Source organism: Nocardiopsis kunsanensis DSM 44524 (assembly GCF_000340965.1).
Classification (GTDB): Bacteria; Actinomycetota; Actinomycetes; order Streptosporangiales; family Streptosporangiaceae; genus Nocardiopsis; species Nocardiopsis kunsanensis.
In genome coordinates this window covers 1-57,671 of sequence record NZ_ANAY01000016.1, presented here as the reverse complement: position 1 = coordinate 57,671, position 57,671 = coordinate 1, and the positions used below count along the sequence as shown (strand labels likewise).

Sequence of the window (57,671 nt, the reverse complement as noted above, 5' to 3'; positions counted from 1 at the left end):
GTGGCGGCCTTCGTCGGCAGTGCGATCGCGGGACTGTTCACGTCGATGTGGATCTTCGTGCTCGCGGTACAGGTCCTGGTTGCGGCGGCTGGTGTCCTGCTCATCGACGGCGCCTACTCCCGGCGCTGAACCGGGCCGCCCCGAGAGGCCCGGCACGAACGGCCACGGCGCTGCCCGGGACCCCGGGCGGCGCCGTGTGCGTGTCACGGCCGGAGGTCCTCAGGCGTGGGCGAAACCCGGGTACCCCTGCTCGGCGATCTCGGCGCACCGCTGCCGGTACACGTCCATCCCCGCGGCGTAGGGCATGAACGTCCGGGGTTTGCCGGGGGTGTTGTCACCCATGTACCAGGAGCTGCCCTCCGGGTAGAAGGTGAAGGAGGCGACCTCGGCCACGTGGTCGGTCCACTCCTGCTCCGCGGACGCCTCGGGCTCGGTCGTGCGCACACCCTCGGCCTCCAGGTGGGCGATGTAGTCGGACACCCATTCCACGTGCTGCTCGATGGAGACCATCACGTTGCCCAGCACCGAGGGGCTGCCCGGGCCGGTCAGCATGAACAGGTTCGGGAACCCGGCCGTGGCCACCCCCAGGTAGGTACGGGGCCCCTGCTCCCAACGGTCGGCCAACCGCACACCGCCGCGTCCCCGCAGGTCCATGCGCAGGTAGGGGCCGGTCATCGCGTCGAACCCGGTGGCCATGACGACCACGTCGGCCGGGTACTCGGTGCCGCCGGCCACGATCCCGGACCGGGTGAAACCTTCCACGGGGTTCTCGCGCACCGACACCAGGCTGACGTCGTCGCGGTTGAACGCGGCGTGGTACCCCGACTCCACACAGATGCGCTTGCTGCCGATGGGGTGGTCGTCGGGGCACAGCAGCTCGGCCGTCGCGGGGTCCTGGACGGTCTCGCGGATGCGTTCGCGCACGTACTCGGACATGGCCTCGTTGCTGGTGCGGTTGAACAGTGCGTCTGCGAACGCGCCGAGGAACACCAGGCCGCCGTCACGCCACCGTTGGTCCATCTCGGCCCGGCGCTGCTGCTCGTCCAGACCCTCCGCGCTCTCCGGGGCGGCCGGGAGCGGGAACCCGCCAACCGAGGCCAGGGCCTCCTTGCGGTGCCGTGGGTACTCGGCGCGAAGCGCCTCGAACTCGCCCTCGGCGTAGGGGCGGTTGCGGGACGGGATCGCGAAATTGGCGGTGCGCTGCAGCACCGTCGTGTGGGCGGCCCGCTGCGCCACTTCGGGCGTGAGCTGGATGCCCGTGGAGCCGGTGCCCACGACCACGACCCGCTTGCCGTCCAGGTCCACGCCCTCCTCGGGCCAGCGTGAGGTGTGCAGGATCCGTCCGGTGAAGTCCTGCGCGCCGGACAGGTTCGGGCTCTGGGGAGCGGACAGGCACCCCACGGCCGTCACCAGGTAACGGGTCTCGATCCGTTCCCCGTCGTCGGTGCAGACCTGCCAGGTGCCGGAGTCCCCATCGAAAGCCGCGCTCTCCACCCGGGTGCCGAAGATGATGTCGCGGTACAGGTCGAAACGCTCGGCGACGTGTTCGGCGTAGGCGAGGATCTCCGGCTGTCCGGCGTAACGCTCGCTCCAGGTCCAGTCCGACTGCAGGTCCTCGTCGAAGGAGTAGGAGTAGTACAGGGACTCGGAGTCGCAGCGCGCGCCCGGATAACGGTTCCAGTACCAGGTGCCGCCCACACCGCGGCCGGCCTCCAGGGCCCGGACGTGGAGACCGAGGCGGTCCCGCAGGCGGTGGAGGGCGTACATACCTGCGAAACCGGCGCCGACGACGACAGCGTCGAGGCGGGAGGTGTGGGACACGGGGGCGTCCTTTCGGGCCTGGGAGGGGCAGGGTTCTCGGCGCTGGGCGGCATCACGGTACCGCTCCGGCGACGGCACCCTACAAGCGGATTCCGGTGCCGCTCCCTTCGGGTTGCCCCCGGACCGCGGCGGGAACGGGCCATGGCCGGGTTCGCGGAACCGGTCAGCCCGGGCGACCGCGGCGGTCACACCCCGTCGACCAGCAGGTCCGTTCCGGACACGAAACTCGAGGCGGAGCCGAGCAGGTACTCGGCGGCCACCGCGATGTCGGTGGGCGTGCCCAGGCGCCCGGCGTTGGAGGCTCCGACCACCGCCCGCATCGACGCACCGTGCTCGCTGTCGAGCTCACCGCGGCCCATGGAGGTGGAGACGACACCGGGGCTGATGTTGTCGACCCTGGCGCCCCGCTCGCCCCAGACGGTGCTGGCGGCCTGGACCCACAGGTGGTTGGCCCGCTTGGCGACCGAGTAGGCCGCACCCGGATCGGTGGCGGCACGGCCGACGACCAGGGGCAGCGACAGGAGGTCCTCGGCCGGGGCGGTGGCCAGCGCGGACGCCTCCCCCTCAGGCAGGGGCGGAACCCGGTGCCCGGCCATGCTGGAGATGACCACCCCGGACCCGCCCGGGGCCATGACGCGGTCGAACTCCTCCAGGACCAGAGCGACCCCGAGCAGGTCCACGGCCAGGATCCGCTCGGCCGGGACCTGGACCGGTGATAGACCGGCGGTGTGTGCCATCCACCGGACCTCGCCGAGCTCCGCCCGCCCCGGCCAGCTCGGCCACCGACGCACGCGAGGCCACGTCCACGGGGCGGGTCGTGACCTCGTGACCCTCTCCGCGGAGCTGCTCGACGCAGGCCGCCAACACCTCCGGGGAGTGGTCGGCCAGCAGCAGACGGGCCTCACCCCCGATGCGCTGCGCGATGGCCCGGCCCATGCCGCCGGCCCCGATGACCACGGCGACGTCGCTCGTTCTCAAGGGGTGCCCCCGATGCATTCCGGCATATTATTCGACATGTGTAGTTTAAGGGTGGGATGCAACGGAGGCAGGAGGCCGCAGCTGCCTTAGCCTGGTCGTGTGTCACGAACCACCACGTACCCGGACCCGCGCAAACGACGTTCCCGCGAGGCCATGGAACGCGCTCTGCTCGAACTCGTGGCCGAACGCGACCTGTCCGCCCTCTCCGTCTCCGACGTGACCCGCCGCGCCCGTGTGCACCGCACGACGTTCTACGAGCACTACACGGACGTGCACGACGTGGCGGCCTTCGCGTGCACCCAGATGTTCGACGAACTCGTCGACGCCACCCCGGTCTTCCACCTCGCAGGAGAGACCGACCCGGAGCGCGGACACGAGGAACTCACCGCGGTGTTCGCACACATCGGTGAACACGCCGACCTCTACCGGGCCCTGCTCGGGCCCGAGGGCAGCGCACGGGTCATCGACCACCTGCTGCGGCGCATCAACGTCGCCGTGCACGTCAACAGGGTGGGAACCACCGCCCCCACCCACGCCGACGATCCGGACGAGGTTCCGCACGACCCCGCCGCCGCCCTGCTGTCCGGCGCACTGATGGGGGTCATCACCGACTGGTTGCGCCGTGGGTGCGAAGGCACGCCGGAGGAACTCAGCACAGCGGTGGCCCAACACTTCGCCGGCGCCGTCGGCCACCCCGCCTGACCCCCGGAACGGGCGGAGGCCACCCGGGAGAGCCCCCACGCCACACCCGTGCGCACGGGAAACCCGCGCACCCGAGAGGCACCCGGGCCAGGACGGGGACCAACCCCCCGAACCCGGCGGACCCTACGGAGCCTGCGTCCCCTCCTCGGCCAGTGCCCGGGCCGCAGCCTCCCGCGCCCCCCGCGCCGAACCGGACGCCAGTGCCGCCCGCGCGGCCCGCCCGTAGGCCTCCCACGTGTGGACGGCCAGTTCCGAACCCACCGGTGCCAGCGCGGCAGTCGACACCGACAGGCTGCTGACCCCGAGACCGGCCAGCACACCGGCCAGGCGCGGATCCGCAGCGGCCTCACCGCACACCCCGACCGGAACGCCGTGGCTCCCTCCCTCGCGTGCCAGCGTCGCCACCAGCCGCAACAACGCCGGCTGCCAGGGGTCGTTCAACTCGGCCAACGCACCACTGAGACGGTCGGCCGCGAAAGTGTACTGGGCCAGGTCGTTGGTGCCCACACTCACGAAATCCACCGCCTCGAACAGCGCGGGGCCGGCCAAAGCGGCCGCAGGGGTCTCGACCATGACCCCGACCCGCTCCACCCCGGCCGCGCGGGCCCGTTCGGCGAACCAGTGCGCCTCCTCGGCGGTGGCCACCATCGGCGCCATCGCACTCACCCGCGCACCGGTGTCGGCGGCAGCGCCGACGATCGCGGACAGTTGGCGCTCCAGCAGAGCGGGGCGGTCGAAAGCCACCCGCAGCCCGCGTACGCCCAACGCCGGATTGGGCTCCTCACCCATCGACAGGAACGGCAGGGGTTTGTCTGCGCCGGCATCCAGCGTGCGCACCACCACAGGCAGACCAGCGAGCGGTTCCAGCACCGAACGGTAGGCCTCGCGCTGGGTGGCCTCGGAGGGCTCGGCCGCAGCATCCAGGAAACAGAACTCGGTCCGGAACAGGCCGACCCCCTGCGCACCGCCCTCCACCGCGGCCCGGGAATCGGCGGGCGAACCCACGTTGGCCATGACCGGAACCGGACGGCCGTCACGTGTGCGCCCCTTCCCGTCCCAGGACACCCCGGCCGCCGCGGCGGGCCGCGCGGCCACGGCCTCGGCGTGCAGCGCCACCTCCCCGGACGTTCCGTCCACGACCGCGCCCGGGGCCGCGTGCTCCAGCAGGCCGCGGACCGCGACCACGGCCGGGATGCCCATCGCCCGGGCCAGCACGGCCGTGTGCCCGGTCGGGCCGCCCTCCTCCGTGGCCAGAGCCAACACGAGCGAGGGATCCAGGTCGGCGGTGTCGGCCGGTGACAGGTCCCGGGCCAGGAGCACACACGGCCGGTCCAGGTCGGGGACCCCGGGAGGGACGGTGCCGCTCAGCTCGGCCACGATCCGGTCGCGTACGTCGCGGACGTCGCGCACCCGTTCGGCCATCAGCCCGCCCGCGGCGCTCAGCATCTCGGCGAACGCCTCGGCGGCGTCGTGCACGGCACGCTCGGCCGGAAGGCGGCCCTCGGTCACGAGCGTCTCGGCCTTGGAGATCAGTGACGGGTCGGTGGCGATCTCGGCGGTGGCCGCCAACACCGCTGCGGCCTCCTCCGTGCCGGCGGTGCGTTCACGCAGGGAACGGGCCACGGCCTCGGCCGCCGGGCCGATACGGGCCGCTACGGCCGCGGGGTCGGAGGGGGCCGGTCCGGCGGCGGGTACGGGTGCGCGTTCGGTGATGCGCACGGTCGGCCCGGCAGCGGTACCGGGACTCACCCCGAGCCCGCGCAGTAGTGGACTGGGGTGGGGGAGCGGACCGGTCGCCATGGTGTCTCCGTGTTCTCCGGCGGTTCACAGACCCCCCGACCATAGGGGCGTTACCCGGTCCGGCGACAGATGTCCCGGAGGCCTTGCTGCCGGTGCCGGGGCAAAGCCGGGCCCGGATCCAGCGGCTGGGCCGCGCAGGGCCGTGCTCAGACCGCGGGTTCGGTCTCACCGGTGAGCGCGGCGGTGACCTCCTCGACGATGTGGTGGGCCGCGTAGTAGGAGGCCGCGCCCCACACGTCGTGGTCGCCGTGGAAGACCTGTTCTTCCTGTACCGCCGACAGGTTGGCCCAGACCCCCTCGGAGAAGGCCTCGGGCGCCTCCGGGTAGCCCGAGCCGGTGAGGACGAAGACGGCATCGCCATCGGCGGACCCGAGGTTCTCGTAACTGCGCGGCACGAAGTCGGTCCCGCCCTCGGGGTCGACCTGCTCGTCGGGGCGGGTGAAACCGAGATCGTCCACCACCTGGCCGGGGAAGGAGGACGGGGTCTCCAGGCGGATCTCGCTCTCGTTCTGCAACCGCACCAGTGACAGTTCGGTCCCGGCCGGGTCGGTGCCGGCCTCGGACAACTCCTCCCGTGCCCGCGCGACCGCCTCCTCGTACTCGCTCACGGCTTCCTCGGCGCGCTCCTGTTCGTCCAGGACCTCGGCGACCTGGTCCAGGTGGCTGCGCCAGGAACCGGTGCCCTCCCACTCCAGGAGCACGGTGGGGGCGATCTGTTCCAGGTCCTCCAGCATCTCGGCCTGGGTACCGAGCTGGGTCTGCACACCGATGATGAGGTCGGGCCCGGCACTGGCCAGCTCCCCGATGTTGATGTCCTCCTCGGAGGGGGAGTTGGTCACCACATCGAACTCGTCGCCATCGGCGTCGGGCGGCAGGAACGGTTCCAGCCCCTGCCCGCTCTCACCCGGTGTGCCCATGGTCGCGACGACGTCGTGGCCGAGCTGGGTGGCGGCGGCCAGGGTGGGCCGCCACAGCACCGCCACGTTCTCCGGTTCTGCGGGGACCTCCACCGTCCCGTTGGCGGCCTCCACGGTGCGGGACCCGCCTTCGGGGGCGCCGGGCCCCTCACCGCCGGTGGAGCATCCGGCGGCCAGGAGGAGCCCCAGGCCGAGGACGGGGACGGGGTGGAGAGTTCGGAGAGGCAACGGCATCGATCGGATCCTTCGCGTGGAGGATTGGTAAGGTAAGCCTGGCCTGATAAGTCGGATATCAGGTTCGATCCGACGTGCCCTACGATGGCGTTTCGAGCCATAGTAAGGCAAGCCTCACCTTCCATCGATGCGAACACGAACGGGGGACGCACGTGACCCTGCGCGCTCCCACCCTCCCTCCCTCCACACGCGCCCGACGCCTGGCCCGCCCCACCGGCCTGCTCATCGCCACCGGCGCCCTCGCCGCATGCGTACTCCTGAGCATCTCCGTGGGCTCCAAGGCCATCGCCCCGGGTGAAGTCTGGAACGCCCTCGCCCACTACGACGGCGGCTACAACCACGACGTCGTCCGCAGCCTGCGCGTGCCCCGCACGGTCCTCGGCGTCTTCGTCGGAGCCGCCCTCGGTCTCGCCGGCGCCCTCATGCAGGCCCTGACCCGCAACCCGCTCGCCGAACCCGGCATCCTCGGGATCAACTCCGGAGCAGCCGCAGCCGTGGTCCTCTCCAGCGTCCTCCTCGGCCTCAGCGGTACCGCCCTGGTCTGGCCCGCCCTCCTCGGCGCCGCCCTGGCCGCCGTCGCCGTCCACGCCCTCGGTTCCCGCGGCCGCTCCGCCGCCACCCCGGTACGCCTGGCCCTGGCCGGTACCGCCCTGGCCGCCGTCCTCCAAGGGCTCGTGCACGGGATCGTCGTCCTCAACGACTTCGCCTTCGACCGGATCCGTTTCTGGCAGGTCGGCTCCCTCGTCGGACGCGACATCGACCTCTTCTGGCAGGTCGCGCCCTTCCTCGCCGCCGGTGTCGCCCTCGCACTCTGCCTGGGCCCCTCCCTCAACGCCGTCGCCCTCGGGGACGAACTCGCCGCCTCCCTCGGCGCGCGTATCCCCCTCGTGCGCGCCCTGACCGCGCTCGGCATCATCCTGCTGTGCGGCGCCGCCACCGCCGCAGCCGGACCGATCTGGTTCGTGGGCCTGGTCATCCCGCACATGGCACGTGTCGTCACCGGGCCCGACCAGCGCTGGCTCCTGCCCTACTCGGCCGTGCTCGGGGCGATCCTGCTGAGCGCCTCCGACATCATCGGCCGCCTCGTCGTTCCCGGCGCGGAACTCGAGGTCGGCATCATCACCGCGATCGTCGGTGCCCCCGTGTTCATCGCCCTGGTCCGCAGCAGAAGGATGGCCCAGCTGTGAACAAGACCCTGACCCCGCGGCGCGGCTCCGACCGGCCCCGCCGGACCCCGCGCGGCACGGTTCCCGTACGGCCGCTGCAGGGGCGCCTGTCCTTCCTGGCCCGGCCCCGCACCCTCGTGGTCTGTCTCGTACTCGCACTGACCGGTGTCCTCACCCTGGCGGTGTCGGTCTCGGTCGGCGACTACGAAGTGCCCCTGGCAGCCGTACCCGGAGCGATCCTGGGGTACGGCGAGCACCTCGACGTGTTCTTCGTCCAAGGCACCCGCCTGCCCCGCGCCCTGACAGCGGTCGGCGTGGGGGCCGCGTTGGGCGTGGCCGGAGCTGTCTTCCAGAGCCTCTCGCGCAACGCCCTGGGCAGCCCCGACATCATCGGTTTCACCTCCGGCGCCGCCTCCGGCGCCGTCGCCGTCATCCTCGTCTTCGGGGCCGGCCGCCTCGGGATCTCCCTGGGCGCGGTCGTCGGCGGCCTGGCCACCGCAGCCGCCGTCTACCTGCTCGCCATGAAGAACGGGGTGCAGGGCTACCGGCTCGTCCTGGTCGGTATCGGCATCAGCGCCATGCTCTCCTCGGTACGCGACTACCTCATGACCCGCGCCGAACTCACCGACGCCCTGGGCGCCCAGATCTGGATGATCGGCAGCCTCAACGGCCGCGGCTGGGCCGAGGTCGTGGCCGTGTGGGCCGCGTTCGTCCTGCTGGGCGGGGTACTGTTCGCCCTCGGCCGGCGCCTGCGCTTCATGGAACTGGGCGAGGACACCGCACGCGGCCTGGGCGTGGACACCCGCGGAACCCAGATCATCGCCTTCGCCACGGCCAGCGCCCTGACCGGCGCCGCCATCGCCGTGGCAGGCCCCATCGGTTTCGTCGCCCTGGCCGCACCCCAACTGGCGCGCCGACTGACCCGTTCGGGCGGGACCACCCTGGCGGGCGCGGCCGCCATGGGTGCGACACTGCTCGTGGTCGCCGACCTGGTGGCCATGCGGGCCCTGGCGCCCACGCAGCTCCCCGTGGGAGTGGTCACAGCCGTCATCGGCGGCACCTACCTCATCTGGCTTCTGTACACCGAATGGCGCGGCGGCCGTGCCTGAGCACATCGAGGGACACATGAGCACTACCGGCCACGACGACACCCGTCTCAACGGCCACGGCCTGACCCTGGCCTACGACCAGCGCGTCATCTCCCGGGACCTCGGGGTCTCCATCCCCGACAGCTCCTTCACCGTCATCGTCGGTCCCAACGCCTGCGGCAAGTCCACCCTGCTGCGCGCCCTCTCCCGCACCCTGAAACCCGCGGACGGGCAGGTGCACCTGGACGGCAAGGCCATCGACACCTACCCGGCCAAGGAGGTCGCCCGCCGGCTGGGGTTGTTGCCGCAGAGCTCGGTGGCCCCCGAAGGCATCGGCGTGGCCGATCTGATCTCCCGCGGCCGCTACCCCCACCAGGGGTTCCTGCGGCAGTGGTCGGCCGAGGACGAGGCCGTGCTCGCCGACGCCATGGAAGCCACCGGGGTCACCGACCTGGCCGACCGTTCCGTCGACGAACTCTCCGGCGGGCAGCGCCAGCGTGTGTGGCTGGCGATGGTCCTGGCCCAGCAGACCCCGCTGCTGCTACTGGACGAGCCCACCACCTACCTCGACATCGCCCACCAGATGGACGTGCTCGACCTGTGCGCCGACCTGCACCACAACCGCGGGCACACCCTCGTGGCTGTCCTGCACGACCTCAACCACGCCGCCCGCTACGCCACCCACCTGGTGGTGATGAAGGACGGCGCGATCGTCGCCCAGGGCGCACCCTCGGAGGTCGTCACCGCCGGACTGGTGGAGGAGGTCTTCGGTCTGCCGGTGCGGGTGGTGCCCGACCCCGAGACCGAGACCCCGATGATCGTCCCGGTCGACCGCCGCCCCCAGCGCGCCTGAGAGCCAGGGTTCGTACACCGCTCCGCCGGGGCCACCGGACAGCATGGACAGCAGTGCCGCCGGAAGAGAAGGAACCGGCGGCGGGCCCGGGGAGAGGTCGGGTCCGCCGCCGGCGGTGGGAGGGGGTCAGCGCACGCGGGCGCAGGTCAGTGTGCTGAAACCCCGCTGAGCTCGTTCGGCGCCGCCTTCAACTCCTGTGTGACCGTGACCTCCAGGGACTCCAGGTCGACCGCGTGCAGCTCGTTCGCGTCGGAATCGCTCACGTAGGCCGTGGAACCCCGGACGAACAGCGCAGGGCGGGGCTTCTGCCACTCCAGCGGTTCCTCCCACTCGTCCATGAGCTCGACGCCGTTGGTGACCTCGCCCTCCTCGGGGTCGATCACGTGCAGGGTGCCGTCGGTGCCAAGAACCAGGGCTTCGCCCTCGGGTCCGCGCCCGAGGGAACGGAAGGTGTAACTGGCCGGGAGGCCGACCAGCTCCAGCTCCTCGGCCGCGCCGTCGATGAGCGCGATCCGCTCGGGGCGTTCCAGTTCCGCGTCCTCGTCGACCTTGTAGTCGCCCAGGACCACGGGGGAGTGCTCGGAACCGGCCTGGTTGCCGATCCGCCCGTAGTCGTCCTCACTGTCGACCTTGGCGAAGCCGTCGCCGTCGTAGACCAAGGCGCCGTCCTGGCACCCGATGACCACGGTCTCCTCCTCCGCAACGGTCTCGCCGTGCACGCCGGGGCATTCCTCGGTGCGGGCGACCTCCTCGCCGTCGGGGCCCAGGACCACGACCCCGTTCACCTCCTCCTCGTCGCCGAGGGTGTGCAGGATCTGCCCGGAGGACAGTTCCACCGCGACCCCGTGGTGCGGTTCGCCGGCGCTGTGGGTGTCGGCCTCGTCCGGGGTGACTTCACCAGCGGCGTCGCTGTCGAACACGGTGATCTCACCGGTGCCGTCGTCGAACAGTGCCGTCCGGCCCTCGTGCACGACGACGTGGCCGGGTGTCTCGGCCTCGAACACGGTGTCGGTGAGTTCCCCGGCGACCGCGTCCAACACCTGGAAACCCTGGGAAGTGGAGACGAGCAGATGCCGGCCGTCCCCGGCCGGGTTCAAGCGGTTGAACCCCTCGAGCTCGATGTCGGCCTCCACCTCCAGGGTGGAACCGTCCAGGACGAGGATGCCCCCGTCGTAGGTGGTGACCACCGGGTCGGTGACGTCGGCACCGGCGTCGGCCTGGGTGGCCCCGTCGGTGCCATCGCCGCCGCAGGCGGTCAGCAGCAGCGCCGACGCGGCCAGGACGGCCGTGCCGGAGTGGCGTGGGGTGAACATGGTGTTTCTCCTCATGTGCGGGATGGTGCGGGGGGTGATCATGTGCGGGATGGTGCGGGGGGGGGTGAGGTACCGGCTCAGCCTTGGTCCTCGGCCAGGGCGTCGACGATGGCGTCGGTGTTGGCGCGCATCATCTCCGAGTAGGTCTCGGCGCCTCCGCCGGGCGGGGTCAGCGACTCCGAGAACAAGGACACGACCTCGACCTCGGTGCCGGCCTCCTCGGCCATGGCTCGGGCGAGCCGGTCGGGCTGGGAGGAATCGACGAAGACCGCCTCGACCCCGGCCCGGTCGACCGCCTCGGCCAGGTCCGCCAGGTCGGAGCTGCTGGGGGAGGCCAGCGTGGTACCGCTGGGCACGACCGCGCCGATCACCTCGAACCCGTAGCGTTCGGCCAGGTAACCGAAGACGTGGTGGTTGGTCACCAGGGCCCGTCGCTCCTCGGGCAGGGTCTCGAACCGCTCGGCCATCCAGGTGTCGAGCTCCTCGACCTGCTCGCGGTAGCCCTCGGCTTCGGCTCGCGCGTTGTCGGCGCCGTCGATCTCCTCCGCCCCGGCCTCGGCGATGAGGTCGACGGCCGTGATCATGCGCTGGGGGTCGGTCCAGAAGTGCGGGTCGGGTCTCCCCTCGTCCTCGTCGGAGGTGTAGTCGAGCGGATCCACGTGCGCGCCGACCTCCAGGGTGGGCACCCCGGCTTCTTCAGCGGCTGTGACGTGGTGCCCGACGCCCTCCTCCAGTCCCAGGCCGTTGTGCACGATGAGGGAGGCCGACTCCAACAGGGCCGCCTCCTGCGCGGAGATCTCGAAGGAGTGCGGGTCGGCTCCGGGCGGCATCAGCACCGTGACCTCGGCCCGGCCGCCCAGCACGTTCTCGGTGACATCGCCCAGGATGTTGGTCGTGACCACCACGTGCTCCTGCGCGTCCCCGTCGGCCGTGCACCCGGAGAGAGCGAACACCAGGGCCAGGGCGGCGGCGGACGAGCGCCGGTGTGCGGGAGTAGGCATCAGTACCCCGTCCGGACCATGAAGTGCGGGGTGGGACCGGTCTCCAGTTCTCTGGCCACCCGCAGGTCGTCGTCGTGGTCGATCTCGTACACGAGGCCCTCCTCGGCGTCGTTGACGTAGGTGCGTCCGGCATCGGCCTCGATCACCGGGGGGTGGTCGGGGTCGACGGTCCCGAGCAGGTCGGTCGAGGACCTTTCCTCGCCGGTCTCCGGGTCGAGGGCGTGCAGACGGCCGTTCCCGGTCAGGGCCAGCACCGGGCCGCCCTCGCCGATCGCGGTGGCCGCGACCGTGTCGGGCAGGTCGATGCGGTTCCACTCGTCGGCGCCGGACTCCAGGACCCACACGCCTTCGTCGCCGGCCGGAGCCGCCACGGTGGAGGCGTGCGGACGGTGGTGCAGGGTCTCGGCGCGTTCGCCGGCGCCGGTGTCCTCGGGGTGGGGAACCGAGGTGGCGGAGAACCCCTCCTCGGACTCGGTCACCTCCAGGGCCCCGTGATCGCAGGTCAGGAACAGCCCGGAGCGGGTGGTGGCGCTGTCCTGGGGGGCCTCGCAAGTCTTTCCGAACTCCTCGGCCCGCTCGCCCTCCTCGTCCAGGACCTCGACCGTGCCGTTCTCGCCGACGTGGACGAGGAATCCGCGGAACGGGGCCAGAAGTGAGCCGGGGGCCGTGTTCTCGGGCCCGGCGGTCTCCACCTCGCCGTCCTCCAGAGCGGAGCGGTCGAGGACGAGGGTCTCCCCCTCTCCGGAGAGAACCGTACGGGTGGTGTCCGCGAAGACTCGGGTCGGACCGGGTACCGGTACCTCGCCGAGGTCCTCGACGGGGGCGCGGTAGTAGTGGCTGTGGTCGCCGTGGTCGACGGTCCACGCCCCGGTGTCGAGCACACGGGTCTGCTCTCCGTCGGACAGGTGGGCGAAGCGCCCGTCCCCGGTCAGGGACACCGGATCGGGCAGCGGGTCGAGGTCGGTGGTCTCCTCGGTGACCAGATCCAGGACCTGCACTTGCCCGTCCTCGTCGGCCAGGACCAGGCGCGGCTGGGGCTCGGCGGCCTCCTCGGCGCCCTCGACGTAACCGTGGGGCGTGGACTCGGGACTCGTTTCGCCGGCTTCCTCCGCCGGAGCGCCGGTGGTGCCGCACGCGGCGGCCACGGCTGTCAGGACCAGGCCCCCGACGGTGGATGCGAGGGTGCGCGGGGCGCGGTGGCCGGGTGATGGGGTCACGGTGCGGGGATCCTCTCGGTGCGGGCCGCCTCCTTCTCGGGGCCGGCGGGCACGGGCGGGGCGGTGGGTGCTGTGGCGCGCCGGGTCAGTGATCCGCGCACGTGTGCGGCCAGGGCCGAGACGAGGAAGAACCCGACGGCGGTGGTGGTGATGGTGGCCCCGGCGGCGGTTCCGACGTGCCAGGACACGAGCAGGCCCACGTAGGTCGCGGCGCACCCGAGCACGGCCGAGCCGAGCATGATGCCCGGCACGGTGCGGGCCCACAGCACCGCCGTGGCGGGTGGGGCGATGAGCATGCCGAAGACGAGCAGGGTGCCGACCACGTGGAAGGACGCCACCACCGCCAGGGTGACCAGGGTCAGGAGCGCAGCGTGGGCCCAGCGGGGGGAGAGGCCCAGGGTGTGGGCCTTGCGCGGGTCGAAGGCCAAGGCGAGGAAGGAACGGTGCCCCACGAGTGCGATGATCGCGACCGCCGCGAGTGCGAGGAGCAGGTGCACGAGGTCGCGCGAGGTCACGGCGAGCACGTCCCCGAACAGGAACGCGGTCAGGTCCACGGCGAAGGACCGCGAGTGCGAGACCACGATGACACCGACCGAGAGCATGCCGACGAAGAGCAGCCCGATGCTGGTGTCCCTGGACAGCCGGGGCGATCGGCTGAGCACGGTGACCCCGGCGGCCATGGCGCCCGCGGCCAGCACACCCCCGACGAAGACACTCCCGCCGAGCAGGGAAGCCAGGGCCACGCCCGGGAGCATGCCGTGGGAGACGGCCTCACCGAAGAAGGCCATGCCGCGCAGTACCACCCACGTTCCCGCGAGTGCACAGGTCAGTGACACCAGAACACCGCCCCACAGGGCGCGCTGGACGAAGGTGACCTCGAAGGGCCCGATCAGTGCTTCCATGACCGATACTTTACAATGAAAACCGTTATCATTTGCAAGTCGGATGCGGAGCGGAGATCACCATGACCACGACACGGGTGCGCCTGGACGCGGTGCACGCCGGACACGACGGGACCGACGTCCTGTGCGGTGCGACCCTCGACCTCCGGGCAGGGGCCGTCACCGCCCTGGTCGGCGACAACGGATCCGGAAAATCGACCCTGCTCGGGGTGCTGGCCGGGACCCACCCCCCGCGCGCCGGCCGCGTCCAGCACGAGGGGCCGCAACGGCCCGCGTTCGTGCCTCAGCGCAGTGCGGTACCCGATGCGCTACCGCTCACCGTCCTCCAGACCGTGCGCATGGGACGCTGGGCCCGCCGCGGTGCCTGGCGGCGCCTGCGGCGCGAGGACCACGAGGCCGTCGCACACTGCCTGGACCGGCTCGACGTCGCCGACCTGGCCGGGCGGGCCCTCCACACGCTCTCGGGAGGCCAGCGCCAGCGGGTGCTCGTCGCTCAGGGCCTGGCGCAGGAGGCCGACCTGCTGCTCCTGGACGAGCCCTCCACCGGACTGGACACCGACGCGCGCGCCGCCATCGCGCGTGTGCTCACGGAGGAACGCGACCGGGGCCGCGCAGTCCTCGTGGCCACCCACGCCGCCGACGAGGTGCGCGGCGCCGACCGGGTCCTGCGCCTGCACGGCGGACACCTCAGCGAGGAAACCGCATCCTGAGGCCGTCCGGTCCCCGGGGGACTCACAGCTCGCCCTCCGCGGGGAAGGGGGATTCCACGCGGGCCCGCCGCAGCGCACGGGTCCACCACAGGAGCTGATCGAGGAAGACCTCCGTCACCCCGGAGACGGCCTCGGCCTCCACCGGGCGTCCATCTTGGTCGAAGGCCTCCCAGAAGTTCGGGAACAGCACCGCTTCACGCGGGGAGACCGTGTTGAACTCGGCGAAGACCCCGCGCAGGTGCTCCACCGCCTGCACCCCGCCGGTCATGCCGCCGTAGGAGACGAACCCGATGGGCTTGGCCGTCCACTCCTCGTGGAACCAGTCGATGACGGTCTTCAGCGAGGCCGGATAGCTGCGGTTGTAGACCGGGGTCACCACCACGAAGGCATCGGCCCACTGCAACCGCTCACCCAGTGCCTCGACCGGTTCGGGCAGCGGCTCGCCCGGGTCGTTGCCGTTGAGTACGGGAGGCAGCCCGTACTCGGCCAGGTCGACCGTCTCCGCTTCCAGACCCGGTCGGGCAGCGAGCCGTCCGGAGATCCACCGGGCCGGGACCGGACCGAAACGGTCCTTGCGGACACTGCCGATGATGACGGCCACTCGCAGGGGTGTGCTCGCGGGGGCAGGCGCGGAACGCTGTGTCTCGGGAATCAACGTGCGGTCCTTCCGGGAGGTCGTTCTGTGCTGACGCTGCGACACTCGCCCCGCAGGGTTCCGGAAAGGTTCTCCCGGGGCTCCGGCGTCCCGACCGGTCCCCGGAACCCCGTCAGCGACGCAGGACCAGGGTCAGCACGTCGGCGGCCTCCATGCCCCGGCCCCGTTCCAGCGCGGCCTCGAAGGAACCCTCGCCGGCCCGATCCGCGGCCAGGGCCCGGACACGCTCCAGGTCCGCTTGCTCCAGCATGTTCGGTGCGGTACCCGCGCGTGCGGCCCCGGCCGTGCCCAGGGCCTCGGCCGCACGCACCGGGTCGCCGTCCAGCGCCGCGACCCCGGCCCACAACTCGAGTGCCCGGGCCAGGACCGGTGCTGCGTCCGCGGTCCGCACCGGCGAGAGCAGACCGCGCAGGACCGCCGCTGCACGCTCGGGGTCGCCTTCGTCCAGTGCGAGGAAACCCTCTTCCAGACCGGTGAGGGGACCGGTTCCGGTGGTCGGTGCCACCTCGGTCCAGCGGTCCATGCACCGGCGGGCGCGGGCGATGTCCCCGTGCCGGCGCGCCGCCATCGCCTCGCCCAGGTCGGCATAGCCCAGGCAGTAGGTGTCGACGAGTTCACGCGCTTGTTCCCTGGCCCGCCGCAGCAGAACGACGGCTTCGGTCTCCTCACCGCCACGGAGCATGCACATGGCCAAGCGCACCCGCCACCAGCACGCTTCGGACGGCAGACCCAGGCCCTCGCACAGTTCCAAGGCCCGCTCGGCCACCGCGCGCGCACGGCCGTGCCGGCCGCGCACCTCGGCCTCGAGGTGGTCCACGGCCAGGCTCTGGGCCAGGGCCCAGTCGTCGCCCAGCCCTTCCAGGACCTCCCGGGCCGAACGGCCGTCGGGCAGCCTTTCGGGGAGGAGGCCGTGCACCGACAGCCGCATCCAGTTCCGGTAGCAGACCGCGACCGCAGCAGCCCAAGCCCGACCGTGCTCGTCGAGAGTGACGATCGCCTCCGACAGGTGGCGCTCGCCGGCCTCTTCGAGCCCCGCGGTGAAGAGGCTCAGCCCGGCGAACCACTGGACCTCGGCGCGCTCCACCCGTGACCCGGGCCCGAAGAGGGACAGTGCCCGATCGACCTCTTCTTCAGCCCGATCGTGGTCTTCGTGTACGCCCAGTGCCACGGACAGGGCATTCGCGCGGACGAAGCGGTCGCCGCGCGGGCCGGGCAGTCCGACCGCGGCCGCGAGGTCCTCGCGCAGGTGCGCCATGCGTCCGGTGATCCATTGGTGCCAGAACGTTCCCAGCGTCAGTTCGACTGCGTGGGCGCCGTCCTCGTGGGCCAGAGCCGTGTCCAGGGCCTGAGGCAGATTCACGTGCTCGGTGTCCATCCGGCACATCCATGCGTGCTGGTCACGCCCGCGCAGACCGGTGTCGGCCCGCCGGGTCAGATCCGTGTAGTGGCGCAGGTGACGCCGCCCGGTCGCCTCGAGCTCGCCCGCCTCGGTGAGTTTCTCGGCCGCGTAGATCCTGATGGACTCGAGCAACCCGAAACGCCGCTCGCGGCCCACGGGCTCCGAGGTCACCAGACTGCGGTCGACCAACCCGGTCAGGACATCCAGAACCCTGGCAGCCGGCACCCCCTCGGGCCCCGCGTCGTCGGGGTCGGCACAGACCACCTCTGCGGCGGCCAAGGAAAAATCGCCCCGGAAGAACGACAAACGTCGGAGAACCCTGCGTTCGTCGCCGTCCAGTAAGAACCAGCTCCAGTCGATCATCGCCCTGAGCGTCTGCTGCCGACGCGGTACCCGACCGCCCGGGCGGGAGAGCAGGTTGAGCCGGTCGGCCAACCGCTCCGACAGCTCGTGCACCGCCAGGGCACGCACCCGGTTGGCGGCCAGTTCCATCGCCAGCGGCAATCCGTCCAGAGCACGGCAGACGCGTTCCACCACCGGTTCGGTCTCCGCGTCCAGGACAAAACCCGGGTCCACGGCACGCGCACGCTCGGTGAAGAACCGCACGGCCGGACCCGGTTCGCCGCCGGCGGTGACGGCGAGCGGCCGCAGGTCGTAGCGCTGCTCGCCGGAAAGATTCAACGGCTCCCGGCTGGTGGTGAGTACCCGTACCCCCGACACGATCTCCAAGAGCTCTCCGATGAAGGCGCCGGCCTCCTCCACCACGTGTTCACAGTTGTCCAGGACCAGTAGCGACGGGTGTTCACCCAGCGCGTCCCCGAGCCGGTACAGGCAGTCGTCGGGCACCGTGCGAACCGGGAGTCCGATCGCGGCCGCGACCAGATCGGTCACCCGGTAGGCCACCTCCCACGGCTCGGTGCCGGAAGAGAACCTCGAAGAGGGCGGCAACGCCGCCAGGTCCACGAACCACACGCCCCGGGGAAAACGCTCCCGCCATGAGTGAGCCACATGCACCGCCAGCCGGGTCTTGCCGACCCCGCCGATCCCCGTCAGCGTCAGCAGCCGCCCTCTGTCCAGGAAACAGCCGACCTCGTCGGCCTCCTTCTCACGCCCGATGATCGGTGAGATCTCGGACGGCAACCTGCCCCGGGCGCTCGACTCCGACCCCTGATCGGGACGCACACCGGTCCCAGAGGCGGTGGTCAGTTCCGGATCGTGCCGCAGGATGCGTTCGTGGAGCGTGCGCAGTGGCGGACCCGGGTCGGCCCCGAGTTCCTCGGCCAGGCGTTCGCGCAACGACTCGAACAGCAGCAACGCGTCCCGCTGGCGCCCCGTCCGATACAAGGCCGACATCAGCGCACCCACGAGCCGTTCCCGGGTGGGGTGCTCCTTCGCCGGTGCGGCTGCCAGCTCCACCGCTGCCTCGGATTCACCTGCCTCCACCAGAGCCTCGGCCTGCTCCTCGACCGCGCTCAACCGGGCCTCCTCCAGGGCGGCCAGGTCGGGCGCGAGCCAGAGCTCGTCGGCCACATCCGCGTACGCCTCGCCCCGCCACAGCGCCAACGCCTCACCCAACAGGTCCGCGCGCCCGCGCGCCGACCCTGCGGTGCGTGCACGCGCCACCCGGTCCCGGAACCGCTCAGCGTCCACCGTGCCGGACGGAAGATCCAACCGGTAACCCGCGGGGGTGTGGACCAACAGGCCCCGGCCGCCGTCCCCGGCCAGGTCCAGAGCCGCCCTGATCTGGGACAGCTTGGACCGCAGCACACGTGTGGGCCGGGCGGCACGGCCATCGCCCCAGACCCGCTCGACCAGCGTGTCGGCGGGCACCGCCTCGCCCCGTCGAGAAACCAGGAGGGCCAACAGCAGCCGGACCTTGCGTTCGGGGACGGGCACCTCTTCACCGGAATCGGTGCTCAGCCGCAGCTGCCCCAACACGTCGATGCGCATGCCCACATCTTCCTACGGACACCCGTTCGGGGTCCACGCAGTTCCCGCCTTCCGGCCGGTCGACAGGTCACCGGAACCCTTCCAGAACCCCCGCCGGCCACATTCCGAACGTCGGCACACCCCAGAGGAAGGAACGGGACCATGCGGTACGAGGACCCTTGGAACACCGAAGCGCTGGACCTGCGGTCCTACCACGAACGACTGGGGACGCAAGCGCACGTGCCTGACCGCGCGACCCTCGACCGCCTGACCGAGGCCCACATACGTGCTTTCACCTTCGACAACATCGATGTGCTGCTCGGCGACGGCCCACACGTCGATCTGGCCTCGGTGAGCGGCAAGTTCCTCGAACGCGGCCGCGGCGGATACTGCTTCGAACACGGTGTCCTGTTCGCTGCCGCACTGGAACGCCTCGGCTACGACGTGCGGCGCCGCCTGGGGAGGGTCGGTGACCCCACGGAGTCGGCACGGGCCCACATGGCCGTGGAGATCGTCCTGGACGGGCGCCGGTGGTTGGCCGATCCCGGGTTCGACGCCGGACTGCTGCGGCCGATCGAGCTGCGTGACGGGGCGCAGGACACCTACGGCGGGGCGACCCACCGGGTGCGCCGCGTCGTGGAGGAGACAGCGGTCTCCTGGGAACTGCAGCGCTGGACCCGTGGCGCATGGGAGCGCCAGCACACCACGGACGAACTGCCCGTACGGCCTGTGGACGTGGACATGGCCAACCATTACGTGAGCGCCCACGGCGATTCGCCCTTCCGGACCATGCTGACCGTGTCCGGACACCTCGTGGAAGGTAGCCACGTGACCCTCACCCAGGGGACCGTCACCGTGCGCCGGCCCGGTGCGCGCACCACCAAGCGTGAACTCGGGGAGGGCGAGCTCGGAGAGTGGCTGGACCGGCTCGGCGTGCCCCTGACCGGCGCCGAGCGGGAAGAGCTGCACGCGGCCGTGGCCGACCTGCACGTCGGCGCCCCTTCCTGAATCCGGCACACGCCGAACCGGGAAGGGACACCGCGAGGCCGTGACCCGTCGCCGTTGACGGGTCCGGCACACCTACCGGGACTCGCCGCCCGGACGGAACCGGGCGAGCGGATTCTCCAGAGCCCCGGCCAGCTGCAGGGCCCCGGCCGGATCCTGCAGATCCACCATCTGCTTGTTGTTACGCAGCTGCAGCCGGTTCAGGCAAGACAGCGCGAACCGGTCCACGAACAACGACTCACGCTCGAACTTCTCCGCCAGCTGCGGCACCGAGTCCTGGTAGTCGGCCACGCACCGCGCCACCGTCGACCAGAACTCGTCCTCGCTCACCACTCCCTCTTCGGTGAGGATCCCGTTGAGGAACCGCAGAAAACAGTCGAAGACGTCGGTGAACAGTGACAGCAGCCGCTTGTCCTCGGGCACCTCCGCCCGGATGCGCTCCACTGCCTCCGGCAGCACCGCGTCCTCGCTCATCACCGCGATCTCCTCGGCGATGTCCTTGAGCAACACGCGCTGGGGTACCCCGTCGCGAAGCACGAGGATGACGTTCTCGCCGTGCGGCATGAACACCAGGTCGTGGGCGTAGTAGGAGTGCAGCAGCGGCACCAGGTACGCATCCAGGTACCGTCGCAGCCATTCGGTGGGATCCAGCCCAGACTCCGCGATGAGCTCGGCCGCCAGCGAGCGCCCCTCGGCGTCGGTGTGCAGCAGCGACGCCATCGTCGCCAGGCGCTCACCCGTCCCCAGACGCGGGACCGGACTCTCGCGCCAGAGCCCCGCCAGCATCTTCAGGTACGGCGATCCCTTCGTGGCCGCACGCGCGTAGTGGTCGGTGCGGTAGCCCACCGCGGCCCGCTCCCGCAGGATCCCCACCTCGGTCGCAGCCAGGACCGGATCGCCCTCCACCAGCTCGGCGACCCAGTCGTTGATGGCGGGCGTGGCCTCCATGTACTCCGACGACAGCCCCCGGAGGAACCCCATGTTCAGCACCGACAGGGCCGTCTTGACGTAGTGCCGTTCGGGCGAGGAGGTGTTGAAGAAGGTCCGGATCGACTGCTGGGCGCGGTACTCGTCCGGTGCGTGTCCCAGACACACCAGATCCCGGCGGGCCACGTCCGCAGCGAAGGTGACCGAGATGCGGTTCCACCATTGCCACGGGTGTACCGGGATCAGGTGGTAATCGGCCGGGTCCAGACCCAGGTCGCGTATCTGCGCGTCGAAGGAGCCCAGCACCTGAGCGCCCAACTCGTCGGCCAGCAACCGCTCGCGGTCCACATCGCCGGAGCAGGTGAAGACGGTCAGCGATCGCCGTGCCGCCACCCACACCAGACGTACCGGGGCGGCCGCTTCGGGGGCGAAGGCCGCGTACTCGGCGGCGTCGAAACCCAGCCGCCCGCTGTTGGCGACGAAACAGGGGTGGCCCTCGGTCATCCCCGCCTCGATCTCCTGGAACCCGGCCTGCGCCAACTCGGCGGCGCTTTTCTGACCGCCGGCCATGCGGTAGACGCTCCCGGCCAGGGTGCTGGTGATCTCCTCCAGATAGACCGGCAGCACCTCGTCGCTGAGCCCGAGGGTCTCACGCAGGTCCAGGACCAGATCGAGGGCGTCCACCGGCAGGGCCCGGCCGGCACGGTCCACCCGCTCGATGCTGTCGGCGTCGACCTTCCAGTGGTCCAGAGCCATGACCCGTGCGGTGAACCGGTACTCCGCGTCGCCGGTGTCGCTGCTCAGCGTGTACCGGTCGCCACCAGCCGGTTCCGGTTCCAGCAGGCGCTCGTGCGTGAACTCCGCCAGGGCCTTGCGCACCAGCAGCCGGTTGGCGCGTTCCCACAGTTGCGGGGTCAGGTGAGCCGTCGCTTCCTGGGGTGTGGCGCCGTAGGGGACGGCAACGGCCGTAGGGGAATCGTCCCGTTCCTGATCGGCGGGCTTCTGGTCGTGGTGGGCGCTGATGCTCATCGCCGGTCCCCTCCCGTGGTCGTGCCGGCCGCCGTAGCGGCCGCGAACTGGTCTCGGCTGCAGAAACCGAGGTGGGCTTCCTTCTCGCCCAGGGACACCGTGCGTTCGACGTGGAACCCCATCGCCGTGTTGAGCACGTGCACGGGCCGGTTGCGCACGTCCGGTTCGACCACCACCCGGTCGGTACCGGGGTCGGCGAAGGCCAACTCCATGACGGTGGTGATCACCGACCGTGTGAACCCCGGGACCGGGGTGTCGGTCGGCGCGACCAGGAAGTGCATGCCCGTGTCGCCGGGCCGCACCGTGTACACGTCCTTCAGCTCGCTGTGGGCGGGGTCGTACAGTTCCGCCAGGAACCGGGGCTCGCCCTCCCACTCGCCGATGTAGGCCCACTCGTGCTCGGAGGCGACCGTGGCCCGGAACTGGCGGGCGACCTCCTCCTGACTCGCCTCGGTCAGCAACCAGAACTCCGACTTGGGGTCGGTCAGCCAACGGTGCAGCATCGGGAGGTCGGACTCGGGCTCCAGAGGACGTACGGTGAAGCGGCCCAGAAGGGGATCCTCGCGGGTGAGGACGGTGGTGTCGTTCGTGGTCCCACTCATCGGCCCGAAACCTCCAGGTGCGTGTCGTCGGTGGCGGGCAGAGGGACCAGATCGTCGCCGTCGCCTGTGCCTGCGGCCGTACCGCCAGGGGCGCCGAACTCCTGGAAAGCGATGGAACGCTCCACCGCGTAGGGCTCCCGGCCCAGCATTCCGCGCAGGATGCAGGAGTTGCGGTAGGCGCCCATGCCCAGGTCGGGTGAGACGAACCCGTGTGTGTGCAGTTCCGCGTTCTGCACGTAGACCGCCCCGTTCCCCTCGTCGGCGGCCCCGCCCTCGTGTGCGGCCCTGTCCACCCGGTAGTCGCGACGCACCGCGAACCGGCCCGGGCCCTCCCAGGCCAGGCGGTCGGTGATCGGTCCCAAGAAGTCGGGGACCTGGTACCGGTACCCGGTCGCCAGCACCAGCCCGTGCGTGTGCAGGGCGAAACCTCGTCCCTGGTCGGTGTTGCGCAACTCCATCCGGTAGGCGCCCCGTTCGTCCTGACGTACGCCGGTGACCTCGGTGTTGGCCATCAGACGCACCTTCGGTACCCCGGTCCTGGCCTTGAGGTAGAGCAGGTCGTAGATCGCGTTGATGAGGTCGGAGTCGATGCCCTTGTACAGGTTCTTCTGGGAAGCGACCAGTTCCTCGCGTTTGCCTTCCGGTAGCGAGTGGAAGTGGTCGGCGTACTCCGGAGAGGTCATCTCCAGCGTGAGTTTGGTGTACTCCAGCGGGAAGAACCGCGGGGAACGGGTGACCCAGTTGAGCCGGTAGCCGTGGGTGTCCGCCTCATGCAGCAGGTCGTGGAAGACCTCCGCGGCGCTCTGCCCGCTGCCCACGACCGTGATGCTGTCCTTCTTCTGCAGCTCGTGCTTGGCGTACAGGTAGCCCGAGCTGTGCACCGCGTCCCCGGGCAGGTCACGGCAGGGCCCGGGCACGTAGGGCGGGGTACCGGTTCCCAGCACCAGGCGTCGGGCCTGATCCACACGGGCGTGCCCGGTGGCCGTCTCCGTGCTGCGCACGAGATAGAGCGCGCGCTCCTCGTCGAACTCCACCGACTCGACCCGGTGGCCGAACCGGACCCGGTCGCCGAGGCGGCGGGTGACCCAGCGGCAGTAGTCGTTGAACTCCGCGCGCAGAGGATAGAAACGCTCTCGGATGTAGAAGGGGTAGAGGCGTCCGGACTCCTTCAGATAATTGAGGAAGGAGAACGGGGACGTGGGGTCGGCCAGGGTGACCAGGTCCGACATGAACGGGGTCTGGAGCTCGGCGTCCTCCAGCATCATGCCGCTGTGCCAGTCGAACTCGGGTCCTTGGTCCAGGAACAGCCCGTCGAGCTCGGCCACGGGCTCGCTCAGGGCAGCCAGGCCCAGGTTGAAGGGGCCCACACCGATCGCGACGAAGTCGTACACTCGTGGTGGGCCGTCGCTGGTTCCGGCCGCGGGGGCCGTGGGGCTGTCGTTCATCGAGGACTCCCGTTGGTCGTGGTGGTCGGCTCCGCGTCAGTGGCGGACAGGGCATCGGGAGTTGGGGCACCGTGTTCGGCGACGAACCGCTCGGCATAGCCGGCCAGCCGATCCAGGACCTCGCCGATGTCCTGGGCCGTGGCCTTGGGGTTGAGCAGTGTGAACTTCAAGTGGGGACGCCCGTCGACCGTCGTGCGGGCGACGAAGGCCGCCCCGGAGCCCAACAGGGCCTCACGGGCGTAGCGGTTGGCGGCGTCGGCCAGATCCCGCTCCACCCCGGGCAGCGCGCACCGGAACACCAGCGTGCTCAACGTCGGCCTGGTCACGACCGTGAACCTGGGATCCCGGTCGAGCAGCTGCCAGCCTCGGGCGGCCAGTTCCAGCACACCGTCGAAGAGTTCTCCCACACCCTCGGCGCCCATGACCCGCAGGGTCAGCCAGAGTTTGAGCGCGTCGAAGCGCCGGGTGGTCTGCAGGCTCTTGTCGACCTGGTTGGGGGACAGGATCGGGGTGCTGCCGTCCGAGCGCGAGTTGAGATAGTCCGCGTGGTAGGTGACGTGGCGCAACGTGGCTCGGTCGCGTACGAGTACGGCGCTGGAGCTGACCGGCTGGAAGAACGACTTGTGGAAGTCGACCGTGACCGAGTCCGCGCGTTCGATGCTGCTGAGCAGGTGGCGGTGGCGCGAGACCAGCAGCCCGCACCCGTAGGCGGCGTCCACGTGCATCCACACGCCGTTGCGTGAGCACAGTTCAGCGATCTGCGGCAATGGGTCGATGCTGCCGAAGTCGGTGGTGCCGGCGGTGGCGACCACGGCCACGGGCAGGAGTCCTTCGGTCTTGCAGCGCCTGAGCTCGGCGGCCAGGGCGTCGGGACGCATACGGCGCCGGTCGTCGCAGGAGACGGAGACCACCGATTCGTAACCCAGCCCCAGCAGCGCGGCCGACTTGGCGACACTGAAGTGCCCGACCTCGGAGACCAGGATGCGCATCCGCGGGAGGAGATCGGACAAGCGGGTGCCCGCGTCCTCGCGTTCATGCATCTCGTTGCGGGCCAGCAGCAGCGCCTGGAGGTTGGACTGGCTGCCGCCGCTGGTGAAGACCCCGTCGGAGGAAGCTCCGAAACCGATGCGTCCGCAGGTCCACTCGATCATCCGCTGTTCGATGAGGGTGGCACCGGCGCTCTGGTCCCAGGTGTCCAGGGAGGAGTTGACCGCCGAGAGCACGGATTCACCCATGAGAGCGGGCAGGACCACGGGGCAGTTGAGGTGGCCCATGTACCGGGGGTGGTGGAAGTAGACGGCGTCGTCGAGGTAGAGGTGCTCGAGCTCGTCCAGGGCCGCGACGGGGTCGCCGAGGGGGCGGTCGAGGTCGACGTCGGCCATGCCGGGACGCAGGTCCTCGGCGGTGGCGCCGGTCAGGGGCCGTTCGGCGCCGGCCACTCGGCGGGCGACACGTTCGGAGGCCTCCCGGACGAGGTCCTGGTAGCGCTCGGCGCTACCGGGGTCGAAGAGTTGCGTCAGATGTTCGGGGGAGGGGTCGGGCGGCGCGGCCGGTGTGGCGTCCTGCGGGTCCTGCACGGACCGCGCGAGCGAGCTCATGGATGGTCCTCCTGGGAACGGGCGTGCCGGCTGCATCCGTGGACCGGATGCGGCCATGGGGTCGGTGCGAAGACACGGAACACGGGGGACTTCTGAAGAGAAGGACTCCGAACCAAGGGAAGGCTAACCTAAAGCAAAGGCTTCGTACAGCGGTCGATTCGTGGCAATGCGAACCGGAGTGATCACGTGTAGTCACGCAGGTTCAATCGATATTGCGTGTGTGCGCACTCCGGCCGGGGGGGCGTTATCACGGAGCGTGTTCGCAGAGCGGCTCGATCGGGAGGCGGAAGAGTTCCTGCGCCACGCAGAAATACCGTGAATGCGACACGCGTCACCCTCTCCCGGGGCGACCTTCGAGGCTCCCGGGCGCTGTCGGTGTGAAGAAGCCCCGACGGAGACGACCGAACGGACACCGGGGTCGCGCGAGCAGAACGGGCCACGCCCCGGGCTGGGGCAAGCACCCGCTCCGTACCCTTCGCGTGCTCCACCGCGAAGGGGGCGTAGGGTGGATTTCGCCTGGCGGAGAGCGTGCAGCGACATCACGCGCCCCACGGGGCATCTGAGCCGGGCCGGGGCCCCTCCTTCGGGAGGGGCCCTCGTCATGTGTGCCTCGGAGGTCTCGGTGCGGCACACGGGGGTGGGGCGCCGAGCACCGGGCTACCAGACAGTAACCTCGATTCCGTTCCACCACCTGACCGGGGAGAAACCATGAGCGAGGAACTGTCCGTCCGCTTCGACGGGCACGTCGGAACCCTGCAAGTACACAGACCCCCCAACAACCATTTCAACCTCGACCTTCTGCGAGAGCTCGCAGACGAGGCCGAGAAAGCCGCGGCCTCACCCCAGTGCCGCGCCCTCGTCCTGACCTCCGAAGGCAAGAACTTCTGCGCCGGGGTCGACTTCTCCGGCGCCGGGGTGGGCAACACCCCCCAGCGGACCCTGCGCGCCCTCTACGCCGAGGGCCGCCGCCTGTTCGACCTGCCCGTCCCCATGATCGCCGCAGTCCAAGGTGCAGCCGTCGGTGGCGGACTCGGCCTCGCGTGCGCCGCCGACTTCCGGGTGGCCGCGCCCTCCAGCCGCTTCCACGCCAACTTCGGACGCCTGGGCCTGCACCAAGGTTTCGGAACCACCCTCACCCTCCCGCGCCTGATCGGCGAACAGAAAGCCGCCGACATGCTCTACACCGCCCGCCGCGTCACCGGCACCGAGGCCCACACCATCGGACTCGCCGACCACCTCACCGACGAGGACACCGCCGACGCGGTACGCAGGGCCGCCCTCGAGCACGCCCACCGCATCACCACCTCCGCGCCCCTGGCAGTGCGCTCGATCAAGGCCACCCTCCGCGCCGACCTCCGCGCAGCGCTGCCCGCCGCCATGGAACACGAGGCCGCCGAACAGGCCGCCCTCATGGACACCGACGACCACCGGGTCGGCGTTGCAGCATCCCTCGAGCGCACCGACCCCACCTTCACCGGTTCCTGAACCCGCTCACCCCGGATACAGGACGGGCGCTGCGGTGCGCTCGGCGTCCGCAGCGGCCGACAACAGGAACGCATCCGCGTGGTGCACGGCGACCAGATGCAACCCGACCGGGAGTCCCCGCACAGTACGCCCGGCCGGAAGGCTCACCGCCGGGTGCCCGGTCAGGTTGAACAACCATGTGAACCCCACGCTCATCACCTCACCGGGCCCCGTGTGCGGGTGTGGCGGGTTGGGTGTGGTCGGGGTGGCCAACAGGTCCACTCGGGAGAACAACTCCGCCAACACCCGACGGTCGCCCCGGCTCACGCTTGCACGGACATCCGGGCCGGTCCCGCGGCGAGCTAACCACGCCTCGGCCGGATCAGCGAGTGCTACCGGTGCATCGACCACCTCGACCGCACCGGAACCGCGTTCCCAACGCCGCAGGGCCCGTTCTGCGAGCTCCACCGTTTCGGGCTCAGGGGTGTTGAACCCCAGCGTCCCCGACCACGCCACCCGGATACGGGCGGGAACGGGCACCGGGCTCCCACCCAGGACCACCCTCCGGTACAGCTCCAGATCGGGCACCGTACGCGCGATCGGCCCGCCCACGGTCAACCCGGCCCGGTCGCGCGCCGGCAGCAGCCCGGTCGTGGGTTTGTACCCGAGGACCCCGCACCATGCGGCCGGTATCCGTGTCGACCCGGCCCCGTCGCTCGCGGTCGCCCACGGCACCGCCCCGGTCGCCACCGCCACAGCCGAGCCCGCCGACGAGCCACCGGGCACCACGTCCGGATCCCACGGGTTGAGAGTGGGGCCCGCGTCAGTACGACCCCAGGTCTTCCACGCGGTCCCGGGGCCGGGAACGGAGGTGGAACCGACCGGCACCGCGCCGGCTCTGACCAGCGCCTCGGCCTGATGGGAACCGGTCCCCTCGGATGCCTTGACCGCCACCGGTACACCCGCCAACGGCAGGTCGGCACCACGGGCGAGAGCATCATCGGCCGAGCGGGCCCGCTCCAAGGCTTCCTCGGGCCACACTTCGGTGAAGGCGTGCAGGTGGGCGATTCGGCCGATGGAGGCCAGCGAGTCCCGGACGGTCTCGTACGCGCTGACCTCACCCCGGTGGACACGTGCGGCGCTCGTGCCCGCGTCCGGTGGGGGTGTCGGCGGGATGGAGGGAGGTGAATGGGTGGTGGGGCTCATGGATCGCACCGGTGTGGGTGGTGTTCGTCTGTGTGCCGAAGCCTAGCCCGCCGAACAGGGCAAGGGCGGCGCAGGCAGTAGGCAGCTACGGATGCCGGGTGCGGCCGCCACCGGGTGTGCCGTCGGGCGGGGCGGTCTTCTCCGGTGGGCTCTTGCCCCCGGACCCGGTTCTGGTTCCGGTGTGGCGGTGGGTGGCGCGGCGGTACTTGAGCCGGTTGTGGGTCGAGCACAACGGCTGCAAGTTCTCCGCGCTGGTGGTGCCGCCGTGGGAGAACTCGGTGATGTGGTCGGCCTCGCACTGGGAGACCGGCACATCACACCCGCCCTGCCAGGCACAGGTGGAGTGCTTCGCAAACGCCAAGGTACGCAGGTAGCCGGGCGCCAGGCGGTGGGCCCGGCCCAGGTCCAGGGGCAGGCCGGTCCGGTCGTCGAAGACCAGGCGGCGCAGCTGGGCCTGCGGCGCCATGGCCCGTACCACCGAGGTCGCGAGCACGTTGCCGTCCTGGGTGGTGGCGGGTGCGCCGCCCTCGACCCCCACCAGGGTCGACAGGGGTACCGTCACGGTGATCAGGGCTTTGGGGCCCGGCGAGTTCCGGCATCCGTGGTGGCCGTGGGCGAACCCGGCCGCCGCCACCAGGGCGTCGTAGGTGCGTGCGTGTTCGGGGACCGGTGCGTGGCCGTCGTAGGGGGCGGTGTAGGACTCCAACGCCGCCCGGAGTTTCTCGGCGTCGGAGGCAGGCCCCCAGGCCTGGAAGTGGAAGGTCCCCTCGAAGGCACGCCTCATCTGCGCACCCCGGGCCGTGAACGCCTGCTCTTCGTTCTTCTCCGGCCGGTCGGGGTTGAGCTCCAGGCCCAACGCGTTGGCGGCGCGGGTGAGGGACTGTACCGACATCGTCGTACGCTCGCGTTTGGCGCCGACCAGACCGGTCTCGATCATGGAGCGGTACTGTTCGGCGTCCGGATGGGTGTTGGTATCGCGCTTTTTCACCTCGCGTTCGGCCCCTGATGCCAGGGCCGCGGCCTCGCCCACGGTCAACACACCCTCGGCCAGTGCCTGGGCCGTGTGCGGCAGCGTTTCGGTGTGCAGACCGGTGGCCAACAGGGCCAGGCGCTCGGCCTCACCGGGGTGGAGGCCCCAGGTGTGCATCATATATGCCTTCACGCTTTTCTGGCCGCTTTCTTCGAGCAATTGCCCGGAGGCTTCCATCCGGGCGATCGGGGCGAGCATTGCGAGTTTGAGCGCATCGACCTGTCTGTGTACTGCTGTGAGGCGCTCCAGCGTATTGGCGGCCGTGCCGGGAGGGAGGTCGCCGTCGAAGGAGGAGATGACGTTGCGGGCCGCAGCGCCGAGCGCAGCAACGGCCGCGTCGGGGTCCGTTCCTGTGCTGGTATCTGCGGTGTGGTTCGTCATGTTTTTATGCTACGAGAATCGTTCCCGGAAAGGGCAGTGTCCACAAGGGGTTGAGGCCCTTGTTCCGGCCCGTCCGTGATTCCTGGGGATGCTTCTTCTTTTTTCGCAATGCTCCTGTGGACAAATCCACAGGCCCGCATGCCCGCGGTAGAATACGAAGGGGTCCGCCCCGCGCGTTCCCGGGACGAACCACCGTCCCCAGGAACACACAACCACTCCATCCGCAGGTACCTCTCACCCCCGCCACCCCGGACCTCCTGATAACGGACTTTGCCGGATCTCTGACAACCGGGCCTGCGCCGGGTTACGGTCCACGGACAGAGGCCGCATCAGAGACGGGGAGGGCGGGCCATGGGCACGGGGAACACGCACGATCGTGGCGCCGGGAAGGACGAACCGCAGCTCCGTGAGGAAGCCGCACGCTTGTGGCGCAAGGCCGCGCTGGTGACACCGCTGGCGATCCGGGCCGTGGCCACTTTGCGCATCGCCGATCACCTCGTCGACCGGGCCCGCACCGCAGAGGAACTGGGTGAGGCGGTCGGGGCCGACCCCGAAGCACTGGGACGGGTCATGCGCCATCTGGTCAACGAGGACATCTTCACGATGGAGGACGGACGCTTCGGCCTGACCGGTACGGGCTCGGCCCTGCGCACGAACCACCCGTGGTCGCGTCTGGGCTGGCTCTCCGCCGAAGGGGCCATCGGCCGCTCCGAGGTGAGTCTGACGGAGCTGGCCTCGGCCCTGCGCACCGGTGAGACCGCCTACGCACGTTACTTCCGTTCGACGTTCTGGAAGGACCTGTCGGCCGACCCCGCCCTCGCGGCCTCGTTCGATCACCTGATGGGTGCGCGCATGATCGAGCATGCCCGGACCCTGACCGGGATGTACGGGTGGGATTCCCTGAAGGACATCGTGGACGTCGGTGGGGGAGACGGGACTCTGCTGAGCGTGCTTCTCGGACGTTTCCCTGGTCTGCGTGGCACGGTCCTCGACCTCGAAGGCCCCGTTCGGACGGCATGGGAAACGTTTCGGTACGCGGGGCTGGACGAGCGCGCCGACGCCGTCGCCGGGAGTTTCTTCGATCCCCTGCCCCCGGGTCGTGACGCCTACCTGCTCTGCTGGGTCCTGCACGACTGGGACGACGAATCGGCACTGGCGATCCTGCGCCGGTGCGCGGAGGCGGCCGACCCCACCGGACGGGTCCTGGTGGCCGAGTACGGCGGGGGCAAACAGGTCACCGAGTTGGACGTGCGTATGCTCGCCTACTTCAACGGCCGTGAACGCGACGTCGCCGCACTCTCGGACCTCGCCGCGGAGGCCGGTCTGTCCCTGGCCGGCGAACACAGCATGTACGGCATCACCCTGACCGAGTTCACGGTCGGCCGCCCCGAATGAGACACGGCCTACCGCCTGGTCAGCTCCCGTGCCATTCGCAGTAGAACACCGTGGCGTCGTCCCCGAGCTCGCTCTTGTGGTGGAGCATCACTGCATTGATCAGACGGCGCAGGGTCTCGGGCACCGGCAGTTGGTCGGCCTCCTGCCGCACGATGAACCGCACGAACTGGTCGATCCCGAACTCTTCGCCCCGGGAGTCGCGGGCCTCGATCATGCCGTCGGTGTACACGAGGATCCGGTCGCCGGGTTGGAGTTGTTCGCTGCACACGTGGACCGGTACCTCGAAGTCCATGCCCAGCGGGTGTGTGGGTTCGCAGCCCAGAGTGCGGACCGCGTTCTGCCCGCGCAGGAGCACCGGTGGCAGGTGCCCGCAGTTGACCCAGCGAAAGATCCCGGTCTCGGTGTCGAGCTCGGCCATGATCCCCGTGGTGAACCGGGAACGGACGAACTCCTCGGTCAGTATCTTCTCCACCTCCGCGGGCATGTCCTCCAGAGCAATGCCGCTGCGCCGCGCGTTGCGGAACGCTCCCACGGTCAGGTTGGCCAGGAGGCCCGCGGCGTTGTCGTGGCCCATCGCGTCGAACAGGGCCATGTGGACGGTGTTGCCGGACAAGGCGTAGTCGAAGGAGTCGCCGGCGTTCGCGTAGGCCGGTTCGGTGGCGGCCGCGAGGGTGACCCTCTCGTTGGCGAAGACCGTGGGTGGCATCAGGGTCCACTGCATCTCCGCCGAGACCGTCATCGGTCGACTCCGGATCAACCGGGCGTAGGAATCGCTGATGGAGCGTTTGTCCGCGACCAGGAGGCCCACGATCGCTGCGAGAGAGCGCAGTACCTCGTCGTCGGCGTTCTCGGCCCGCTCGATGTGGAGCACCCCCAAGCGCTCGCTGCCGTTCTGCACCGGGACCCAGTACTGGGGCAGGCGGGCGACCCGGAGAATCTGGGTGTGGATGAAGGCCAGCCCGGCGACGCTGCCGTCTATCCGCAGCTGTTCCCCGCCCTGGGCGGAGTCGGAGCCTTTACCGGTCACCTCTTTCAGGATGATCTGTTGGCGGTCGGCCAGATACAGACGAACCCCGTACAACCCGGCGTGTTCGGCTTCCTCCGTCACCCGGGACGCCAACCCTTCGAAGGTCAAATGGGTGCTGGAACGCGCCAGGGTCCTGACCACGTTGTCGATGCCGTGCTGTTCCACTGCCATGGCGACCATCCAGACGGGCGGAGGCACAGGTCGGAGGGGTTCCTACCCGTCGTGACCAGCAGAGACACGAAGAGACGCGCCAAAGCCGGTCAGGAAAGTGGTGCGGCGGGCCACCTCAGTAGAGTGCGGCCCGGTTCTCCTCCTCCAGCGCGGCGTCGATGGCCTCCACCGGGTCCGGGCTGTCCTTGAGGTCCTTCAGCACCTGCCCCAGGGTCGGCAGCTCGGCACGGTCGGGCCACGTCGAGGGTTCCCACAGCGCCGAACGCCGGAACGCCTTCGCGCAGTGGAAGTAGGCCTCCTCGATCTGCACGCACAGCACCAGTTTCGGTACCCGGCCGCGCACCGCGAAGCTCTCCCGCAGATCCTGGTCCACCACGATCGCCGCGGTCCCGTTCACACGTAGGGTCTCCTCGACCCCGGGGACGCAGAACAGCAGCCCCACGTGCGGGTTGTCGACGATGTTGACGAGGGAATCCACGCGCCGGTTGCCGGGCCGGTCGGGGATGGCGACCGTGCGCGTGTCCAGGGCCCGGAACCCGCCCGGTGCTTCACCGCGCGGGGAGACGTCACAGGTGCCGTCGGCCCCCGAGGTCGACACGAGAACGAAGGGGCTGCGTTCCAGGAAGGCCAGTCCGTGTTCGTCGAGGTATCCGCGGTCCTTGTCCACGACGATCGGTGCCGGATCGCCCACGAGCTCACGCAAGTGGGAGTGGTCCTGCACGGTTTGCAGGTCAGAGACGTCCACGTCGATCAAGTTCCTTCCGCTCGCGCCGGTAACGGTGCACCCCGCTGCGTCGATCCTATGGCGTGGTCGGGCCGCCGGGACCGAGCGGTTCCGGCGGCCCGGGGCGGCAGGGGTCAGAAGGAGGTCAGGGTGATGGCGAAGGCGCTCGGGCCGTGGTCCTGGACGTAGGAGGCGAAACCCGCCACGTCGTCGAACGCGAACCCGTAGGCCTTGCCGTCCTCGGTGTGTTCGTGGAAGACGGCTGCGTACCGGTTGGTCACCTCGTCCAGGTAGAAGCCGTCGGGGTCGTTCGTGGGCTGTGCGGAGTGGTTGAGCAGGGTGGAGCGGTTGAATGCCGCGCCCACGATCGCCGCGACCGGCCCGGTGATGCCGTCGTTGGGTGCGGCCAGCGCTCCGTCACAGAACAGCACATCGGAGGTGGAGGGGCGGGGGATGGGCTCCACACCGCCGTCGAAGAGCAGTTCGTCGCCCTCGACCCGGCCGGTGAAGGTCCCGGCGTTGGTGGTGACCACCAGGTCGGTGTCGGCGTAGTGCGACCACACGCGGTCGACGTAGGGGTCGTAGTAGGCGGGATCGAACCGGCCCGCACCGAGGCCGTGGCCGGGGGCGATGACCCGAAGGTCGTCGAAGACCAGGTCGCCGAAGTCGGGGTCCGCGGCCAGGGTCTCGAAGACGGCGTCGCGCCCGCCCGGGACGAAGAACCCGGTGGCGTGGTCCTCCTGCCCGGTCAGCTCGATGCCGATGGGAACGCTGAACTGGTCGACCATGGAGGTGTTGCAGAACATGCCGTCCTCGTTGTGGGTGAACTCCACCGAGTCGTGCAGCACATCGAAGCCGGGTTCGCCCTCCACCCAGCCCGAGGGCAGTTGGAGAGCGGGGTTGCCGTTGCCGTCGGTGACGATACGGATCCCGAGCTTGCCGCCGAGCGCGATGTAGATGCGCCCCGACATGAAGGGGAGTGTCATGTCCTCGGGCAGCGAATCCAGAGGGATGGAGTAGTCGGTGTAGCCGTCATCGGTGTTGTCGTCCTCGCTGACGGGGTGGGGCGTGCCGGTGGGGTCCACCCAGCAGTGGCTGTCGGTGGTCAGGTCCGTTCCGACGATGTAGAGCAGGATCTCCTCGTCGGAGAAGCGCCCGCTGTTGTTGGCGACACTGACCGGGAGCGCTCCCGAATTGCGTGTACCCGTGCTGGCGGAGGCAGGCTGGGCGGAGTGGGTGGAGCATCCGGCACCGAGCAGCGGGACGCCGGCGGCGAGTGCGGTCCCGCCCAGGAAGAGTCGGCGGTCGATCATGTGCGGTCTCCTCGCGTGAGGGGCAGAAAACTGAAAACTAAATTTCCAATTAATTGGCGTCAACCGGGTCGACACAAGAGATTTCCGGGCTGCATGAGTTCCCAGTTCACACAGGGGTGAGACCCCGTCCCGTTTTCCGAGGCCGGGCAGCGGATCACACCTGGGTGCACGGATGCACGTGCGCCCGGCGGGGACCTAGGACCTCTCCCCGGTACCGACCCGGGGACCTAGGACCTCTCCCCGGTACCGACCTTCGCGGGGTGATGCCTGACTCCCGACTTTGGTGCGACGGACACGGACGCTGGTGAGCTGTCACATGGCCAGGTCACCGAGACGGCCGCACACGGCCGCCGTTGGAGAGAGGACCGCACAAGTGCCCCGCCGCAATCCGCGCAGAACATCCGAGACCGATCCGTCCCCCGGTACGGACGGACCGGTCTCCGAAGCGCTCCTCCGCACCCGGAGGTTCCTCAAACCACAGGAGGTTTCCGAAGACCTGCGTACCGTCCACCGCGCCGGAGGACGCGGCGCCGACACCTTCTACCGGGACCGCTGGAGCCACGACAAGATGGTGCGCTCCACACACGGGGTGAACTGCACCGGCTCCTGCTCCTGGAAGGTCTACGTCAAGGACGGGATCATCACCTGGGAGGGACAGCAGACCGACTACCCGTCGGTGGGACCGGCCAGTCCCGAGTACGAACCCCGGGGCTGCCCGCGCGGTGCCGCTTTCTCCTGGTACACCTACTCACCGACCCGCGTGCGTTACCCGTACGTGCGTGGCGTCCTGCTGGAGATGTACCGCGGTGCCAAGCAGCGGTTGGACGACCCCGTCCTGGCCTGGAAGGACATCGTCACCGACCCCGAGCGTTCCGCCCGTTACAAGCGGGCCCGCGGCAAGGGCGGACTCGTCCGCGCCACCTGGCAGGAAGCACTCGAGATCGCCGCCGCAGCCCACGTGCACACCATCGCCGACCACGGCCCCGACCGGGTTGCCGGATTCTCCCCGATCCCGGCGATGTCCATGGTCTCCCAGGCGATCGGTTCCCGCTTCTACGGGCTCATCGGCGGGCCGATGCTCTCCTTCTACGACTTCTACGCCGATCTTCCCGTCGCCTCCCCACAGGTCTTCGGCGACCAGACCGACGTACCCGAGTCGGGGGACTGGTGGAACGCCGGCTACCTCATGATGTGGGGCTCCAACGTTCCTGTCACTCGTACCCCGGACGCGCACTGGATGGCCGAGGCCCGCTACCGGGGCCAGAAGGTCGTCGTGGTCTCCCCGGACTACGCCGACAACACCAAGTTCGCCGACGAGTGGCTGGCCGCCCGGCCCGGCAGCGACGGTGCGCTGGCCATGGCCATGGGGCACGTGACGCTGCGCGAGTTCTTCGTGGAGCGCACCACCCCCTACTTCGACGAATACGTGCGCCGCTACACGGACCTGCCGTTCCTGGTGCGCCTGGAGGAGAACGGCGACAGCTACCGGGCCGGTAAGTTCCTCACCGCCCAGGACCTGGGGCGGGAGGGAGAGAACACCGCCTTCAAGACAGTGGTCCTGGACGAGGGTACCGGAGAGGTGGTGGTGCCCAACGGTTCGCTGGGTTTCCGTTACGGCGAGGAGGGCGAGGGACGCTGGAACCTCGACCTGGAGGGCACACGTCCCCGACTCACCCTGTACGAGGACGGCCACGGCGAAGGGGGAGCCGAGTCGGTCGAGGTCGCGCTGGCCCGCTTCGACACCGAGGACGCCCAGCCCTCGCGCCGGGGTGTACCCGTGCGCAGGATCGGCGGCCACCTGGTCACCACCGTCTTCGACCTGCTGCTCGCCCAGTACGGCGTGGGACGCGACGGTCTGCCCGGAAGCTGGCCGACCGGCTACGACGACCCCGACGAACCAGGCACCCCGGCCTGGCAGGAGACCTTCACCGGTGTCCCTGCGGCCCGCGCCGCGCGGGTCGGGCGCGAGTTCGCTGCCAACGCCGAGGAGTCCGAAGGCCGCTCCATGATCATCATGGGCGCAGGCACCAACCACTGGTTCCACTCCGACACCATCTACCGTGCCTTCCTCACCTTGACCGCCCTCACCGGTTGCCAGGGCGTCAACGGCGGCGGCTGGGCACACTACGTCGGGCAGGAGAAGACCCGCCCGCTCACCGGCTACAACCAGATGGCCTCGGCCGGGGACTGGGTACGCCCGCCCCGGCAAATGGTCCAGACCGCGTTCTGGTACTTGCACAGCGGCCAGTACCGCTACGACCGGTTCAGCGCCGATCAGGTCTCCTCCGGGCTCGGCAAGGGCCTGTTCAAGGGCATGAGTACCGCTGACGTCATCACCCAGTCCGCGCGCTCGGGGTGGATGCCCTCCTACCCGACCTTCGACCGCAACCCCCTGGACCTGAGCGACCAGGCACGTGAGGCCGGGCTCCCCGTCAGGGAGTACGTGCCCCGCGAACTCCGGGAAGGGCGGATGCGCTTCGCATGCGAGGACCCCGACGCGCCGCAGAACGCGCCACGGGTCCTGACCGTGTGGCGGGCCAACCTGCTGGGCAGTTCGGCCAAGGGCAACGAGTACTTCCTCGAGCACCTGCTCGGCACCGGCTCCTCCCTGCGGGCCGAGCAGGCGCGGGAGGGTGAGCGTCCCCGGGACGTGAACTGGCGGGAGGAGGCGCCCAGAGGCAAGCTCGACCTGCTGCTGTCCCTGGATTTCCGAATGACCAGCACCACCGTCTTCTCCGACGTGGTGCTGCCCGCCGCCACCTGGTACGAGAAACACGATCTGAACTCCACGGACATGCATCCGTTCGTGCACCCGTTCAACCCAGCCATCTCCCCGCCCTGGCAGGCCCGTACCGACTTCGACGCCTTCCACGGGTTGGCCCGCAGCTTCCGTGAGCTGGCCGTCGAGCACCTGGGCACACGGCGGGACGTGGTCGCAGTACCGCTGACCCACGACACCCCCGACGCGATGGCCACACCCAACGGCACCGTGCGCGACTGGAAGTTCGGTGAGTGCGAACCCGTCCCGGGCGTGACCATGCCCGAGCTCGTGGAGGTCGAACGCGACTACACCGCGATCGCCGCCAAGCTCGGTGCGCTGGGCCCGCTCCCGGACGAACACGGTGTGAGCACCAAGGGCATCGTCTACGACGTCGGCAAGGAGATCGAGTACCTGGGCAGAGCCAACGGCACCGTGCGCGGCGGGCCGGCCGACGGGCGACCGTCGCTCGAACGCGCCCCCCGGATGTGCGAAGCGATCCTGGCCCTCTCGGGCACCACCAACGGACGCCTGGCCACCCAGGGTTTTCACACCCTGGAGAAACGTGTGGGAACCGCAATGGCCGACCTGTCCGCCGAGAGCGAGGGCAAACAGGTCACCTTCGCCGACGTGCAGGTCGCCCCGGTGACGGTACTGACCTCGCCGGAGTGGTCCGGCAGCGAGAGCGGAGGACGCCGGTACTCGCCCTTCACCATCATCGTCGAACGGAACAAACCCTGGCACACCCTCACCGGACGCCAGCACCTCTTCCTCGACCACGACTGGATGACCGAGGCGGGCGAGAACCTGCCCGTGTTCCGGCCGCCTTTGAACATGCACCGGCTCTTCCAGGAACCGGAGATCGGTGACAACGGCGAACTCGGTGTGACCGTGCGCTATCTGACCCCGCACAACAAGTGGTCCATCCACTCCGAGTACCAGGACAATCTACTGATGCTCAGCCTGTCCCGCGGCGGCCCGTCCGTCTGGATGAGCGGCGCCGATGCCGAGAAGATCGGCGTGCGGGACAACGAGTGGATCGAGGCGGTCAACCGCAACGGTGTGGTCGTGGCCCGCGCCGTCGTCTCCCACCGCATGCCGGAGGGGACCGTCTACATGCACCACGCCCAGGACCGGCTCATCGATGTCCCCCGAGCCGAGACGTCGGGCGAACGCGGCGGTATCCACAACTCGATCACGCGCCTGCTCATCAAGCCCACCCACTTGATCGGCGGCTACGCGCAGTTCAGCTACGCCTTCAACTACATCGGACCTACCGGCAACCAGCGTGACGAAGTGACCGTGATTCGCCGGCGTTCCCAGGCGGTGGAGTACTGATGCCCGCCACGATCCGGACAACGCCGATGCCGACAACGGAGACCCCCGAGCGCCGACATTTCCCGGAGGTGCACTGATGCGTGTCATGGCCCAGATGGCAATGGTGATGAACCTCGACAAATGCATCGGGTGCCACACCTGTTCGGTCACCTGCAAACAGACCTGGACCAACCGTGCCGGCATGGAGTACGTGTGGTTCAACAACGTCGAGACCCGGCCCGGGCAGGGCTACCCCCGCACCTACGAGGACCAGGAGCGGTGGAAGGGCGGCTGGACCCGCAAATCCAACGGTCGCCTGGCGCTGCGTTCGGGCAGCAGGCTGAAGAACCTCGCCACGATCTTCGCCAGCCCCACCCTGCCCGGCATCGACGACTACTACGAGCCCTGGACCTACGACTACCGGACGCTCACCGACGCGCCCCTGCAGGAGCACACCCCGGTCGCCCGCCCCAAATCACTCATCAGCGGACGCGACATGGCCATCCGGTGGAGCGCCAACTGGGACGACAATCTCGCAGGAGCGCCCGAACTCGCCAACGACGACCCCGTCCTGCGCAAGGTCTCCGACAAGGTCAAGCTCGAGTTCGAGCAGTCCTTCATGTTCTACCTGCCGCGTATCTGCGAGCACTGCCTCAACCCCTCATGCGCCGCCGCCTGTCCCGCCGGAGCGATCTACAAGCGCAACGAGGACGGCATCGTGCTCGTGGACCAGGACCGGTGCCGGGGCTGGCGCAAATGCGTGACCGCCTGCCCCTACAAGAAGATCTACTTCAACCACCGCACCGGCAAGGCCGAGAAATGTACGTTCTGCTATCCCCGCATCGAGGTCGGCATGCCCACGGTGTGTGCGGAGACGTGCGTGGGACGGCTGCGCTACCTGGGTCTGGTCTTCTACGACATGGATGCGGTCCTGCCCGCCGCATCGGTGGAGGACGAACACGAGCTCCTCGACGCCCAGCGCCACCTGATCCTGGACCCCGAGGATCCCGAGGTGATCCGTTCCGCCGAGAAGGAGGGCATCCCCCACGACTGGATCGAGGCGGCCCGGCGCTCGCCCGTCCACTCGCTCATCAACGAGTACCGGGTGGCCCTGCCCCTGCACCCGGAGTACCGCACCATGCCCATGGTCTGGTACATTCCGCCGCTGTCCCCGGTCGTGGACGCCGTCTCCGAGACGGGTGAGGACGCCGAGAACCGCAACAACCTGTTCGCGGCCATCGAGAGCCTGCGCATCCCCGTCGAGTACCTGGCCGAACTCTTCACCGCCGGAGACACCGGCCCCGTCAACGACTCCTTGCAGCGCCTGGCCGCGATGCGTTCCTACATGCGCGACATCAACCTGGGACGCGAGACCGACGAGGAGATCCCCCGGTCCGTCGGCATGGACGGCGAGAGTATCCACCGGATGTACCGGCTGCTGGCCCTGGCCAAGTACGAGGACCGCTACGTGATCCCGCCTGCGCACGCCGAACAGGCGCACTCCCTGGAGGCCTACGCCGCCGGATGCAGCCTGGACACCGAGGGCGGGCCCGGTATGGGCGGCCCCGGGGCGGGCGGGTCCTCCCGTGGAGGGCCGGTCACCGGCGGGAAGGTGTCGTTGCCCACGCCCCGGGTCCGTCGCCCGGAGGATGGCGAATGAGCCTGTTCAGAGCCCTCGAACGCCACCGGCTCTCCGCCCGGCAACGCGCCCTGACCCACCGGCTGGCCGCACTGGTGCTGGCCCACCCCGACGAGCAGCTCCTGGCCGACCTGCCGATGCTGCGGCAGGCGGCCGGGGAACTGCCCGACCCGCCGCGTACTGATCTGCTCGGGGTGATCGAATGGCTCGCCTCGACACCGTTGCTCGAACTCGCCGGGACCTATGTCGGGACATTCGACCTGCACCGGCGCTCGTGTCTGCACCTGACCTACTACGCCCACGGGGACACACGTAACCGCGGAGCTGCCCTGCTGTGGTTCTCCAACGCCTACCGCAGGGCCGGTTTCCACCTCGACGCAGCGGAACTCCCCGACCACCTGTGTGTGCTTCTGGAGTTCGCCGCCACGGTCGACCCCGACAGCGGAACGCGCCTGCTGAACCGCTACCGGGCCGGGTTGGAACTGCTGCGTCTGGCCCTGACCGAGGTGGACTCGCCCTACACGGGCGCGGTCTCGGCGATCAACGCCACCCTGCCGCCCAGGACCGACCGGCTCGACGGCGCCGTTGCCCGGCTCGTGGCCGAGGGGCCGCCGGCCGAAGAAGCCGGTCTCGCCCCCTTCCCACCTCCGGAAAACAGGAGTATGCACCTGTGAACACCACACTCGGAACGGTGTTGTGGGTCATCGTCCCCTACGTCTGCGCGGCGATCTTCCTCGTCGGCCATTACTGGCGCTACCGCTACGACAAGTTCGGTTGGACGACCCGGTCGACCCAGATCTACGAGAGCCGTCTCCTGCGGTGGGGCAGCCCCCTGTTCCACTTCGGCATGCTCGCGGTCATCGGCGGCCACGTCATCGGGCTGCTGGCCCCCAAGGGGTGGACCGCGGCCCTGGGCATCACCGACGAGGGTTACCACGTCATGGCCGTCGGACTCGGCCTGGCCGCCGGGCTCGCGGTGGTCGTGGGGCTCACCCTGCTCATCCTGCGCCGGCGCATGGTCGGGCCGGTCTTCCGGTCGACCAGCCGGATGGACAAGCTCATGTACGCCGGGCTCGCCCTGGTGGTCCTCACCGGGACGGCCAACACCGTCGTCGGCAACATCATCGGCCACTACGACTACCGGGAAGGGGTCTCCGTCTGGTTCCGCGGACTGTTCTTCCTGGACCCTCACCCGGAGCTGATGGGCGCCGCCCCGTTCACCTTCCAGGCACACACCCTGACCTCCTCCGTGCTGTTCGCGCTGTGGCCGTTCACCCGGCTGGTGCATGTGTTCAGTGTGCCGATCGGTTACCTGTGGCGGCCCTACGTGCTGTACCGGTCACGGGACACGCGGATGGGTGAACGCCGCGGCCGCCGTGGCTGGGAGAACGTGGAGGACGGGAGCCGGACGCCATGAACAGCGGCGCCAGAACCAACCTCGTACTGGCCACGGCGGCGTTCGCGCTCATGTTCTGGGCGTGGAACCTGATCGCCCCCCCTGGCACCCGACTACGCCGCGCGTCTGGACCTGACCCCCACCCGGACGTCCGTGCTCATCGCCTTCCCCGTGCTGATCGGAGCCCTGGGACGGATCCCCGTCGGGGCGCTGACCGACCGCTACGGCGGACGGGCGGTGATGGCCGCGGTCGCCTTCGCCTCCGTGGTGCCGGTGCTGCTGCTCGGCTTCGCGGGGGATTCCTATCCGGTACTGCTGGTGCTCGGATTCTTCTTGGGGATCGCTGGGATCTCCTTCGCCGTGGGCGTGCCGTTCGTCAGCCGGTGGCACGCCCCGAACAAGCGCGGGTTCGCCACCGGGGTGTTCGGTGCGGGCATGGGAGGTACGGCGCTGTCGGCCTTCCTCACCCCGTACCTGGCCGACATGATCGGTCTGCTGGGCACGCACGTGTTCATGGCCGTGGCGCTCGCCCTGATGGGGGTGCTCGTGCTGGTGGTGTGCCGCAACCCTCCCGGATGGGTGCCTTCCACAGCCCCGTTGGCGCCCCGGCTCCGTGAAGCCCTCGTGCTGCGGGCGACCTGGCAGAACATCGCTTTGTACGCGGTGGCCTTCGGCGGGTTCGTGGCCTTCTCGACCTACTTGCCGACCTTGTTGCACAACGCCCACGGCTTCGTGCAGACCGAGGCGGGTCTGCGTACCGCCGGGTTCGCGCTGGTGGCCGTGGTCGCCAGGCCGGCGGGTGGGGCGCTGTCCGACAGGATCGGCCCGGCCCGGGTGTGTCTGGTCTCCTTCGCGGGGACCACGCTCACGGCGGGTGCGCTGGTCTTCCAGCCGTCGGTGGGACTGGCTGCGGGGACGGTGTTCGTACTGATGGCGGGCTTCCTCGGGCTGGGGACCGGCGGTGTGTTCGCCCTGGTCGCGCAGCTGGTGGAACCGGTCCGGGTCGGTACGGTGACCGGTCTGGTCGGAGCCGCCGGCGGGCTCGGCGGGTACTTCCCACCGCTGGTCATGGGCGCGGTCTTCCAGAACACGGGGTCCTACGCTCCGGGGTTCGTGCTACTGGCAGCCGTCGCACTGGGAACAGCGGTCTACACCGCACTCGCTTTCCGGGAGGTCCCGGCGGGTGTGAGGAGCGGGCCGGGCCGGCCCGGACACTCGGCATGAGATTCCGCCCTGGTCGGAGCCGTGGAGTACCGCGGCCCCAGCGCGCTGAGAGCGTTTTGTTTCATATGTCCCGGTTAGGAGGGGCAAAAGGAGGGATTCTCATGGTGAACAGTGTCTCCGAACTGATGAGCAGGCCCACACAGACGGTCCAGCCCGACACCACGCTCCGACAAGCCGCCGAGCTCATGCGCGACGCCGACGTGGGCGACGTCATCGTGACCGAGGAAGGGAATCTACGCGGCATCCTCACCGACCGGGACATCGTCGTGCGCTGTGTCGCCTCGGGTGGCGACCCCGGCGACATCCGGGTCGACTCGGTGTGCAGCGCACAGGTGGCCACGGTGCCGCCCCAGAGCACTGTCCGCGACGCCGTGGACGTCATGCGTGCGGGAACCGTACGCCGGTTGCCGGTGGTCGACGACGACGCCGTCATCGGGGTCGTGACGATGGGCGACCTCGCCCGCGCCGTCGACGAGAACTCGGCCCTGGCCGAGGTCACCGGCGCAGAACCCAACCGGTGAACCGGGCCTGAGGCACGGCCCCGGGGCACGGTCCCGGGACCGTGCCCCGGTCTCAAGGTGAAACATCGCAGACCCTCTCACCGCCGGCGGTGAAGGGATCCGCACGGCCCCGGTACCGCCGTGGCCGGACGAACGAGGGCCGACACAGCGGCGCCTCCTCGCTCGCCCCTCAACCCTCCAGGACGACGGCCAACCCCTGGCCGACACCGATGCAGAGTGTGGCCAGCCCCCACCCGCCGCCGCGACGGCGCAGCTCGTGGGCGAGGGACCCCAGGACACGGGCCCCGGACGCGCCCAGCGGGTGCCCCAGAGCGATCGCCCCGCCGTTGGGGTTGACGATCTCGGGGTCCAGGCCGTCCCAGGAACGCAGGCACGCCAGGGACTGGGCGGCGAAGGCCTCGTTGAGTTCGACCACCGACAGGTCCCTCCACCCGATGCCGGCGCGCTCCAGAGCGATCTCGGCAGCGCGCACCGGGCCGATACCGAACACGTCCGGGTCCACGCCGGCCGCGCCCCGGCCCGCGATCCGCGCGAGGGGTTCCAGACCGGTGCGGTCGGCGGCGCCCCGATCGCCCAGCATCAGGGCGGCGGCCCCGTCGTTGAGCGGGGAGGCGTTGCCCGCGGTGACGGTGCCCTCGGCCCGGAAGGCGGTCTTGAGCCCGCCGAGCTTGTCCAGGGACGTCTGCCGCACACACTCGTCCCGGTCCAGGTGCGCGTCGGGCACCTGGACGATCTCGTCGTCGAAGAACCCCTTCTCCCAGGCCCGGGCCGCCTTCGTGTGGCTGGCCAGGGCGAAGGCGTCCTGCTCGTCGCGGCCGATCCCGAACTTCTCGGCCAGGCGCTCGGTGGCCTCACCCAGCGACACGGTCCACCGGTCGGGCATACGCGGGTTGACCATGCGCCAGCCCAGGGTCGTGGAGTGCAGGGTGGCGTCACCGGCGGGGAACCCCTTGGGCGGCTTGGGCATCACCCATGGGGCACGGCTCATCGACTCCACACCCCCGGCCATGACCAGGGAGGCGTCCCCGGTCTGGATCGCCCGGCTGCCCTGGACGGCCGCTTCCAGACCGGAGCCGCACAGCCGGTTCACCGTCGAGCCGGGAACCGAGGTCGGCAACCCGGCCAGGATCGCGGCCATCCGGGCGACGTTGCGGTTCTCCTCACCGGCGCCGTTGGCGTTGCCGAGGACGATCTCGTCGACGGGCGGTGCGGAACCGTCACTGCCCGGGCCGACGGGTGCTTCGGAGCGCTCCAGGCCGGGCGCGCGGTCGACGAGAGCACCGATGACGTGTGCGGCGAGATCGTCGGGGCGGACGCCGCAGAGCGCTCCGCCGAACTTGCCGAAGGGGGTGCGGACGGCATCGAGGACGTAGGTGTCGGTCACCGGGGGCCTCCTGGGCGTGGTGTGTGCGGACCGATGGGTTCGTGGGGACGCCGGGCTACGGCTGACGGTTCCCTGTGAGTGATCGCACCACAGACAGTTCGGTCTCGGTGGGGGCGGGGGTGGGGATCACGTTCTCGGCGACCAGGAGGCCCCAGCCGGTGGCCTGCGTGACCTGCTCGACCTCCACACCCGGGTGCAGCCCGGTGAGTACCAGCTCGCCGGTGTCGGGGTCGGGCTCGAGCACACCGAGGTCGGTGATGACCCGGGTGGGGCCCGCCCCGCGCAGTCCCAGACGCTCGCGGTCGCCCTTGCCGCGTCCGTGCCCCACCGAGGTCACGAAGTCGACCTGGTCGACGAAGGCGCGTCTGCTGTGCCGCATGATCACGATGGCTTCGCCGCAGGAGGCAGCGATCTCCGGGGCCCCGCCCGCGCCGGGCAGCCGAATCGCGGGGGAGGAGTAGTCGCCGATGACGGTGGTGTTGATGTTGGCGTAACGGTCGATCTGGGCCGCGCCGAGGAAACCGACGTCGATACGCCCGGCCTGGAGCCAGTAGTTGAAGACTTCGGGGACCGGGACCACGGTGTCGGCGGTGTCGGCGAGGACGCCGTCGCCGATGGACAGCGGAAGGTGGTCGGGGACCGTGCCCAAGGTGCCCGATTCGTAGACCATCCACAGGCCGGGAGCGTGGGTGCGCCGGGCGACGTTGGCGGCGGTGCTGGGCAGGCCGATGCCGACGAAGCAGGACATCTCGTCCTCGAGTGCGCGCGCCGCGGTGACGGTCATGATTTCGTCGGAGGTCCAGGTCACGGTGGTCACAGGGGGCTCCCTGCCGGTTCGGGGATCACGGCGCCGACCGTTGCGTTGCAGTCAGCTCCTGGGTTTGCCTGAGTTCCTGCTGTGGGGCAGGACGCTCCGGGGCGTGTCCGGTGGGGGAGGGGTCTCCGGAACGGGGAGCTCACGTGCCACCGGCCGCGGGGACACCGATCTGTTCCTCCAGCCAGGTGTTGAAGGCCTCGCGGTCGCGGCTGATCCCGTCCCAGGCCTGGTAGGCGGAGTTGTCGCGCTCGTAGTACCCGTGCGCGTAGGAGGGGGCCGCTCCGCCGGGGACCACACTGACGGCGTCGACGATCCGGCCGGGCAGGAGCACCTGTCCGGGGACGGGCTCGAGGGTTTCGGCGACCTCTTCGACGGTGACCAGTACACGCCCGGCGGCCAGGGCGGCCTCCTTCTGGATGCCGGTGATGCCCCACAGCTGCACGTTGCCGGAAGGATCGGCGCGTTGGGCGTGGATGACCGTGACGTCGGGATTGACCGCGGGGACGGCGGCCACCTCCTGTCCGCTGAAGGGGCAGGTGACGGTGCTGATGTTGGGGTTGTTGCCCACCAGATCGGTGCCGCTGTAGCCGCGCAGGATCGCGAAAGGCAGCCCGGAGGCGCCCGCGACGTAGCGGTTGGTCATACCGGCGTGGCTGTGCTCCTCGATCTCCAAGGGGGCGGGCCAGCCGTGGACGACCGCGTCGCGGAACCGGTGCAGGGAACCCACGCCGGGATTGCCGCCCCAGGAGAAGACCAGTTTGCGGGCGCACCCGGCACCGATGAGCTGGTCGTAGACGATGTCGGGGGTCATACGCACCAGGGTGAGGTCGCGTAGGCCCTGACGGATGATCTCGTGCCCGGCGGCGACGGGGATGAGGTGGGTGAAACCCTCCAGCGCGACGGTGTCGCCGTCGTGGACCAGGGTGCGGACCGCCTCGTCCAGGGATAGGACCATGAGGCCTTCCGTTCGCATAGTGAATTATCGTTCTTATTACGAACAGCGTTTTTCTGAGATTAGCGGCACACGAGGGGACGGTCAAGGCCCGCGAATACCGGCACAAGCGCACACGAAAGAGGGCCCGTACGGCGCAGTGCGGGCACTGCGCCGTACGGGCCCTGGGATGCGGGGCGGGTCCGGTTCCTCAGCCGCCGTTGGACTGGCGGGTTCCCTCGGCGAGGGCGTCGAAGGTGTAGATGTGGCCTCCGTCCTTTCCGCTCACCGTCATGTAGGCGTCGGTGGTTCCGGGGTCGATGGCCACGTTGGTGGCCGAGCTCAGCCCCTCGGCGTCCTCCTCGGGTACCCGTACCGTCGCCAGGTGTTCGCCCAGGGAGCTGTACACATACATCGCCGGTTCGTCGTGGATCGCCTGGTACAGGTTGCCGTCGGCGTCGACCGCGATCGAGTCGATCCTGCTCCTGCCCCCGTCGAAGTGGATCGCGGTGTGCGAGGTGAGTACCTCGGTCCCGTCGCCGTTCAGCGTGTAGTGGTCGACCTCGTTCGCCCCGTACAGGCCCACCCACAGCCCCGAGAAGTCCTCGGTGAAGGAGATCCCGTTCGGCGGGGGCAGCTCCTCGGCCAGGACCGTGGGCTCGGCGGTCTCGCGGTCGAGCCGCACCACACGCCCCTTCTCCTCCCAGGCGGGCTCGTCGTAGCCGGACATGTCACTGATGTACATGTTCCCGTCCTCGTCGAAGGCCAGGTCGTCCGGGAACATCCGGGCGCCCTCGACCTCACCCGAGAAGAACTCCTCGGGATCCTCCCCGTCGGGGGTGATCGAGACGATGCGTCCGCCGGCGAAGTCGGTCAGGTAGAGCCGCTCGTCGTGCGGGCTGAACTGCGCCGAGGTGTAGGAACCCTCCTCGGCGGTGAACACGGGACTCAACTCGGCGGACTCGGTGTCCACACTCATCACGTTCGGCTCTTCCCCGGGTGCGGCCACGTCGACGAACCTCAGGTCCCCGTCCGGGGCGAAGGTGGGCCCCTCGAGCAGGGTCATCCCGGTCTGCTCGTGGACCTCGGTCGCCCGTACCAGCTGTTCGGCCGTCATCTCCTCGACCGGGCCGGAGCTTCCCTCGCCGGGGGAGAGCGCACAACCGGCCGTGCTCAGCACGAGCACGGAAGCGACCAGTGTGCGCATGGTCGTGGCGGGTACCGGGGTTCGGGTGCAGGTGTGCACAGGTCTCCTCACGGGGATCGGGTCAGGCCTCGGTGTGCAGGACTTCGTGCAGGTGGTTCTCGCGCCACCGCTCCAGGAGCGCATGGAAGGAGATCGGACCGGGGCTGTAGGAACGTCCGCTCATGACGCCACCGCCCTCGTTGTTGTAGTAGCCGGGGGTGCACTCCTGCTGGAAACGGCTGTTCTCGTAGGCGGTCTCCTGCAGTGTCTGCACCCACGACTCGGCGGCCTGCTGGGTCGGCTCGATCGCCCGGGCCCCGGTCCTGCGCCCTTCGGCGACGACCGCGGCGATGTGTTCGGCCTGCTCCATCAGGATGTGGGTGAAGTTGACCGAGGTGGCGTTCTGCAGCGGGCCCAGCTGGAACAGGTTCGGGAAGCCGGGGCTGTAGAAGCCGTGCAGGGTCCGCACCCCCTGGGCCCAGGTCTCCAGGAGCTGTCGGCCGTCGCGGCCCCGGACCGGGAGCGCGCCGGTGAGCACACCCGAGACCCCCACGTCGAAACCGGTCGCGAAGATGACGCAGTCGACCTGGTACTCCTCCTCTCCCACGACGATGGAGTCCTCGGTCATGCGGGTGATCCCGCCGTGATCGGCGGTGTCGACCAGCGTCACGTCCGGCCGGTTGAAGGACTGCAGGTAGTGGTCGCTGAAGGTGGGTCGCTTGCACATGTAGCGGTACCAGGGTTTGAGGGCCTCGGCCGTCTCCGGGTCCTGGACCACCTCGTCCACCCGGGCACGGATCCGGTTCATCTTCCGTGCGTCGGCGAGCTCGTCGAGGTACTCGCGCTCCTCCGGATCCAGGGTGGTGTCCCGTGCCCCGGTGATCATCTGGCGCTGCAGGCGGGCGGTACCGGTCCACCCGTCCTGGACCAGGTCGGTCTCGACCTGCTCACCGGAGATCACCGAAAGGAAGTTCTCCATGCGCTCGCGCTGCCACCCCGGCTCCAGGGAGGAGGCCCACTCGGGGTCGGTGGGGCGGTTGTCGCGCACGTCGACCGTGGAGGGGGTGCGCTGGAAGACGTACAGGTGCTGGGCGTCGCGCCCCAGGGGCGGGACGATCTGTACGCCGGTCGCCCCGGTACCCACGACCGCGACCTTCTTGTCGGCGAGCCCGTCCATACCGCCGTACTGGTCGCCCCCGGTGTAGGAGTAGTCCCAGCGGCTCGTGTGGAAGGTGTGGCCGCGGAAGTTCTCGATTCCGGGGATGCCCGGAAGCTTGGGCTGGGTCAGTGTGCCGGAGGAGGTGACGACGAAACGGGCGCGCATCCGGTCGCCCCGGTCGGTGCCCACGATCCACTCGGCCTTCTCCTCGTCCCAGTCCAGGGACGTCACCCGCGTGTGGAAGAGGGCGTCCCGGTACAGGTCGAAGGTCTCGGCGACCGCCACGGCGTGCTGCCGGATCTCCTCACCGGGCGCGTAGCGCCACTTCGGGACGTATCCGACCTCCTCCAGGAGCGGCATGTAGGAGTAGGACTCGATGTCGCAGTGGATCCCGGGGTAGCGGTTCCAGTACCAGGTGCCGCCGAAGTCCCCGGCCTCGTCCGTCATGCGGATCGATTCCACCCCGGCCTGGCGCAGCCGGACCGCCGTCGACAGGCCGCCGAAGCCGCCGCCGACCACGAGGGCCTCCACGGAGTCGGTCAGCGGTTCCCGCTCGGTCCACTCGGTGTAGGGGTCCTTGGCGTAGTAGCCGAACTGGCCGGTGGCCGAGCGGTACTGGGCTCTGCCGTCGGGACGCAGGCGCCGGTCGCGTTCGTGTGCGTAGCGTTTCCTCAACGCCTCGAGGTCGATGTCGTCCGTATCGCGCAGGTGTGTACTCAAGAAGGGGGTCCTCACTCGGTGTGGCTGAACGGGCACACCCTAACAGTTAGGCAATGGCTAACCAATTTTTGCTGTTAGGTTTGGTTCCGGAGGTGTAAGTGCCATGCCCGGGGTCACGAGTGAGCAGCTCATCGCGCAGTACTCGGATGAACGTCGCGCGCTCGCGCGCCTGCTCGCGGGCCGGCGCCTGGAACCCTTCCTCGGTCTGGAGCTCACGCTCCACCAACTCAGGATCGTTCTGCTGGTGGCCCTGGGAGCCGCCACCACGGGACGGGAGCTGGCCCTGTCCCTACAGGTCTCCGCGCCGACCGTGTCCGCGAGTGTGGAGAAACTCGTCGCCCAGGGTTACCTTGCCCGTCAGGAGTGCGGTGAGGACCGGCGCGTCACGCGCCTGGTCGCCACACCGATGGCCGGTGAGATCCAGCGCCAGCTCCTCGGTGAGACCGACCCCTCCACAGACGTGCTGGCCTCCCTCGACCCCGACGATCTCGCGGCGCTCGTGCGCGGGATGAGCGCGCTGCGGCGCGCGGTCGAACAGCGCTCCTGAGAGGGTGCCTTCGCAGCAGGGCCTCCGGCGCCGGTGCTGCTGAAGCACCGCCCCCGGACACAGAAAAACGGGCCCCCGAAGGGGCCCGTCCGAGAACCACCGATTCCCGTGCCTTGCGTGTCACGTCACGGTCCCGGTGGATCGGGAGAGTGGAGTCCGGTCCTCAGTCTTTCTGGGCGGCCTCGTATTTGTCGACCACCGACTGAGGGATGCGGCCGCGCTCGTTCACCTCGAGCCCTGCCTCCTTCGCCCACGCCCGGATCTGCGCGGCGCGCTGCGGGTTCGAGGAGGAGCGGGCCGTTTTTGTCTTGCCCTTGGTGGCTTTACGGGCCTTCTTCCGGCCGGCCTCGATGAAAGAGCCCAGGGACTCGCGGAGTTTCTCCGCGTTGTCGCTGCTCAGGTCGACCTCATAGGTGGACCCGTCCAGGCCGAACGTCACGGTCTCGCTTGCTTCGCCGCCGTCGAGATCGTCGATGAGAAGAACTTCCACCTTCTGTGCCATCGTTCCCCCTGAAGTACGTTGCTATCGCCAGTCAAAAATAACATGCGATCGCCTTCAACTGGCACTCGGTAAAATGTACGGCTTTCCCTGAGCGTGTCCCCCGTGTGAAGAGGCGCACAGGTGAAGGAAGACTTTCCTGGCCTTTTGGCAACCAGTTGGCCGGGAACCGAACCCAATCACACAAAGGCCCGTATCCCATAACTGACCGAGGGTTCCTGCCCTGTGACACACCCTCCCGCACGGAGCGGCCTCTCACACCCTGTCGTGCGCAGAACCGTTGGCGCCTCTCTCCCCGGCCGCCCCGAAAAATCTTTCGCCCGTGCTCGTCCCCGTTCGGTACGCTCCCGGGGTTGTGTTCCCCCGATGGGGCCGTGCGGGCATCGTGCGCGGCCTTCACGGCGCCCCCCGGGATGAGAAAGGACGGGCCCATGGCATGTCGTATCGGAGAGCTCGTGCTCGGTTGCCACGATCCAGCGGTACTGGAACGGTTCTGGTGCGAGGTCCTGGACTTCGTCGTGCTCGACCGTATGGACGACGGTTCGGTGGAGATCGGACCGCGTGAAGGGTTCGGTGGTCCGCAACCGACCATCATTCTCAGCCGCCGGGACCGGCCCGAACCGGGTAAAGCCCGACTGCACATCGACGTCAACGCCACCGACCGCGATCAGGGCGCCGAGCTCGAACGCCTTCTGGAACTCGGGGCGCGACCCGCTGACATCGGGCAGACGGGACAAGAGCAATGGCATGTCCTGGCAGACCCCGAAGGCAATGAGTTCTGCCTGCTCAAGGCGCGCCTCGACCCACTCTGACGCGCCGGTGTCCAGGCATTCCCGAGCGGGGGCGTCCCCGGACGCCGCTCTCTTCGCTGGACACACGAGAAAAGGGCACCGCGATGACTGCCCGGAGCAGTCCCGCGGTGCCCTCGTGGGAACTCAGCGCGCTGAGCGTTATTCGACGGGCCCGGCGAGACGGACCATCTTCTTGTTCACGAACTCGTCGAAGGCCAGGTGTCCGAGCTCGCGCCCGGTCCCCGAACGCTTGACCCCGCCGAAGGGCAGTTCGGCCGCTTCGGCGTCGGCCTCGTTCACGAGGACCATGCCGGCCTCGAGCTGGTCCGCCACACGCAGGGCCTGCTCCTGGTCGGAGATGAACACGTACGACCCGAGACCGAACGGTGTGTCGTTGGCCAGGGCGACGGCCGCGTCCTCCACCCGGTACAGGACAGCGACCGGACCGAAGAACTCCTCGTGGTGGACGGGGTTCTCCGGGGTCACGTCGGTGAGCACGACGGGCGGGGCGAAGTTGCCCTGCTGCGGTTCGGGTCGGTGGATGGTGGCCCCGTTGTCGAGGGCGCGCTGGATCTGCTCTTCCAGCCGGTCCGCCGCCGCGGCCGAGGACATCGGGCCCAGCTCGGTGTCGGGGCCGGTCGGGTCACCGGTCTTCAGGGCGGTGAAGGCACGGGTGAACCGTTCGGCGAACTCCTCGTACAGGTCGGATACGACGATGAACCGCTTGGCGGCGTTGCACGCCTGTCCGGTGTTGTCGGTCCGCGCGGTGACGGCCTGCTCGACGACCTTGTCGATGTTGTCGCCGGCCAGGTAGAGGAAGGGGGCGGAGCCGCCCAGCTCCAGCACGTCCTTCTTCAGGTGGCGGTCCGCGATCTCGGCCACTGCAGCCCCGGCACGGTCGGAGCCGGTGAGGGAGACCCCCGCACGCGCGGGTCGGCGATCGACGTCGCCACCTGCTCGTTGCTGGCGTAGATGTTGGTGTAGGAGTTGGCGGGCAGGCCCGCGTCGACGAAGATCTGCTCCAGGAAGGCGGCCGTCTCCGGGCACTGCGGTGCGTGCTTGAGCAGGATCGTGTCGCCGATCGTGAGGTTGGGGTCCGCGAACCGGCAGATCCGGTAGGCGGGGTAGTTCCACGGCATGATGTCCAGCAGGACACCCAGGGCAGAACTACGTACCAGGGCACGTTCGTGGTGGGCGTCGATCTCCCGGTCGGCCAGGACCGAGGGGCCCACGTCCGCGGTGCAGCGGTAGATGTGGGCACAGAAGTCCACTTCGCCGAGCGCCTGTGAGATGGGCTCGCCCATCTCACGCACCATGATCTCCGCCGGTTCCTGGCGCCGTTCCGTGTGGAGCTCGCCGATCCGGGCGACCAGGGACGCGCGCTGTTCCACCGTGTACTCGCGTGCCCAGGACCGCTGGGTGGTACGGGTCGCCTCGAGGGCGGGTTCCAGGTCTCGGTCGGTGATCGTGGGGAACTGGCAACCAAGGCGCCGTTGACGGGGTTGAGGACTGCGTACGGGCTCATGGCTCGCCCTCCAGCCGGGCCTCGTCGGGGTGGTCCGGCGTGTCATGGTGGCATAAGTTGAACGGTTGTACAGCTCTCTGGGTGCTCTCAGGTGGCCCTGCGGCCGGGCTGTCGCGGTGGCTCTGCGGCCGGACTCCCGGAGCGCACGGAACCCGTGCGGGTCCGCGCCGACTCGTTTGTGCAGCGCAAGGCGGTTCTCCCACCGGGTTGGCCCTGTTCGTGCAGGGCATGCCACCCCGATGGGGTGACCCTCGTGCCGGAGGACGAGGAAGGAAGACCCGACCTGGAGGGGTTGGTCGGGTCGTTGTCCCCGCAGACGCACCTGTACTGCTGCGGCCCCTCACCGATGCTGGCCGCGGTGGCCCGAGGCGTGCGCCGAGACCGGGTCCGGCGACCGGCTCAGCCTCGAGCGGTTCGCCGCTGCGGAGGAGGCCCCCGGCACGAGCGGTGACTCCGCCTTCGAGGCGGAGCTGTGGGACCCGGGTGTGACGCTGACCGTCCCTTTGGACCAGAGCATCCTCGAGACGGTACAGAAGGTGCGGCCGGACGTCGCCTGCTACTGCAGCGAGGGTTACTGCGGCACGTGCGAGACCGGGGTGCTCGAAGGACAGCCGGAACACGGGGGACACTCATGTCCCCCGAGGAACACGACGAAGAGGGGACGACGCTCATCTGCATGGGACGCTCCCGGAGCGCGAAGCTGGTCCTCGAACTCTGAGTGTGCGGGGCCGAGGCCCCGCGGAACCGGTCCGAAGAAACGAACCGACCTGCACACGCCCCTACCGTGCTCCGCCGCGGTAGGGGCGAGCGCCGTTCCGGCCGCGGTCGCGACGGTTCAGCGGGGTCGGTGACCCACCGGACTCCTGTTATTCTCGATCGGGTGAGCAACAGGGTTGTGGAACAGCAGAAGAAGATCGACAGAGAAGAATGGATTCTCGACGCTGTCATCGCCCTGCTGTCACAACACGGGATCTCGGGTGTCAGCATGCGTGCGGTGGCCCGGGAAGCCGGTGTCGCCCTGGGCCTGGTCAACTACTACTACGCCGACAAGGTCACCCTCGTGGGCGCAGCACTGCGCCGTATCGAAGAACACGACGTGACCATGGTCGAACCGGACCCGGCCAGTAGTCCGGAGGACAATCTCCGATCCGCGCTCCACCGTGTCGCCGACCCCGAATTCCTGACGACGGAATACCTGTCCCTGCGGCTCCAACTGTGGGCGCTCGCGAAAGCCCATCCGGAGTACGAGGAGATCAACGCGGCCGCCCAGAAGCGCTACCGTGCGGCGCTCGCAGCACTGATCCGCTCCGCTCGGCCGGATCTGAACGGGGAGGAAGCGGCCGTACGGGCCACCGACGTCGACATCATTCAGAACGGTATGTGGCTCACCGTGCTCCTCGGCCTCGACCAGGACGCCGTCCGACGGAGCGTTGCTCTGTGCGAACGCACAGCTTTCCAATGATTTCTTCTCCCGGCCGGAGAGCCAGGAGCTCCCCAGCAAGGACCCGGTGACCCCGGGCCGGTACACGAGGACGCCGGCGGGAAGGCGGTCCTTCCCGCCGGCGCCCGTTCCGATCGCTGCCGCCGGACCTCACCGGCCCGACCAGCGCAAAGACCGCGAATATGGCCAGGACCAGCAGCACCACCCGCCAATCGGCCGCGCGCCAGGAAGCGAGCACGCCCAGCACGCTCACCCCGGCCCAGGTGAGCTCGTCCAGTCCCTGGGTGATGGTCTTCGGGTGTTCGGCGTCCCATTCTGCGCCCCTTCCGACCTGCGCACATGAGTAAAGTGCCTGGTGCAGGAGTGCTCGGGGCGGACCCGGGTGCCGAGGCCCCTCGGCCCAGGAGCGGGCCGGGACCGCGGCCACGTTCACGGGCCCGGTGCAAGAGGGAACCGAGCAAGGGTGGAACCGAGCGCGAGCGGCCCGGCCGGAACGGACCGGTCGGCTCTCCAACGACCGGAGCCGGGCGGAGCCGCGCTACACAGCAAAGGGCATGTACCGGCACACGCCGGTACATGCCCCCGGTCGGACGGTGTCCGTCCCGGTCAGGCGGAGGAGCCCGACGGCATCACCTTGATGAGTTTCTTGTTGACGAACTCCTGGATCCCGGCGGCGGAGAGCTCGTGTCCGTAACCGGACCTCTTGGTCCCGCCGAACGGCAGGTCCGGGCTGGTCCAGGTGGGATGGTTCACGAAGACCATCCCGGTGTCGATGCGGCGTGCCACGTCCATGCCGTGGTCGGCGTCCTCGGTGAAGACCGAACCGCCCAACCCGAAACTGGAGTCGTTGGCGATGCGTACCGCCTCTTCCTCGTCCCGGGCCCGGAAGAAGAGGGCGACGGGGCCGAAGAACTCCTTGTCGTGGACCGGGTTGTCCTTGGTGACACCGGTGAGGATCCTCGGTTGGACGAAGGCGCCCTCCTCGGGCACCGGATCACCCGGTGTGGTCACCGACGCGCCGTTCTCCACGGCTTCGTCGACGAGCGCATCGATGTTGTCGGCGGCACTCTGAGAGGACAGGGGCGGCAGGGTCGTCTCCGGGTCGAACGGGTCACCCGGCTTCAACCGGGCAACACCCTCGTGGAACCGACGGAGGAACTCGTCCGCCACGTCCTCGACGACGATGATGCGCTTGGAAGCCACGCAGCTCTGTCCCGCGTTGTTGAGCCGGCCCCACAGCGCCCGATCGACGGTCATGTCGAGGTCGGCGTCGGCCAGCACGATCAGCGCGTCGCTCCCCCCGAGTTCCAGAGTGCTCTTCTTCAGCTCCTCACCCGCGTTGGAGGCGACACTGGAACCCGCGCCCTCGCTCCCGGTGAGCGCGACACCCTTGACGCGCGGGTCCTTGATCGCCCGGGCGACCTGTTCCTTGTTCGCGTAGACGTTGGTGTAGGCACCCTCCGGCGCGCCCGCCTCGTGCATGAGCCGCTCGAAGGCTGCGGCCGACTGCGGAACGATCTCCGCGTGCTTGACCATCACGACGTTTCCGGCCATGAGGTTGGGGCCCGCGATCCGGGCCAACTGGTAGTAGGGGAAGTTCCACGGCTGCACGCCGAAGAGGATCCCGATCGGGTCACTGACGACGACGGCCCGGCCCGCGTCAGGGAGTTCGGTGTCCACCGTTTCCGGGGCGAGGAACTCCTCCGCGTTCTCCGCGTAGTAGTCCAGGATGGACGCGGCCAACTCGACCTCGTCCATGCTCTCCCGGTACAGCTTGCCCATTTCCAGAGTGGGAAGCTTCGCGAAGTCCTCCGGCCGCTCCCGCAGGATCTGCGCGGCGCGTTTCACCACTTCCTTGCGTTGGTCGAAGCTCTTGGCGCGCCAACCCTCGAAGGTCTCCTGCGCCGTTGCGAGGGCGCGCTCCATCTCTTCGTCCCCGATCAGGGGGAAGGTCGCCAGCGTCTCGTTCGTGTACGGGTTCGTGGTTGCGTACGCCATTGTGGTTCCTCTCTTCGCGCTCTCTGTCCAGGGGGACAGGGACCTGGAAGGGGTGTGCCGGCAAGAACCGCCTCTCTTCGGGGACCCTGCTCAACCAGAGGGGTGGACAAAACAGTCGTAGCGCTGTCATCGGGCTTCTTTTTCGACATGAACGAGATTTGGGCCGGGGCCGACCGGGGTTTTGCTCCGGCCCGATCAGATATGAGCCCGGGCCCTGCGGGTAGCGGGGCCGCACAGAGACGAACGAAGCTCAGGACCTGCGGGAACGGGGAAGCCATGGCGGGTAGGAACGAGGAGCACGAGCTCTCCGGATGTCACCGGCGACGGGGCTCCGTGCCTGCGGAGGAGCCACGTGAGCGCAGCCACCGGGACGGGGCCGGCGAAGACCCCGTGTTCGTCGTGCAGTACCGCCCCCTCGAGCGCTCCGCTCGCGAGGGCGCCGTCCACCGAGTCCGTGACATGCGGACGCGGACGGGAGGAGCCCGCGGGACAGGACGGGCGGGCCGTGCACGGCCGCCCGCCGGGGGAGTGTGGCAACACACGGGGTACCGAGGCTCGTGCACTCGAGACGTTTCGTGGGCCGCCGCTGCACGGATCCGCGTCCGCACGCAGGTTCCCCGGTGCCACCGGCAGCGCCGGGGTCAGGAATCATCTGCGGTAACCGAGCTGATATCCGATCGAGCTTGCGCTGTCCGGAGGAGCGATGGTCACCTGCCTGAGTGCCTGCTGTGGTCTCGCGCCGGGGCGGGTACCGGCCCGGGGGGTTGGACAGTCAGCTTTCCGGGCTCGGCATCAGGTCTGCGTCGCCGGGCACGCCAGCTCACCGGTGTCGGCAAGGTGCGCGGCCACGAACCGCAGCTTGACGTTGTGGTGCTGGGAGACGGAGACGAGCATCTCGAACGCCTCCTCCGGGGCGATCTTGTGCCGTTCCACGAGGATGCCGATCCCTTGGCCGATCACATCGCGGGATTCGAGAGCCTGTCTGAGATTCGCCTCGGTCCTGTTGGCGGACAGGGCCAGAGCCGTATGGGCGGCCAGGGAGGTGGCCGCACTCTCCGAGCTCGGGTCGAACGCCGCTGGTGCGCACGCGTAGAGGCTGAGCGAGCCCAACAGCTCTTCATCGGTGTGGAGGGGCAACGACAGCACGGAGTGGACCCCCAGCTTCGCGGCCCGCGTGGAGAAGGACGGCCACCGCATCTCACCGCTGAGGTCGTCCGCTCTGATGAGGTCGCCGCCCATGACGTTGGCTTCCAGGGAAGGGCCTTCCCGCTCGTCGGTCTGCAACGTGGCCATCCGGCAGACCAACTCCGAGCTCCACGCCGCGTTGCGGGGCTTGCGTCGCTCGTTCACGGTCACCCCGGCCATTTCGGCCCCCGGAACAATTTTTGCGGTGTCAGTGACGACACGCTCCAGAAGAGCGGCCTCGGTTTTTTCGGTATGAAGGCCGCGGGACCAGTCCGCGAAGAGTCTCGCACCAGCGTCACCGGTGATCATTCTCTCATCCTTCCTGCCAGAACGTGACCCCGCCGTCGATGGACGTACGTGCGGTCGGGCGCTCGGTCGAACTCCCGATCCGCAGGTCCGGCCCTAGGGGACTTTGTGTCGCCTCTCCCGAGAACAGTGCCTCGCCACCCGGAGGCACCTGAAAAATACACCTTGAAGAGCCGGCTGCGCCCAGTCGGTGGCACGGTGCTCTGTCCGGTTCGTCCCCTCCTGGGTATACCGCTACACCTGGGCCCCTCCGTGCTCCGGAGGGGCCCAGTACTACAGTCGCGCTTCCGTTTTGTCATGAGATCAGCACCGCTTGTCTGCGGTA

The 57,671-nt window shown here is 69.5% G+C and carries 45 protein-coding genes and 3 pseudogenes (1 of these 48 running past the window's edge); 19 read left to right on the top strand and 29 right to left on the bottom strand.

Annotation, left to right across the window (positions count from 1 at the left end; genetic code table 11):
* Positions 1-129 carry the 3' portion of a GlsB/YeaQ/YmgE family stress response membrane protein gene (locus tag D456_RS0112625; protein ID WP_017576543.1) on the top strand. It extends 120 nt beyond the left edge of the window, so the window shows 129 of its 249 coding nt (coding positions 121-249); its start codon lies off the left edge, out of view; its stop codon occupies positions 127-129.
* A gap of 90 nt (positions 130-219) precedes the next feature.
* Here the strand turns inward: D456_RS0112625 and D456_RS0112620 are convergent, their stop codons facing one another.
* The 3 genes and pseudogenes from D456_RS0112620 to D456_RS27505 form a co-directional block, all read right to left on the bottom strand.
* A complete protein-coding gene (locus D456_RS0112620) occupies positions 220-1,821 on the bottom strand; it encodes a flavin-containing monooxygenase (RefSeq protein WP_017576542.1) in 1,602 nt (533 codons plus the stop codon).
* A 185-nt stretch (positions 1,822-2,006) separates the two neighbouring features.
* A complete protein-coding gene (locus D456_RS24090; RefSeq protein WP_017576541.1) occupies positions 2,007-2,558 on the bottom strand; it encodes an SDR family oxidoreductase in 552 nt (183 codons plus the stop codon).
* 58 nt (positions 2,559-2,616) lie between these two features.
* Positions 2,617-2,757 (bottom strand): annotated as a pseudogene (locus D456_RS27505) (SDR family oxidoreductase); the annotation flags it as partial.
* 141 nt (positions 2,758-2,898) lie between these two features.
* Here D456_RS27505 and D456_RS0112610 point away from each other — a divergent pair.
* A complete protein-coding gene (locus D456_RS0112610; RefSeq protein ID WP_017576540.1) occupies positions 2,899-3,501 on the top strand; it encodes a TetR/AcrR family transcriptional regulator in 603 nt (200 codons plus the stop codon).
* Positions 3,502-3,624: 123 nt separating this feature from the next.
* Here the strand turns inward: D456_RS0112610 and D456_RS0112605 are convergent, their stop codons facing one another.
* Together D456_RS0112605 and D456_RS0112600 are read right to left on the bottom strand one after the other, a co-directional pair.
* Positions 3,625-5,301: a putative PEP-binding protein gene (locus D456_RS0112605; RefSeq protein ID WP_017576539.1), complete on the bottom strand. Its 1,677-nt coding sequence runs from the start codon at positions 5,299-5,301 to the stop codon at positions 3,625-3,627.
* 146 nt (positions 5,302-5,447) lie between these two features.
* Positions 5,448-6,452, bottom strand: coding sequence for an ABC transporter substrate-binding protein (locus D456_RS0112600; RefSeq protein ID WP_017576538.1), 1,005 nt, complete (start codon positions 6,450-6,452; stop codon positions 5,448-5,450).
* 152 nt (positions 6,453-6,604) lie between these two features.
* On the opposite strand from D456_RS0112600, the gene D456_RS0112595 reads away from it, so the two are divergent.
* Genes D456_RS0112595 through D456_RS0112585 form a run of 3 tightly spaced genes read left to right on the top strand, consistent with a single transcriptional unit; the run spans position 6,605 to position 9,559 of the window.
* A complete protein-coding gene (locus D456_RS0112595) occupies positions 6,605-7,639 on the top strand; it encodes a FecCD family ABC transporter permease (RefSeq protein WP_017576537.1) in 1,035 nt (344 codons plus the stop codon).
* Positions 7,636-8,727 (top strand): FecCD family ABC transporter permease, encoded by a 1,092-nt coding sequence (locus tag D456_RS0112590; RefSeq protein ID WP_017576536.1) that lies wholly within the window; start codon positions 7,636-7,638, stop codon positions 8,725-8,727. The genes D456_RS0112595 and D456_RS0112590 overlap by 4 nt, the downstream gene beginning before the upstream one ends.
* A 16-nt stretch (positions 8,728-8,743) precedes the next feature.
* Positions 8,744-9,559, top strand: a complete 816-nt coding sequence (locus tag D456_RS0112585) for an ABC transporter ATP-binding protein (protein ID WP_026115806.1) — start codon at positions 8,744-8,746, stop codon at positions 9,557-9,559.
* Positions 9,560-9,705: 146 nt separating this feature from the next.
* Here D456_RS0112585 and aztD read toward each other — a convergent pair whose 3' ends face one another.
* From aztD to aztB, 4 genes are all read right to left on the bottom strand, one after another.
* Complete coding sequence (gene aztD, locus D456_RS0112580) at positions 9,706-10,872, bottom strand: zinc metallochaperone AztD (RefSeq protein ID WP_017576534.1); 1,167 nt, start codon at positions 10,870-10,872, stop codon at positions 9,706-9,708.
* A 77-nt stretch (positions 10,873-10,949) separates the two neighbouring features.
* On the bottom strand, positions 10,950-11,873 hold the full coding sequence (gene aztC, locus D456_RS0112575; RefSeq protein ID WP_017576533.1) for a zinc ABC transporter substrate-binding protein AztC: 924 nt from the start codon (positions 11,871-11,873) through the stop codon (positions 10,950-10,952).
* Positions 11,873-13,090 carry a PQQ-binding-like beta-propeller repeat protein gene (locus D456_RS0112570; RefSeq protein ID WP_017576532.1) on the bottom strand — a complete coding sequence of 406 codons (1,218 nt, stop codon included), beginning with the start codon at positions 13,088-13,090 and terminating at the stop codon, positions 11,873-11,875. Before D456_RS0112570 ends, aztC begins: the two co-directional genes overlap by 1 nt.
* Positions 13,087-13,992: a zinc ABC transporter permease AztB gene (gene aztB, locus D456_RS0112565; protein ID WP_017576531.1), complete on the bottom strand. Its 906-nt coding sequence runs from the start codon at positions 13,990-13,992 to the stop codon at positions 13,087-13,089. The genes D456_RS0112570 and aztB overlap by 4 nt, the downstream gene beginning before the upstream one ends.
* 62 nt (positions 13,993-14,054) lie before the next feature.
* On the opposite strand from aztB, the gene aztA reads away from it, so the two are divergent.
* The gene (aztA, locus tag D456_RS0112560; protein ID WP_017576530.1) at positions 14,055-14,702 is read left to right on the top strand and encodes a zinc ABC transporter ATP-binding protein AztA; all 648 of its coding nucleotides are present in this window, start codon (positions 14,055-14,057) and stop codon (positions 14,700-14,702) included.
* 22 nt (positions 14,703-14,724) lie between these two features.
* On the opposite strand, the gene D456_RS0112555 is transcribed toward aztA, so the two are convergent.
* Both D456_RS0112555 and D456_RS0112550 read right to left on the bottom strand, forming a co-directional pair.
* Positions 14,725-15,354 carry an NADPH-dependent FMN reductase gene (locus D456_RS0112555; protein ID WP_026115805.1) on the bottom strand — a complete coding sequence of 210 codons (630 nt, stop codon included), beginning with the start codon at positions 15,352-15,354 and terminating at the stop codon, positions 14,725-14,727.
* Between the two features lie 115 nt (positions 15,355-15,469).
* Positions 15,470-18,706: a BTAD domain-containing putative transcriptional regulator gene (locus D456_RS0112550; RefSeq protein WP_017576528.1), complete on the bottom strand. Its 3,237-nt coding sequence runs from the start codon at positions 18,704-18,706 to the stop codon at positions 15,470-15,472.
* 141 nt (positions 18,707-18,847) lie between these two features.
* Here D456_RS0112550 and D456_RS0112545 point away from each other — a divergent pair, with 141 nt between their 5' ends.
* A complete protein-coding gene (locus tag D456_RS0112545; protein WP_017576527.1) occupies positions 18,848-19,693 on the top strand; it encodes an arylamine N-acetyltransferase family protein in 846 nt (281 codons plus the stop codon).
* A 72-nt stretch (positions 19,694-19,765) separates the two neighbouring features.
* Here D456_RS0112545 and D456_RS0112540 read toward each other — a convergent pair whose 3' ends face one another.
* The 4 genes from D456_RS0112540 to D456_RS0112525 are packed head-to-tail and all read right to left on the bottom strand — an operon-like array spanning position 19,766 to position 25,291.
* Positions 19,766-21,646, bottom strand: coding sequence for an IucA/IucC family protein (locus D456_RS0112540; RefSeq protein ID WP_017576526.1), 1,881 nt, complete (start codon positions 21,644-21,646; stop codon positions 19,766-19,768).
* Complete coding sequence (locus tag D456_RS0112535; protein ID WP_017576525.1) at positions 21,643-22,248, bottom strand: GNAT family N-acetyltransferase; 606 nt, start codon at positions 22,246-22,248, stop codon at positions 21,643-21,645. Before D456_RS0112535 ends, D456_RS0112540 begins: the two co-directional genes overlap by 4 nt.
* Complete coding sequence (locus D456_RS0112530; protein ID WP_026115804.1) at positions 22,245-23,693, bottom strand: lysine N(6)-hydroxylase/L-ornithine N(5)-oxygenase family protein; 1,449 nt, start codon at positions 23,691-23,693, stop codon at positions 22,245-22,247. The genes D456_RS0112535 and D456_RS0112530 overlap by 4 nt, the downstream gene beginning before the upstream one ends.
* Positions 23,690-25,291 (bottom strand): pyridoxal phosphate-dependent decarboxylase family protein, encoded by a 1,602-nt coding sequence (locus D456_RS0112525; RefSeq protein ID WP_017576523.1) that lies wholly within the window; start codon positions 25,289-25,291, stop codon positions 23,690-23,692. Before D456_RS0112525 ends, D456_RS0112530 begins: the two co-directional genes overlap by 4 nt.
* Positions 25,292-25,999: 708 nt before the next feature.
* Between D456_RS0112525 and D456_RS0112520 the strand changes: the two genes are divergently transcribed.
* Positions 26,000-26,776, top strand: coding sequence for an enoyl-CoA hydratase/isomerase family protein (locus D456_RS0112520; RefSeq protein WP_017576522.1), 777 nt, complete (start codon positions 26,000-26,002; stop codon positions 26,774-26,776).
* A 6-nt stretch (positions 26,777-26,782) separates the two neighbouring features.
* On the opposite strand, the gene D456_RS0112515 is transcribed toward D456_RS0112520, so the two are convergent.
* Together D456_RS0112515 and D456_RS24085 are read right to left on the bottom strand one after the other, a co-directional pair.
* Positions 26,783-27,961: an amidase gene (locus D456_RS0112515; protein ID WP_017576521.1), complete on the bottom strand. Its 1,179-nt coding sequence runs from the start codon at positions 27,959-27,961 to the stop codon at positions 26,783-26,785.
* A gap of 85 nt (positions 27,962-28,046) precedes the next feature.
* The gene (locus D456_RS24085; protein ID WP_040699215.1) at positions 28,047-29,372 is read right to left on the bottom strand and encodes an HNH endonuclease signature motif containing protein; all 1,326 of its coding nucleotides are present in this window, start codon (positions 29,370-29,372) and stop codon (positions 28,047-28,049) included.
* A 351-nt stretch (positions 29,373-29,723) separates the two neighbouring features.
* Here D456_RS24085 and D456_RS0112505 point away from each other — a divergent pair, with 351 nt between their 5' ends.
* Positions 29,724-30,767, top strand: a complete 1,044-nt coding sequence (locus D456_RS0112505; protein WP_017576519.1) for a methyltransferase — start codon at positions 29,724-29,726, stop codon at positions 30,765-30,767.
* 19 nt (positions 30,768-30,786) lie between these two features.
* On the opposite strand, the gene D456_RS0112500 is transcribed toward D456_RS0112505, so the two are convergent.
* From D456_RS0112500 to D456_RS0112490, 3 genes are all read right to left on the bottom strand, one after another.
* Positions 30,787-31,974, bottom strand: coding sequence for a PP2C family protein-serine/threonine phosphatase (locus D456_RS0112500; protein WP_017576518.1), 1,188 nt, complete (start codon positions 31,972-31,974; stop codon positions 30,787-30,789).
* 106 nt (positions 31,975-32,080) lie between these two features.
* Complete coding sequence (locus D456_RS0112495) at positions 32,081-32,710, bottom strand: pyridoxamine 5'-phosphate oxidase family protein (RefSeq protein WP_230480248.1); 630 nt, start codon at positions 32,708-32,710, stop codon at positions 32,081-32,083.
* A 113-nt stretch (positions 32,711-32,823) separates the two neighbouring features.
* Positions 32,824-34,002, bottom strand: coding sequence for a beta-1,3-glucanase family protein (locus D456_RS0112490; RefSeq protein ID WP_017576516.1), 1,179 nt, complete (start codon positions 34,000-34,002; stop codon positions 32,824-32,826).
* Between the two features lie 373 nt (positions 34,003-34,375).
* Between D456_RS0112490 and D456_RS0112485 the strand changes: the two genes are divergently transcribed.
* The 6 genes and pseudogenes from D456_RS0112485 (at position 34,376) to D456_RS0112460 (ending at position 42,857) form a co-directional block, all read left to right on the top strand.
* Positions 34,376-38,098 (top strand): nitrate reductase subunit alpha, encoded by a 3,723-nt coding sequence (locus D456_RS0112485; RefSeq protein ID WP_017576515.1) that lies wholly within the window; start codon positions 34,376-34,378, stop codon positions 38,096-38,098.
* Between the two features lie 76 nt (positions 38,099-38,174).
* Positions 38,175-39,737, top strand: coding sequence for a nitrate reductase subunit beta (narH, locus tag D456_RS0112480; protein ID WP_017576514.1), 1,563 nt, complete (start codon positions 38,175-38,177; stop codon positions 39,735-39,737).
* The gene (gene narJ, locus D456_RS0112475) at positions 39,734-40,390 is read left to right on the top strand and encodes a nitrate reductase molybdenum cofactor assembly chaperone (protein WP_017576513.1); all 657 of its coding nucleotides are present in this window, start codon (positions 39,734-39,736) and stop codon (positions 40,388-40,390) included. Before narH ends, narJ begins: the two co-directional genes overlap by 4 nt.
* Positions 40,387-41,133 (top strand): respiratory nitrate reductase subunit gamma, encoded by a 747-nt coding sequence (gene narI / locus D456_RS0112470; protein WP_017576512.1) that lies wholly within the window; start codon positions 40,387-40,389, stop codon positions 41,131-41,133. Before narJ ends, narI begins: the two co-directional genes overlap by 4 nt.
* Positions 41,130-42,336: pseudogene (locus D456_RS0112465) on the top strand (MFS transporter). Before narI ends, D456_RS0112465 begins: the two are co-directional and overlap by 4 nt.
* A gap of 101 nt (positions 42,337-42,437) precedes the next feature.
* Complete coding sequence (locus D456_RS0112460; RefSeq protein ID WP_017576510.1) at positions 42,438-42,857, top strand: CBS domain-containing protein; 420 nt, start codon at positions 42,438-42,440, stop codon at positions 42,855-42,857.
* A gap of 169 nt (positions 42,858-43,026) precedes the next feature.
* On the opposite strand, the gene D456_RS0112455 is transcribed toward D456_RS0112460, so the two are convergent.
* The 5 genes from D456_RS0112455 to D456_RS0112435 form a co-directional block, all read right to left on the bottom strand.
* On the bottom strand, positions 43,027-44,241 hold the full coding sequence (locus D456_RS0112455) for a thiolase family protein (RefSeq protein WP_017576509.1): 1,215 nt from the start codon (positions 44,239-44,241) through the stop codon (positions 43,027-43,029).
* A gap of 55 nt (positions 44,242-44,296) precedes the next feature.
* Positions 44,297-45,058, bottom strand: coding sequence for a CoA-transferase subunit beta (locus D456_RS0112450; RefSeq protein WP_017576508.1), 762 nt, complete (start codon positions 45,056-45,058; stop codon positions 44,297-44,299).
* 139 nt (positions 45,059-45,197) lie between these two features.
* Positions 45,198-46,013 (bottom strand): CoA transferase subunit A, encoded by an 816-nt coding sequence (locus tag D456_RS0112445; protein ID WP_017576507.1) that lies wholly within the window; start codon positions 46,011-46,013, stop codon positions 45,198-45,200.
* Between the two features lie 187 nt (positions 46,014-46,200).
* A complete protein-coding gene (locus D456_RS0112440) occupies positions 46,201-47,235 on the bottom strand; it encodes an SMP-30/gluconolactonase/LRE family protein (RefSeq protein ID WP_017576506.1) in 1,035 nt (344 codons plus the stop codon).
* A gap of 22 nt (positions 47,236-47,257) precedes the next feature.
* Positions 47,258-49,054, bottom strand: coding sequence for a flavin-containing monooxygenase (locus D456_RS0112435; protein ID WP_017576505.1), 1,797 nt, complete (start codon positions 49,052-49,054; stop codon positions 47,258-47,260).
* A 103-nt stretch (positions 49,055-49,157) separates the two neighbouring features.
* On the opposite strand from D456_RS0112435, the gene D456_RS0112430 reads away from it, so the two are divergent.
* Positions 49,158-49,601: a MarR family winged helix-turn-helix transcriptional regulator gene (locus D456_RS0112430; protein ID WP_017576504.1), complete on the top strand. Its 444-nt coding sequence runs from the start codon at positions 49,158-49,160 to the stop codon at positions 49,599-49,601.
* A gap of 163 nt (positions 49,602-49,764) precedes the next feature.
* On the opposite strand, the gene D456_RS0112425 is transcribed toward D456_RS0112430, so the two are convergent.
* Positions 49,765-50,103: a histone-like nucleoid-structuring protein Lsr2 gene (locus D456_RS0112425; protein ID WP_017576503.1), complete on the bottom strand. Its 339-nt coding sequence runs from the start codon at positions 50,101-50,103 to the stop codon at positions 49,765-49,767.
* A gap of 428 nt (positions 50,104-50,531) precedes the next feature.
* Between D456_RS0112425 and D456_RS0112420 the strand changes: the two genes are divergently transcribed.
* The gene (locus tag D456_RS0112420; RefSeq protein ID WP_017576502.1) at positions 50,532-50,912 is read left to right on the top strand and encodes a VOC family protein; all 381 of its coding nucleotides are present in this window, start codon (positions 50,532-50,534) and stop codon (positions 50,910-50,912) included.
* A gap of 138 nt (positions 50,913-51,050) precedes the next feature.
* On the opposite strand, the pseudogene D456_RS24080 reads toward D456_RS0112420, so the two are convergent.
* Positions 51,051-52,462: pseudogene (locus tag D456_RS24080) on the bottom strand (aldehyde dehydrogenase family protein).
* Between the two features lie 439 nt (positions 52,463-52,901).
* Between D456_RS24080 and D456_RS28035 the strand changes: the two are divergent.
* Both D456_RS28035 and D456_RS0112405 read left to right on the top strand, forming a co-directional pair.
* Positions 52,902-53,267 carry a 2Fe-2S iron-sulfur cluster-binding protein gene (locus tag D456_RS28035; protein ID WP_394297279.1) on the top strand — a complete coding sequence of 122 codons (366 nt, stop codon included), beginning with the start codon at positions 52,902-52,904 and terminating at the stop codon, positions 53,265-53,267.
* 29 nt (positions 53,268-53,296) lie between these two features.
* On the top strand, positions 53,297-53,878 hold the full coding sequence (locus D456_RS0112405; protein ID WP_026115802.1) for a TetR/AcrR family transcriptional regulator: 582 nt from the start codon (positions 53,297-53,299) through the stop codon (positions 53,876-53,878).
* Between the two features lie 585 nt (positions 53,879-54,463).
* Here the strand turns inward: D456_RS0112405 and D456_RS0112400 are convergent.
* Complete coding sequence (locus tag D456_RS0112400) at positions 54,464-55,855, bottom strand: NAD-dependent succinate-semialdehyde dehydrogenase (protein WP_017576500.1); 1,392 nt, start codon at positions 55,853-55,855, stop codon at positions 54,464-54,466.
* A 792-nt stretch (positions 55,856-56,647) separates the two neighbouring features.
* The gene (locus D456_RS0112395) at positions 56,648-57,349 is read right to left on the bottom strand and encodes a GAF and ANTAR domain-containing protein (protein WP_026115801.1); all 702 of its coding nucleotides are present in this window, start codon (positions 57,347-57,349) and stop codon (positions 56,648-56,650) included.
* Positions 57,350-57,671 lie beyond the last annotated feature (322 nt).

Excerpts from the sequence above, each read along its gene's own strand:
- D456_RS24090 (WP_017576541.1), bottom strand. The coding sequence starts at position 2,558 with ATGGCACACACCGCCGGTCTATCACCGGTCCAGGTCCCGGCCGAGCGG.
- D456_RS0112605 (WP_017576539.1), bottom strand. The coding sequence starts at position 5,301 with ATGGCGACCGGTCCGCTCCCCCACCCCAGTCCACTACTGCGCGGGCTC.
- D456_RS0112600 (WP_017576538.1), bottom strand. The coding sequence starts at position 6,452 with ATGCCGTTGCCTCTCCGAACTCTCCACCCCGTCCCCGTCCTCGGCCTG.
- D456_RS0112585 (WP_026115806.1), top strand. The coding sequence starts at position 8,744 with ATGAGCACTACCGGCCACGACGACACCCGTCTCAACGGCCACGGCCTG.
- aztD (WP_017576534.1), bottom strand. The coding sequence starts at position 10,872 with ATGTTCACCCCACGCCACTCCGGCACGGCCGTCCTGGCCGCGTCGGCG.
- aztC (WP_017576533.1), bottom strand. The coding sequence starts at position 11,873 with ATGCCTACTCCCGCACACCGGCGCTCGTCCGCCGCCGCCCTGGCCCTG.
- aztB (WP_017576531.1), bottom strand. The coding sequence starts at position 13,992 with ATGGAAGCACTGATCGGGCCCTTCGAGGTCACCTTCGTCCAGCGCGCC.
- aztA (WP_017576530.1), top strand. The coding sequence starts at position 14,055 with ATGACCACGACACGGGTGCGCCTGGACGCGGTGCACGCCGGACACGAC.
- D456_RS0112550 (WP_017576528.1), bottom strand. The coding sequence starts at position 18,706 with ATGCGCATCGACGTGTTGGGGCAGCTGCGGCTGAGCACCGATTCCGGT.
- D456_RS0112545 (WP_017576527.1), top strand. The coding sequence starts at position 18,848 with ATGCGGTACGAGGACCCTTGGAACACCGAAGCGCTGGACCTGCGGTCC.
- D456_RS0112540 (WP_017576526.1), bottom strand. The coding sequence starts at position 21,646 with ATGAGCATCAGCGCCCACCACGACCAGAAGCCCGCCGATCAGGAACGG.
- D456_RS0112535 (WP_017576525.1), bottom strand. The coding sequence starts at position 22,248 with ATGAGTGGGACCACGAACGACACCACCGTCCTCACCCGCGAGGATCCC.
- D456_RS0112530 (WP_026115804.1), bottom strand. The coding sequence starts at position 23,693 with ATGAACGACAGCCCCACGGCCCCCGCGGCCGGAACCAGCGACGGCCCA.
- D456_RS0112525 (WP_017576523.1), bottom strand. The coding sequence starts at position 25,291 with ATGAGCTCGCTCGCGCGGTCCGTGCAGGACCCGCAGGACGCCACACCG.
- D456_RS0112520 (WP_017576522.1), top strand. The coding sequence starts at position 26,000 with ATGAGCGAGGAACTGTCCGTCCGCTTCGACGGGCACGTCGGAACCCTG.
- D456_RS0112515 (WP_017576521.1), bottom strand. The coding sequence starts at position 27,961 with ATGAGCCCCACCACCCATTCACCTCCCTCCATCCCGCCGACACCCCCA.
- D456_RS24085 (WP_040699215.1), bottom strand. The coding sequence starts at position 29,372 with ATGACGAACCACACCGCAGATACCAGCACAGGAACGGACCCCGACGCG.
- D456_RS0112505 (WP_017576519.1), top strand. The coding sequence starts at position 29,724 with ATGGGCACGGGGAACACGCACGATCGTGGCGCCGGGAAGGACGAACCG.
- D456_RS0112500 (WP_017576518.1), bottom strand. The coding sequence starts at position 31,974 with ATGGTCGCCATGGCAGTGGAACAGCACGGCATCGACAACGTGGTCAGG.
- D456_RS0112490 (WP_017576516.1), bottom strand. The coding sequence starts at position 34,002 with ATGATCGACCGCCGACTCTTCCTGGGCGGGACCGCACTCGCCGCCGGC.
- narH (WP_017576514.1), top strand. The coding sequence starts at position 38,175 with ATGCGTGTCATGGCCCAGATGGCAATGGTGATGAACCTCGACAAATGC.
- narJ (WP_017576513.1), top strand. The coding sequence starts at position 39,734 with ATGAGCCTGTTCAGAGCCCTCGAACGCCACCGGCTCTCCGCCCGGCAA.
- D456_RS0112460 (WP_017576510.1), top strand. The coding sequence starts at position 42,438 with ATGGTGAACAGTGTCTCCGAACTGATGAGCAGGCCCACACAGACGGTC.
- D456_RS0112445 (WP_017576507.1), bottom strand. The coding sequence starts at position 46,013 with ATGGTCCTATCCCTGGACGAGGCGGTCCGCACCCTGGTCCACGACGGC.
- D456_RS0112430 (WP_017576504.1), top strand. The coding sequence starts at position 49,158 with ATGCCCGGGGTCACGAGTGAGCAGCTCATCGCGCAGTACTCGGATGAA.
- D456_RS0112425 (WP_017576503.1), bottom strand. The coding sequence starts at position 50,103 with ATGGCACAGAAGGTGGAAGTTCTTCTCATCGACGATCTCGACGGCGGC.
- D456_RS0112420 (WP_017576502.1), top strand. The coding sequence starts at position 50,532 with ATGGCATGTCGTATCGGAGAGCTCGTGCTCGGTTGCCACGATCCAGCG.
- D456_RS0112400 (WP_017576500.1), bottom strand. The coding sequence starts at position 55,855 with ATGGCGTACGCAACCACGAACCCGTACACGAACGAGACGCTGGCGACC.
- D456_RS0112395 (WP_026115801.1), bottom strand. The coding sequence starts at position 57,349 with ATGATCACCGGTGACGCTGGTGCGAGACTCTTCGCGGACTGGTCCCGC.